This window comes from Oscillatoria sp. FACHB-1406 (genome assembly GCF_014698145.1).
GTDB lineage: Bacteria > Cyanobacteriota > Cyanobacteriia > Cyanobacteriales > Spirulinaceae > FACHB-1406.
The window spans coordinates 1-57,239 of the sequence record NZ_JACJSM010000014.1 but is presented as its reverse complement, the minus strand read 5'-3'; the positions used below and the strand labels follow the sequence as shown (position 1 = coordinate 57,239).

The 57,239-nt window shown below is 48.1% G+C and carries 53 protein-coding genes and 1 CRISPR repeat array (1 of these 54 running past the window's edge); of the genes, 26 read left to right on the top strand and 27 right to left on the bottom strand.

The genetic code is table 11. From position 1 onward, the window contains the following. From H6G50_RS14665 to H6G50_RS14650, 4 genes are all read right to left on the bottom strand, one after another. Positions 1-608, bottom strand: partial view of a DUF928 domain-containing protein gene (locus H6G50_RS14665; RefSeq protein WP_190717529.1) — the 5' portion only. Its footprint begins 205 nt before the window's first position; only the first 608 of its 813 coding nucleotides appear in the window; it begins with the start codon at positions 606-608; its stop codon lies off the left edge, out of view. Between the two features lie 255 nt (positions 609-863). After that, the gene (locus H6G50_RS14660; protein WP_190717527.1) at positions 864-3,251 is read right to left on the bottom strand and encodes a CHASE2 domain-containing protein; all 2,388 of its coding nucleotides are present in this window, start codon (positions 3,249-3,251) and stop codon (positions 864-866) included. A 506-nt stretch (positions 3,252-3,757) separates the two neighbouring features. After that, a CRISPR array of direct repeats spans positions 3,758-4,583; the repeat unit is 37 nt; unit sequence GTTTCAATCCCTGATAGGGATTAATTGAAGTTGCAAC. A gap of 317 nt (positions 4,584-4,900) precedes the next feature. After that, positions 4,901-6,148: a DUF1822 family protein gene (locus tag H6G50_RS14655; protein ID WP_190717525.1), complete on the bottom strand. Its 1,248-nt coding sequence runs from the start codon at positions 6,146-6,148 to the stop codon at positions 4,901-4,903. A gap of 31 nt (positions 6,149-6,179) precedes the next feature. After that, the gene (locus tag H6G50_RS14650) at positions 6,180-6,335 is read right to left on the bottom strand and encodes a hypothetical protein (RefSeq protein WP_190717524.1); all 156 of its coding nucleotides are present in this window, start codon (positions 6,333-6,335) and stop codon (positions 6,180-6,182) included. Between the two features lie 157 nt (positions 6,336-6,492). On the opposite strand from H6G50_RS14650, the gene groL reads away from it, so the two are divergent. After that, a complete protein-coding gene (gene groL, locus H6G50_RS14645) occupies positions 6,493-8,157 on the top strand; it encodes a chaperonin GroEL (RefSeq protein ID WP_190717522.1) in 1,665 nt (554 codons plus the stop codon). Between the two features lie 607 nt (positions 8,158-8,764). Here the strand turns inward: groL and H6G50_RS14640 are convergent. Continuing rightward, positions 8,765-9,613: a Uma2 family endonuclease gene (locus H6G50_RS14640; protein WP_190717520.1), complete on the bottom strand. Its 849-nt coding sequence runs from the start codon at positions 9,611-9,613 to the stop codon at positions 8,765-8,767. A 154-nt stretch (positions 9,614-9,767) separates the two neighbouring features. Then, positions 9,768-10,373, bottom strand: a complete 606-nt coding sequence (locus H6G50_RS14635; protein ID WP_190717518.1) for a CPP1-like family protein — start codon at positions 10,371-10,373, stop codon at positions 9,768-9,770. Positions 10,374-10,799: 426 nt separating this feature from the next. Here H6G50_RS14635 and H6G50_RS14630 point away from each other — a divergent pair, with 426 nt between their 5' ends. After that, complete coding sequence (locus H6G50_RS14630) at positions 10,800-11,510, top strand: response regulator transcription factor (protein WP_190717516.1); 711 nt, start codon at positions 10,800-10,802, stop codon at positions 11,508-11,510. A 124-nt stretch (positions 11,511-11,634) separates the two neighbouring features. On the opposite strand, the gene H6G50_RS14625 is transcribed toward H6G50_RS14630, so the two are convergent. After that, positions 11,635-11,907, bottom strand: a complete 273-nt coding sequence (locus H6G50_RS14625) for a TatA/E family twin arginine-targeting protein translocase (protein ID WP_190717513.1) — start codon at positions 11,905-11,907, stop codon at positions 11,635-11,637. Positions 11,908-12,002: 95 nt separating this feature from the next. Then, positions 12,003-12,206, bottom strand: coding sequence for a photosystem II reaction center protein PsbH (psbH, locus tag H6G50_RS14620; RefSeq protein WP_190717511.1), 204 nt, complete (start codon positions 12,204-12,206; stop codon positions 12,003-12,005). 86 nt (positions 12,207-12,292) lie between these two features. On the opposite strand from psbH, the gene psbN reads away from it, so the two are divergent. Further along, positions 12,293-12,424 (top strand): photosystem II reaction center protein PsbN, encoded by a 132-nt coding sequence (psbN, locus tag H6G50_RS14615; RefSeq protein ID WP_190717509.1) that lies wholly within the window; start codon positions 12,293-12,295, stop codon positions 12,422-12,424. Between the two features lie 9 nt (positions 12,425-12,433). Here the strand turns inward: psbN and H6G50_RS14610 are convergent, their stop codons facing one another. Continuing rightward, complete coding sequence (locus tag H6G50_RS14610; protein WP_190717508.1) at positions 12,434-14,155, bottom strand: DUF655 domain-containing protein; 1,722 nt, start codon at positions 14,153-14,155, stop codon at positions 12,434-12,436. Further along, positions 14,152-14,679 carry a tetratricopeptide repeat protein gene (locus H6G50_RS14605; RefSeq protein ID WP_190717506.1) on the bottom strand — a complete coding sequence of 176 codons (528 nt, stop codon included), beginning with the start codon at positions 14,677-14,679 and terminating at the stop codon, positions 14,152-14,154. Before H6G50_RS14605 ends, H6G50_RS14610 begins: the two co-directional genes overlap by 4 nt. Before the next feature lie 181 nt (positions 14,680-14,860). On the opposite strand from H6G50_RS14605, the gene H6G50_RS14600 reads away from it, so the two are divergent. Continuing rightward, complete coding sequence (locus tag H6G50_RS14600; protein ID WP_190717504.1) at positions 14,861-15,247, top strand: hypothetical protein; 387 nt, start codon at positions 14,861-14,863, stop codon at positions 15,245-15,247. Between the two features lie 54 nt (positions 15,248-15,301). Here the strand turns inward: H6G50_RS14600 and H6G50_RS14595 are convergent, their stop codons facing one another. The 5 genes from H6G50_RS14595 to H6G50_RS14575 all read right to left on the bottom strand — a co-directional run bounded on the left by H6G50_RS14595 (position 15,302) and on the right by H6G50_RS14575 (position 19,031). After that, complete coding sequence (locus H6G50_RS14595; protein WP_190717502.1) at positions 15,302-16,249, bottom strand: NADP-dependent oxidoreductase; 948 nt, start codon at positions 16,247-16,249, stop codon at positions 15,302-15,304. Positions 16,250-16,396: 147 nt separating this feature from the next. Continuing rightward, complete coding sequence (locus H6G50_RS14590) at positions 16,397-17,137, bottom strand: TIGR00266 family protein (protein ID WP_190717500.1); 741 nt, start codon at positions 17,135-17,137, stop codon at positions 16,397-16,399. A 92-nt stretch (positions 17,138-17,229) separates the two neighbouring features. After that, positions 17,230-17,841 carry a L,D-transpeptidase gene (locus H6G50_RS14585; RefSeq protein WP_190717499.1) on the bottom strand — a complete coding sequence of 204 codons (612 nt, stop codon included), beginning with the start codon at positions 17,839-17,841 and terminating at the stop codon, positions 17,230-17,232. A gap of 254 nt (positions 17,842-18,095) precedes the next feature. Then, positions 18,096-18,449, bottom strand: a complete 354-nt coding sequence (locus H6G50_RS14580) for a phenylpyruvate tautomerase MIF-related protein (RefSeq protein ID WP_190717497.1) — start codon at positions 18,447-18,449, stop codon at positions 18,096-18,098. A gap of 99 nt (positions 18,450-18,548) precedes the next feature. Beyond that, positions 18,549-19,031 (bottom strand): flavin reductase family protein, encoded by a 483-nt coding sequence (locus H6G50_RS14575; protein WP_190717495.1) that lies wholly within the window; start codon positions 19,029-19,031, stop codon positions 18,549-18,551. Positions 19,032-19,311: 280 nt separating this feature from the next. Between H6G50_RS14575 and arsB the strand changes: the two genes are divergently transcribed. The 14 genes from arsB (at position 19,312) to trmFO (ending at position 34,617) form a co-directional block, all read left to right on the top strand. Next, positions 19,312-20,472, top strand: coding sequence for an ACR3 family arsenite efflux transporter (gene arsB, locus H6G50_RS14570; protein WP_190717492.1), 1,161 nt, complete (start codon positions 19,312-19,314; stop codon positions 20,470-20,472). A gap of 354 nt (positions 20,473-20,826) precedes the next feature. Continuing rightward, positions 20,827-21,216: an arsenate reductase, glutathione/glutaredoxin type gene (gene arsC / locus H6G50_RS14565; RefSeq protein ID WP_190717490.1), complete on the top strand. Its 390-nt coding sequence runs from the start codon at positions 20,827-20,829 to the stop codon at positions 21,214-21,216. 202 nt (positions 21,217-21,418) lie between these two features. Further along, positions 21,419-22,786, top strand: a complete 1,368-nt coding sequence (locus H6G50_RS14560; protein ID WP_190717488.1) for an FAD-dependent oxidoreductase — start codon at positions 21,419-21,421, stop codon at positions 22,784-22,786. A 184-nt stretch (positions 22,787-22,970) separates the two neighbouring features. Next, entirely contained in the window at positions 22,971-24,068 is a 1,098-nt protein-coding gene (locus tag H6G50_RS14555) for an AI-2E family transporter (protein ID WP_190717486.1), read from the top strand. A gap of 34 nt (positions 24,069-24,102) precedes the next feature. Beyond that, on the top strand, positions 24,103-25,269 hold the full coding sequence (locus H6G50_RS14550) for an FAD-binding oxidoreductase (RefSeq protein WP_190717484.1): 1,167 nt from the start codon (positions 24,103-24,105) through the stop codon (positions 25,267-25,269). A 203-nt stretch (positions 25,270-25,472) separates the two neighbouring features. Next, positions 25,473-26,708: a nucleotidyltransferase family protein gene (locus H6G50_RS14545; protein WP_190717482.1), complete on the top strand. Its 1,236-nt coding sequence runs from the start codon at positions 25,473-25,475 to the stop codon at positions 26,706-26,708. A gap of 135 nt (positions 26,709-26,843) precedes the next feature. Further along, positions 26,844-27,305 (top strand): PqqD family protein, encoded by a 462-nt coding sequence (locus H6G50_RS14540; protein ID WP_190717480.1) that lies wholly within the window; start codon positions 26,844-26,846, stop codon positions 27,303-27,305. After that, complete coding sequence (locus tag H6G50_RS14535; RefSeq protein WP_190717478.1) at positions 27,305-28,378, top strand: serine kinase; 1,074 nt, start codon at positions 27,305-27,307, stop codon at positions 28,376-28,378. The genes H6G50_RS14540 and H6G50_RS14535 overlap by 1 nt, the downstream gene beginning before the upstream one ends. A 1-nt stretch (position 28,379) precedes the next feature. Continuing rightward, the gene (locus tag H6G50_RS14530) at positions 28,380-29,141 is read left to right on the top strand and encodes a glycosyltransferase (RefSeq protein ID WP_190717475.1); all 762 of its coding nucleotides are present in this window, start codon (positions 28,380-28,382) and stop codon (positions 29,139-29,141) included. Positions 29,142-29,168: 27 nt separating this feature from the next. Beyond that, positions 29,169-29,879 carry a glycosyltransferase family A protein gene (locus H6G50_RS14525; protein ID WP_190717473.1) on the top strand — a complete coding sequence of 237 codons (711 nt, stop codon included), beginning with the start codon at positions 29,169-29,171 and terminating at the stop codon, positions 29,877-29,879. Between the two features lie 2 nt (positions 29,880-29,881). Further along, positions 29,882-30,766: an SDR family oxidoreductase gene (locus H6G50_RS14520; RefSeq protein ID WP_190717471.1), complete on the top strand. Its 885-nt coding sequence runs from the start codon at positions 29,882-29,884 to the stop codon at positions 30,764-30,766. An 85-nt stretch (positions 30,767-30,851) separates the two neighbouring features. Next, positions 30,852-31,799 carry an SMP-30/gluconolactonase/LRE family protein gene (locus tag H6G50_RS14515; protein ID WP_347239939.1) on the top strand — a complete coding sequence of 316 codons (948 nt, stop codon included), beginning with the start codon at positions 30,852-30,854 and terminating at the stop codon, positions 31,797-31,799. Between the two features lie 156 nt (positions 31,800-31,955). Continuing rightward, the gene (locus H6G50_RS14510; protein WP_190717469.1) at positions 31,956-33,035 is read left to right on the top strand and encodes a nucleotidyltransferase family protein; all 1,080 of its coding nucleotides are present in this window, start codon (positions 31,956-31,958) and stop codon (positions 33,033-33,035) included. Between the two features lie 226 nt (positions 33,036-33,261). Next, positions 33,262-34,617, top strand: a complete 1,356-nt coding sequence (trmFO, locus tag H6G50_RS14505; RefSeq protein ID WP_190717467.1) for an FADH(2)-oxidizing methylenetetrahydrofolate--tRNA-(uracil(54)-C(5))-methyltransferase TrmFO — start codon at positions 33,262-33,264, stop codon at positions 34,615-34,617. Between the two features lie 63 nt (positions 34,618-34,680). On the opposite strand, the gene H6G50_RS14500 is transcribed toward trmFO, so the two are convergent. Together H6G50_RS14500 and H6G50_RS14495 are read right to left on the bottom strand one after the other, a co-directional pair. Further along, on the bottom strand, positions 34,681-34,875 hold the full coding sequence (locus H6G50_RS14500; protein WP_190717465.1) for a hypothetical protein: 195 nt from the start codon (positions 34,873-34,875) through the stop codon (positions 34,681-34,683). A gap of 334 nt (positions 34,876-35,209) precedes the next feature. Next, on the bottom strand, positions 35,210-36,526 hold the full coding sequence (locus H6G50_RS14495) for a hypothetical protein (RefSeq protein ID WP_190717464.1): 1,317 nt from the start codon (positions 36,524-36,526) through the stop codon (positions 35,210-35,212). Positions 36,527-36,666: 140 nt separating this feature from the next. Between H6G50_RS14495 and H6G50_RS14490 the strand changes: the two genes are divergently transcribed. After that, on the top strand, positions 36,667-37,332 hold the full coding sequence (locus H6G50_RS14490) for a pentapeptide repeat-containing protein (protein ID WP_190717462.1): 666 nt from the start codon (positions 36,667-36,669) through the stop codon (positions 37,330-37,332). A gap of 44 nt (positions 37,333-37,376) precedes the next feature. Then, positions 37,377-37,934: an alpha/beta hydrolase gene (locus H6G50_RS14485; RefSeq protein ID WP_199302981.1), complete on the top strand. Its 558-nt coding sequence runs from the start codon at positions 37,377-37,379 to the stop codon at positions 37,932-37,934. 46 nt (positions 37,935-37,980) lie between these two features. Here H6G50_RS14485 and H6G50_RS14480 read toward each other — a convergent pair whose 3' ends face one another. The 3 genes from H6G50_RS14480 to H6G50_RS14470 all read right to left on the bottom strand — a co-directional run bounded on the left by H6G50_RS14480 (position 37,981) and on the right by H6G50_RS14470 (position 41,305). Then, complete coding sequence (locus tag H6G50_RS14480) at positions 37,981-38,697, bottom strand: VTT domain-containing protein (RefSeq protein WP_190717460.1); 717 nt, start codon at positions 38,695-38,697, stop codon at positions 37,981-37,983. Positions 38,698-38,715: 18 nt separating this feature from the next. Beyond that, on the bottom strand, positions 38,716-39,714 hold the full coding sequence (gene arsS / locus H6G50_RS14475; RefSeq protein WP_190717458.1) for an arsenosugar biosynthesis radical SAM (seleno)protein ArsS: 999 nt from the start codon (positions 39,712-39,714) through the stop codon (positions 38,716-38,718). Between the two features lie 382 nt (positions 39,715-40,096). Then, complete coding sequence (locus H6G50_RS14470; RefSeq protein ID WP_190717456.1) at positions 40,097-41,305, bottom strand: methyltransferase domain-containing protein; 1,209 nt, start codon at positions 41,303-41,305, stop codon at positions 40,097-40,099. 394 nt (positions 41,306-41,699) lie between these two features. Between H6G50_RS14470 and H6G50_RS14465 the strand changes: the two genes are divergently transcribed. Beyond that, a complete protein-coding gene (locus tag H6G50_RS14465) occupies positions 41,700-42,386 on the top strand; it encodes a Coq4 family protein (RefSeq protein ID WP_190717454.1) in 687 nt (228 codons plus the stop codon). A gap of 283 nt (positions 42,387-42,669) precedes the next feature. Here H6G50_RS14465 and H6G50_RS14460 read toward each other — a convergent pair whose 3' ends face one another. Beyond that, a complete protein-coding gene (locus tag H6G50_RS14460) occupies positions 42,670-43,425 on the bottom strand; it encodes a creatininase family protein (RefSeq protein ID WP_190717452.1) in 756 nt (251 codons plus the stop codon). Between the two features lie 134 nt (positions 43,426-43,559). Between H6G50_RS14460 and H6G50_RS14455 the strand changes: the two genes are divergently transcribed. Then, positions 43,560-44,993: an ATP/GTP-binding protein gene (locus H6G50_RS14455; RefSeq protein ID WP_190717450.1), complete on the top strand. Its 1,434-nt coding sequence runs from the start codon at positions 43,560-43,562 to the stop codon at positions 44,991-44,993. Further along, positions 44,962-45,624: an RloB family protein gene (locus H6G50_RS14450; RefSeq protein WP_190717448.1), complete on the top strand. Its 663-nt coding sequence runs from the start codon at positions 44,962-44,964 to the stop codon at positions 45,622-45,624. Before H6G50_RS14455 ends, H6G50_RS14450 begins: the two co-directional genes overlap by 32 nt. A gap of 347 nt (positions 45,625-45,971) precedes the next feature. On the opposite strand, the gene H6G50_RS14445 is transcribed toward H6G50_RS14450, so the two are convergent. After that, the gene (locus H6G50_RS14445) at positions 45,972-46,364 is read right to left on the bottom strand and encodes a DUF6173 family protein (protein WP_190717446.1); all 393 of its coding nucleotides are present in this window, start codon (positions 46,362-46,364) and stop codon (positions 45,972-45,974) included. A gap of 103 nt (positions 46,365-46,467) precedes the next feature. Between H6G50_RS14445 and ilvA the strand changes: the two genes are divergently transcribed. Continuing rightward, positions 46,468-47,979 carry a threonine ammonia-lyase, biosynthetic gene (gene ilvA / locus H6G50_RS14440; protein ID WP_190717444.1) on the top strand — a complete coding sequence of 504 codons (1,512 nt, stop codon included), beginning with the start codon at positions 46,468-46,470 and terminating at the stop codon, positions 47,977-47,979. A gap of 198 nt (positions 47,980-48,177) precedes the next feature. Here ilvA and H6G50_RS23875 read toward each other — a convergent pair whose 3' ends face one another. The 5 genes from H6G50_RS23875 to H6G50_RS14405 all read right to left on the bottom strand — a co-directional run bounded on the left by H6G50_RS23875 (position 48,178) and on the right by H6G50_RS14405 (position 56,503). Continuing rightward, positions 48,178-53,415, bottom strand: coding sequence for a S8 family serine peptidase (locus H6G50_RS23875; RefSeq protein ID WP_199302980.1), 5,238 nt, complete (start codon positions 53,413-53,415; stop codon positions 48,178-48,180). Positions 53,416-53,835: 420 nt separating this feature from the next. Next, complete coding sequence (locus H6G50_RS14420; RefSeq protein WP_347239938.1) at positions 53,836-54,621, bottom strand: MBL fold metallo-hydrolase; 786 nt, start codon at positions 54,619-54,621, stop codon at positions 53,836-53,838. Positions 54,622-54,759: 138 nt separating this feature from the next. Next, positions 54,760-55,290, bottom strand: coding sequence for a PD40 domain-containing protein (locus H6G50_RS14415; protein ID WP_190717442.1), 531 nt, complete (start codon positions 55,288-55,290; stop codon positions 54,760-54,762). Between the two features lie 37 nt (positions 55,291-55,327). Further along, complete coding sequence (locus tag H6G50_RS14410) at positions 55,328-56,266, bottom strand: Ycf66 family protein (protein ID WP_190717440.1); 939 nt, start codon at positions 56,264-56,266, stop codon at positions 55,328-55,330. 117 nt (positions 56,267-56,383) lie between these two features. After that, positions 56,384-56,503, bottom strand: a complete 120-nt coding sequence (locus tag H6G50_RS14405; protein ID WP_190717438.1) for a photosystem II reaction center X protein — start codon at positions 56,501-56,503, stop codon at positions 56,384-56,386. A 172-nt stretch (positions 56,504-56,675) separates the two neighbouring features. On the opposite strand from H6G50_RS14405, the gene H6G50_RS14400 reads away from it, so the two are divergent. Both H6G50_RS14400 and H6G50_RS14395 read left to right on the top strand, forming a co-directional pair. Then, the gene (locus tag H6G50_RS14400) at positions 56,676-56,957 is read left to right on the top strand and encodes a YggT family protein (protein ID WP_190717436.1); all 282 of its coding nucleotides are present in this window, start codon (positions 56,676-56,678) and stop codon (positions 56,955-56,957) included. A 93-nt stretch (positions 56,958-57,050) separates the two neighbouring features. Then, positions 57,051-57,200: a hypothetical protein gene (locus tag H6G50_RS14395; RefSeq protein WP_190717434.1), complete on the top strand. Its 150-nt coding sequence runs from the start codon at positions 57,051-57,053 to the stop codon at positions 57,198-57,200. Positions 57,201-57,239 lie beyond the last annotated feature (39 nt).

Here is a 57,239-nt window from a genome sequence, read left to right as displayed (position 1 = left end):
TCGATCTCTGGATCCACAGCAACGCGAACAACGGAACCGCCGACTGCAACCCGAGCAGAAAACTCATCGTTGCCAGAGCGCCCTTCTTCGCAGCTAGGGCTGACAACCCATCGATAAGTTGTCCCCGGTGTCAGGGACGGCGCGTTTGCGGGGAGTTGGAAACTAACGATTCCGGGTAAGTTGCTGAGTCCGGTGAGTTGGGTGGTGTAAATCGGGTTGTCTTCTTCGTCCTGAAGGGTAAAGCTAAGGTTCGAGAAGTCTTTGGCAGCGTAGGGAACGTGGAACCAAAAGGTAGGATGCGCTTCTGTCGTCAGTCCGATGGAGGGATTGCTGCTTGTATCGGGGATGAATGCGACGAGATCTCGAGCGCGTCCGTGTCTCGGACAAATCCCCCGACTTGCCCCCCCGCGACGGTCTCCGGGTCGTCCTCGTCCGCTTAAGTCGGGAGTAGCAAAGACAATGGGTTGGATAGTGTCTATGCTGTCGCGCGATCGCTCGGAGAGGGTTTGCGAGTTGGCAGCAAGGGGAAGACTGGCTGCGATCGCCCCAAGCAGCGCCAGAGCTAATATTTTTTTATGAAGGGAGAACTTTGCGTTAAAAAATTTCATCGCTGATTTTCGCTATAAAGCATTTTCTACTCGGGATTGCGAACCGATCGAGGAAGCCAAAAGGAAACACCTTCTGCTATTGTGACAAATTTGTTCTGGCGTTAAATGTTGCCTTGTCGGTTGCGATCGCGGGCTATAAATCTTGAAAGTCAAGCCGCAGGGGAATAATTATCCCCCATCACTCAAGTTTGCGGCTTGCTGAATGATTGACAATTGACCGCGTTGAGTATAATACCCCCAATTACGAATTACGAATTACGAATTACGAATTATTCCGTCAGGTCTAAGACGGCGAACGATCGCGACGGTTCCCATTGCAACCATCGCCCCCAGCGCGGCGGGAACCACCGGCAACCAACCGCCGCTGCGCCACAGAACCAGATAGCATCCGCCTATAAGAATTGCGATCGCGCCGCCTCCCGCCCCCAAGCGCGCCCTACCACCGTACAGATTGCTAACAATCCCTCCCCCAACTCCCGACCAAACTACAATCCAGAGCATCTCCCCCCATTCGGGAAAAAACCAGATTAACGGTCTTTTGTCAAGAGAAGCGCTGATAATTTGACTGACGGCTTGAGCTTGAATGACAACGCCGGGGGTTTTGTCCGTCTTAGCGCGATCGTAGGGCGTGCGATGAACGTCGCCAAAGCTTTCATCCGTCGTACCGATGAGAACGATTCGCCCTTTGGCTAACTCCGGAGTCAAGCCGCCCGCTAGTGCCGAAGCGAGGGTTAATTGCGGCGCGATCTGTTGGGTAGCGCGGTAGTTGAGCATAATTTGATAGCCGCGCACGTCGATATTGCGATAGCCGCCGCTCGTTATCCCCAACGGTTTCAACAGCGCGTTCCCAATGCTCAACTCGTCCTTATTCGTTAATGTCGCCTCAATCCCTCGATCTTTGAGATAGCGCAACGCAACTTGTAACGCTAGCGAAGCCGAACTGCGACACCTCGAATCCACCGGCGGCGACATCCCAAACAACTGACGGCGCAGCACGCCATCGATCTCGCTATCGGCAACAATATCTCCAAATCCCGCCCGTTCTCCGACCTGCTGTGGCGGAATCTCTGGCGCTGGCGGGAAGTCGGAACTGCTGCCATTTCCCGCCTTGCAAACCACCACCAAGCGATCGTCGTTTTGCAGGTTTTGGATTAAATTTCGAGACTCCGGTTCGGCAGCAAAATCGCGGTAAATATCCAATCCAACCACGCGCGCGCCGTTGGCTTTTAGTTTATCGAGCAATTGGGCGAGGGAGCGATCGGATAGCGAACGTCCGGATCGCGCAAACTTAATATCCCGGCCTCTCTGTTCCTGTACGTCCCTCGCTGTCACCGTCACCAACAACAAGCGCGGATCCGCCCCTTCCTCGGGACGCAAGCGCAACAACGCATCGAAGGCCTTTAACTCCAGCGGTTGCAACACGCCGAACAACCGCAAGCTTATCGCAAACGCCGCCGCCCCCAGACTGCCCAGACTTGCAATAGATAGGGGAACTCGAGAGCGTTTGACAGTCTTTTTCGGCAGTATGACAGGAAAGAAATCCGGCCATACGGGAGGAACGGTGGTGGGATTTTGGAAAATTGCAGGCAACCAGGAGGCGCAAGGAAATTCTGACTCCAATCCTTGCAATCGTTCTCGGGCTTCTCGCACAGCCAGCGGAAAAGATTCGCCCCGCGCAAATGCCGCCAAGAAATTTTTTAAGAAAGCTTGCGCCACGCGATCGGGAACGGGTTCGCGCATCACAATCAGTTGGGGCAGATTTAAATCGGCTAATTGGCGTGCCAACCCCAAACCGTCGCAAGAGTTGAAGATTGCGAGCTTTAAGCCCCGCGAAATTGCAGCGCGTAGGGCATTTTTGAGGCGATCGAGTCTTAAACCTTCGGTGGGGTTAATCTCGATCCAACCGACCTCTCCTTCGCGTTCGCTGGCACTATGCCCCGCAAAGAATAAAATATCCCAGCCGCGATCGTCCCACAACCAGCGATCTAATATTTCTCGCGTCGGTTCGACTAAAAACACGACTTCCGCTCCCGGCAAACTTTCTAACAGAGCGCGATCCGCCTGTACGTCAATGCCGCTGGCGTGTCCCAAAATTGCTAAAATTCGACCTTGAGAAGGTACGGGGACGACGCGCTCGTATTCTTGCGGGCTGAGGGTAACTTCTGCTTTGGGATAATCTTCAAAAAAATGCCACAGATGCCAGGGTAAGTGACGTAAGGGTTCGTCTTCGACTTCGATCGCGACTTGTATTTCTTCGGTGGGTAATAATTGGGTGCGAAGTTGGCGATCGATGCGATGAAAAGATTCTGAATTCAGCCAACGATTGAGTTGTTTTTCTAACTGTCCGCACAATTCATCAAATTCGGACTGCGAGACATTAGCGATGTAATCTTCTTCCTCCTCAAACTCAATATCGGAGCGGAGCGAAGCCCTTAATTTATCCCCCCGCAAACGAGTTGAAAGCGCGCGATAGAGTTTGTGCCAGCGCGAGTACGTTTCGGCTATTTCTGGGGCGGGCGGCAAACTTCCCGATATCTGAACGCCGGTTCCCTGTCCGCCAATACTAATTTGAGCGATTACTGTGGAGAATCCTTGCTGTAAATTTCCGCAACCCAAGTTAATAATGACGATGCGATGAAGCATTCTGAATAATTGATAATTGACAATTGATAATTGATAATTGATAACGTTCGGAGTCTCGTCAGGTTGGCAGCGCCCATTAGCTAAGACTTTTGTGCGTTTAGAACCAATTATAAGATTGCGCTGCCTAGAATCAACCCTCCTAAATTCTCAGGAAACGGTGCGTTAGCGAAGCGTAACGCACCATTTAACCCAAAATTGAGGGGAGTCGATTCTGTGCAACGTCATATTCAATTGGTATCAGCCGTAGTCAACAATTCGTCATCATCAGAAAAAAAATGATGATCGGAGCAATCCTAGACTGGGATGAAGAGGCACAGTCTTAATTCTGCAAGTTGTCCTGAATTGAATTTTGTCTCGTCTTGCGGTGAGACACAAGAAGAAGCGATCGCTAACTTACAAGACGCAATCGCCTTAATGCTGGAACCTCTACCAGACAATTTGCTAACAACAAAGCCAGCCAAGATAGTTGAGTTGACGACCTAAATGTATGTCACAAAAATCGCCTCGTTTCAATCCCTGATAGGGATTAATTGAAGTTGCAACAAAAAAGGTAGTTTGCCTAGGGTATGAAAAAGGTTTCAATCCCTGATAGGGATTAATTGAAGTTGCAACAGCCTGTTCAACGCGACGGCTAACCGTGAGGTGTGAGTTTCAATCCCTGATAGGGATTAATTGAAGTTGCAACTTAGGCTCATAATACTCTTTGAGAGCGCCCTCAAAGTTTCAATCCCTGATAGGGATTAATTGAAGTTGCAACTTCCTTCTACGCGCCGAATTGCTCTGTATTCAGCGTTTCAATCCCTGATAGGGATTAATTGAAGTTGCAACCTTTATTGTTGTCCCCCCGAATCGATTTATTATTCAAAGTTTCAATCCCTGATAGGGATTAATTGAAGTTGCAACCCAAAATTGATTGAGGCGATCGCACAATTCCTCGTTTCAATCCCTGATAGGGATTAATTGAAGTTGCAACGAAACAATTTTCGTCGTGGAAGGAGAACCCTGTTGCGTTTCAATCCCTGATAGGGATTAATTGAAGTTGCAACATTTCTTAGAGGTCGCCGATTATTATCTGCCCGGTTTCAATCCCTGATAGGGATTAATTGAAGTTGCAACTCCTGCTGGGGGAGCGGAAAGTTGCGGGCGCTGAGTTTCAATCCCTGATAGGGATTAATTGAAGTTGCAACAGAGGAAAAGCTCCGTCCGCATTGGTAATCTCCCCCGTTTCAATCCCTGATAGGGATTAATTGAAGTTGCAACTGGGTGAGGGGAGTTTCTGCGGTGGCGGTTTTGGTGTTTCAATCCCTGATAGGGATTAATTGAAGTTGCAACCGCTAGCTCTGAAACCCTTACTGTCTTTGGTTTTCAAGGTTCACTTCCGGGAGACTTCCCTTAAAGTACCATTTCAGCCTCTGGCTTGTCAATTGGGGAGGTAGCAACAACGCTTCAAACCCTTACAGAATAAGTATCCTAGCGATCGCGGGAGACTCAAAAGAGCGTGAGGAGCATCAAACGCTTACAGCATCTCGGTTCTAGGCTCCAAAAGCGGAGAGCCAATTTGTACACCCTCACTCTCCCGGCAATAATCAAAAAAATACGGTCGGTTCGATTGACTCGATCGCGTAGTCTCTAAGTCCGATCCCATCCCTTTATAGCTCAAAAGCTTCGGTATTGCTAATTTCATCGAGCGTTACTTGTAAATTAAACCGATAGCCGCTGGCGCACTTAAAACGAGGAAGTTGAATGTAGCTGTCGCTCGGGCGCGATTCCACCGTTCTCAGCGTTTCGCCACTTTCCGAAAGCAGCGCCAGTTTAAGGTTAGCCGGAAGACAGGCGCGATCGCGATCGGGATGGAGTCGAACGCGCACGCCAAACCGTTCGTCGTCTTCGGTTTTCAGTTCGATGGAAAGCACAACGCAGAGTTTTTGTTCGGGAAGTTGGAGTTCGAGGCGTTTGGCGCATTCCGTTCGCGCGCTTCCTGCATCCCGATTGTTACGCAAACGCCAAGCTAAAGATTCGGTTGGGGATAACAGCGATTCGAGCGATTGCCAGCTTTCGTCGGCGAGGTTAGCGAACCACTGACTTAAGCGCGTTACTTTCGGTGCGGCAATTCCGAGACGACGGCGATAAAGTTGTTTTCGATAATCTTCCCGCTCGAGCAGTGCGCCCCACAAATGAAAGGGAATTTCTAGTCGAGGGGTTAAAATTTGGGCATTTCCGAGACGCTGACAGAGGTTTTCTGCTTGCAGGGCGGATAAGTTCGGTAAGGGCGCAATGGCGGTACGGGTGACTTCTTCAGGACAGAGTTCGCGCGCGAGCAAAAGAACGCTCAGATCTGGAATCAGATCTTCGCGGTGTAGGGTATAGCTGCGATCGCAACTGTCATAATACCCGTTTTCTTTTAAGCGCGCGTGTGTCGTCCAGCCCCAAATTTTCACGCTTTCGTCATCGGGGCTAACGGAAACGGCGAGATAATAATCGCCCGCCCAACTCGGAAGATCGACCCATTCTTGCGGGACGGATAATTCTCCCTCATCGATCGCTTCGCTGGGAATCAGAATCGCGCGGCAATTGTCAAATTCGATGGCACTCCCTTCAACAAATTCCCAAATACTGTCGAGATGGGCGGTATTGCTGGCGATTTTGGCATCAAGGGCGTATTCTTGCTGCAACCCCGATAACACTGCTTCTAGGCCCAAACGGTTGAGATAGCTGCGCCAGCGACTCTGGGACGAGGCGCAGGATTGACTCTTTTCCCAAGCGTCATCGAGCCAGCGAGACGGAATTTCGAGACAGATTTGAGTCGGTGTCGCAAAGACGAGCATAATGAATAGCACTCCTTGAATTCTGGCGATCCGAGCGATCGCTTGATTTGAAGTCCCGGCAAGCGCGGACACAATCGCTCATCTTTTGTCCCGATTATCCGGGCTATTTTTGAATTACGATGGGAATTGCAAAAATATGCACTTCTCTGAACCTAGAGCGCAGGAAATCGAAAATATTTTTACCCGTTGTTTGCAGTACGGTGCGCTCGGTTCCTCCGATTTTCTTTTCGGGAAATACACCCGCAGTGGTACTTGACATTGCGCTTAATTTATGATCTAAAGAGCGCGCGTGGGTCTCTAATCCAAGAGTAGTAACCTTTTCAAGAATAGACCAGCGAAGCCGAGGATTTGATTAGCACTCTCAGCCTAAGAGTGCTAAATTGCTAATTGGAGAATATCGCGAAGCTCGTACACCGATGGCAAAAATTATATCTTTTAAAGAAGAATCCCGACGTTCCCTCGAGCGAGGCATTAATGCTCTAGCTAATGCAGTCCGCACGACACTCGGACCGAAAGGGCGGAACGTTTTATTAGAGAAAAAATTCGGCGCGCCGCAGATCGTCAATGACGGTATCACGGTCGCCAAAGAAATCGAACTCGAAGATCCCCTCGAGAACACCGGCGCGAGATTGTTGCAGGAAGTTGCTTCTAAGACGAAAGACATTGCCGGAGACGGCACGACCACTGCAACCATTATCGCTCAAGCTTTAATTCGCGAAGGCTTAAAGAACGTCGCCGCAGGTGCGAATCCCGTTGCTTTGCGTCGCGGCATCGAAAAAACGATCGCGTACCTGATTGAAGAAATCGAAGCGATCGCCAAGCCGGTTGAAGGCAGCGCGATCGAGCAAGTCGCCACCGTTTCGGCAGGGAACGACGAAGAAATCGGTAAAATGATTGCCGAAGCAATGGAGCGCGTCACCACCGACGGCGTAATCACCGTTGAAGAATCCAAATCGATGGCAACCGAACTCGATGTCGTCGAAGGGATGCAAGTCGATCGCGGTTACATCTCGCCCTACTTCGTCACCGACCAAGAACGGCAAATCGTCGAGTTTGAAAGCCCCCGCATTCTCATCACCGACAAAAAAATCGGCGCGATCGCAGATCTCGTCCCCGTCCTCGAAAAAGTTGCCCGCGCCGGTACGCCCCTCCTCATCATCGCTGAAGATGTCGAAGGCGAAGCCCTCGCTACCCTGGTCGTGAATAAAGCCCGAGGCGTACTCAACGCCGCCGCGATCAAAGCGCCCGGATTTGGCGATCGCCGCAAACAACTCCTCCAAGACATCGCCATCCTCACCGGCGGGCGTTTAGTCTCCGAAGAAATCGGCCTCAGTCTCGATACCGTCACCCTCGATATGCTCGGCACTGCCCGTAAAGTCACCATCGAGAAAGACAATACCACCATCGTTTCCACCGGCGACCACAAAGCCGACGTAGACAAGCGCGTTGTCCAAATTCGCAAGCAACTCGCCGAAACTGACTCCGAGTACGATACCGAAAAACTGCAAGAACGTATCGCCAAACTTGCAGGCGGTGTTGCCGTTATCAAAGTCGGTGCAGCCACCGAAACCGAACTCAAAGATCGCAAACTTCGCATCGAAGACGCGCTCAACGCAACCAAAGCAGCGGTTGAAGAAGGCATCGTCCCCGGCGGCGGTACAACCCTCATTCACCTCGCTCGCCAAATCGAGAGTTTCAGGGAGCAATTGAGCAACGCTGAAGAAAAAGTGGCTGCCGATATCCTCGCTAAAGCCCTCGAAGAACCCCTGCGCCAACTGGCGAATAACGCTGGCGTTGAAGGTGCTGTCGTTGTTGAAAAAGTCAAAGAATCCGAGCCTAACATTGGCTATAACGCCATGACGGGCAAATACGAAAACCTGATCTCCGCTGGGATTGTCGATCCCGCCAAAGTCGTTCGTTCTGCGCTGCAAAACGCCGCTTCGATCGCCGGAATGGTGCTAACCACCGAAGCGCTCGTCGTTGAGAAACCCGAACCCGCTGCTGCTGCTGCTCCCGATATGGGCGGCATGGGCGGCATGGGCGGCATGGGCGGCATGGGCGGCATGGGCGGCATGATGTAATTGACAATTGACAATGGACAATGGATAACGTTGTTGAATTACGCCTAATGTGAATTAGAAGCCAGAAAGATCGCTCTTACTATTATTTCTCCCCTCGCATTTTCCCCCTTTAGTAAGGCTACCGTGTACACATAAGCGATCGAATCTAGCATGACGGTTGAAGATCCCCCCTAGCCCCCCTTAAAAAAGGGGGGAACCGGATTCAAAGTCCCCCTTTTTAAGGGGGATTTAGGGGGATCGACCCAGCTTGCCACTCAACCGATGAGTTGTGTGGACACGGTAGCTTTAGTAAGGGGGGTTAGGGGGGATTGGGAGAGGGGCTGGGGGTGAGGGAATCAGACTGTTGGATAATGCACATCAGACGTGAATTGACAATGGACAAATGGCACTGAAATAAGAGTTCAAAAATCGCCTGTAGAGACGTTGACTTGCAACGTCTCTACAGATAATTTCGTAGGGTGGGCAACGCCCACCAGCCTTAAGTCAGTGCCATTCGACAAGGGACAATTGACAACGTTGATGCAGCAAGCTGTTGAAAGGTTCGTCTTTTATCCTTGTCCTTGAAGCCCAAAATAAACCCTCCAGCGATGTTCTGGGGGGTTTGTTTTTAAGGTTCGCCCAAGTCGCCAAGTTGCTGGCGGTAGCGTTCGAGTTCTCGTTGTAGTTGTTCGCGCAGTTGCCGTTCTTGTTCGACTTGTTGTTGGGCAAATTCTCGTTGCTGCCGTTCTTGTTCGACTTGTTGTTGGGCAAATTCTCGTTGCTGCCGTTCTTGTTCGACTTGTTGCCGTACGATGTCTAATTCTTGGCGCATTTCCGACAATTGCGATCGCGCTTGCTGCTCGGCTTCCTCCGTACTGATATAGCGATTTCCTTCCTCATCAAACCAGTATAAAACTTCTCTTTCCACGCCCCCGTAATTACGCAGCCCTCGACCGATTCCCAGTCCGATTTCTGGCATCCAGACGGGTTCTTGTACCTGCCAGCGATACTTCCCTTTGACTAATTTATACACTTCTAGTCCTCGATGGCGATCGCCTCTGAATTGCCGAGGATTATAGATAACGTAGTACAGCACGCCTAATTTGGCATAAAGCGCTTCCTTGCTGCTGTATTCTCCTCCGGGAGTTTGAGAAACCACTTCCAGCGCGAGGATCGGGACAATATTGTTTTCTTCCCACAGCACGTAGCTGCTACGCCCTCCTTCCCCTTTGCGACGTTCGACATTGAGGGCTAAAAATCCATCGGGGATAATGGGGATGCGGGGATTGTCGCCTGTGGTGTGATAAACGGCCATATCCACCCCGAAAAACCAGTCTTGGCGATTTCCCCAGAGGTATTCGAGCAAGAATAAGAGGAAGTTGGGGATAAAGTTTTGTTCTTCGTTATCCACAGGGGTATCGTCCGAACAGGGGAGTTCGGCGCTACTGGGGAGATTTTGGATTTCCGATTTTAGCATTGGAACCTACCCCGCTTTTTTCTTTGTCTTTGAGTTTAACTGGCTTATTGAAATCTGCTCTATTTCTCGGGACAGGCAGCAAAAAAAATCGAACAGCAGCGACCTCCTCTACCGTCCGCTCCCCAGAGAGCCTTATTCCCTTCTTAGAGCGCTTCTAGCGCAAGAAACTACTCATCAGCCAAAACAAGAGCATGGTGCTGCCTACTGCCTCGAATTGCGGCGGGACGAAGCCCGTCAGCACGCCCAAGCTCGAAAGCGCCATCCCAATTCCCACGCCTGCAACTAAACCCGCCAGCGTTATCAACACTGCCCGACCTAACCGATTTTCCTTACGATTGATGAAGTAAATATTAGCTCCAAAGCCCAGCGCCATTGCCAGCGAGAGGGCAGGCGGATTGAAGAAGCCCAAGACTCCCAATCCCAGGAAAACACCGCCAGACAACAGGATATCGTTTCGCGAAGGGCGATCGAGCCAACCTTGCAGCCATGCGGGGGAATTGGTCGGTATCGGCGCTGAAAAACTCGGGGGAGTTTCGACGCTTTTCTCGGGAAAACGAATGCGTTCGGGAACTTTGATTTTCCCTTCTTGCCGCATTCTCAAGCGATCCATAATAATCGCATCGTAAGCAGTTTCGATACTTTCAACCTGCTTGCGATCCTCTTGATACTGTTGAGTGAGGCGAGTTTTTGCTTCCTGAATCTCTTCAAACGAAGCATCTTGACTTACCCCAAGCGTTTCGTAGGGATTGCGATCGCTCATTGATAACCTCCAAGGTATTCCCATCGTTTGCCCGCGACTATGGCAAAAAGAGTATGGCAAAAATGACTTCAGGGCAATGGGTTGCGAGCTATTCCCTTCGCGCTTTTAAAGCAGCCGCCGACGAGCTAAGCATTTAACCCTCCCTTTCGTTAGTTTAACAATTTCCGCAGACTTGCCGACAATTGGATGTGAAATCGAGTTTTTGTTAAATTAGACCGAGATTAGGGGCTTACAAGCTCTGTCCTAGAAGGATAGCTTTTTAGGTTATCCTATTGGGCGATTGATAATTAATGAAGCAGCGCTCCCGTTCCGGTTCCATTTTTGTCTAGAATACCGATCTAGGGCGTACTCTCCCGCTCGCAAGTGCAAATTCTCTATGCTTGATTCCTCTATCCCTCTAGTTTTTTCTCGTAAAGAACTGTAAATATGCCCCCCGCCAAAATTCTTATTGTGGACGACGATCCTGCAATCCGAAATCTGATTCTGCGTTTTTTGAGTCAAAAAAACTATCAGATGGAAGCGGCTGACAATGGGAAAAGCGCTCTGGAAATCTTCGCTCAATTTAACCCGGATCTCGTAATTCTCGACGTTAACTTGCCGGATGCTCTGGGTTACAACTTGTGCGAAGAAATGCAGAAACGAACCGATGTCTTTGTCCTGATGTTAACCAGCCGCACCGATACTGAAGATAAAGCGACAGGTTTCCGAAAAGGTGCTGATGATTATTTAACGAAGCCTTTCGACCTGCAAGAACTCGAGTTTCGCGTCAATGCGATTCTCAAGCGCCAGCGCATGGTAACGCCTTCAACGACGAAGCAAACGCTCGTTTTCGGCAATCTAGCGATCGACCCGGAACGCCGCGAGGTCACGCTCGGCGGCAATATCGTTCAATTCACGGCGCTCGAGTTCGACCTTCTCTACTTTTTGGCCAGCCATCCCGGACAAGCGCTATCGCGTCCGAAGCTCATTAGCGAGGTTTGGGACTATTCCGAGATTGTCGGCGACCAGCGCGTCGTAGACGTTCATATCGGTCAAATTCGCAAAAAGATTGAGGTCGATGTCGCTCAACCCTCTTTAATTAAGACGATTCGAGGGTTCGGCTATCGATTTGAACCTCCTTCTGCTGAGGAACGTTGATGCGGAAGTTTCAAACTCAAAACGCAACGCGCAACGAAAAAATCTCAATCGACGTGAAATTCGCGCGCCATCGCCCAGCGTTCGTTACAAACGTTTAAGAATTGTTACTATTCTTTTTGAGGTTTTAAGTTTTGGGTGCTTCTTCGTTTTTTTGAGCGAGCGTGTTAGCTTCCCCTTCTGGAGATGCTTCAAGTTGGGCTTTCATCCGAACAGACTCTTCGATATCCCGGGCTTCTCGTTTTAATTCATTCTGAAATTCATTGGAGGCTTCTTGAAAGCTGCGAAGGGCTTTTGCCATGCTGCGACCGATTTCGGGGAGTTTCTTGGGACCGAAGATTAACAGGGCAATTGCTAGAATTAAGAGCATTTCGGGCAAGCCGATACCAAAGATGTTCATGGGTCTTCTACGTGGGTCGGAAATTATTACAATTAAAAAACCCGGATAAATCCGGGAGCGTCGATTCGTTAACTCGAGTTCAAAGGGGAAGGAGGTTATCGTCCCAAGCTTTTCCAATCGACGTTAACGTTATTGAGTAGCAGGTCTGAGTTGTAGATCTGCAAAATGATGACTAAAAACAAGAAAAACAAGACCATAAAGACTGCCATTACTGGCGTGGTTCCCCAACCGGGAGTGACTTTACCGTATTCAGAGTTGAGAGGCTTGAGTATATCGCCTAGCCGAGTTTGTTGTGCCATAGGGTACCCAATACAGTATCTATGATATTTTTGTTAATGTTCTGTAATATTATAAGGGTATCCTGTCTCTTATGTTTGGATCGAGTATGGAACCTGCAACAGTTTTTATTATTAGTATCGCTGCTGTGGTCGTCGCGATCGCGGCCTACGCTATCTATATGTCTTTCGGCGCTCCGGCTGCTGAGTTGAGCGATCCTTTTGAAGACCACGAAGATTAAGTTCTCCCCTCACCAAGTTATCCGCTCGGCAAGCTGATTGCGCAATCTCGGACTAATTCCGGGGACTCGCTGGGCAAAGTCATCAAGGGAGGTAAACGGTCGCTGTCGCCGCGCTTCTAAGATGCGTTTTGCCAGAGTCGGGCCGATTCCCGGTAGGGCTTCGAGTTCGGCGCGAGTGGCGGTATTCACGTCTACTTTTCCCACGGTTGATTCTCCGGTTGCGTCCGGCGTTGCAGTATTCACGTCTACTTTTCCCACGGTTGATTCTCCGGTTGCGTCCGGCGTTGCGGTGCTTGTCGGCGCGCTAATTTGAGGACAGGTTTTCTTCTGTTCGTCGATTTTCTGGCGGACGGGGGCGGGAATGCCGAGAGTGGCCCCTTTGTACAAGCGCTCGAATTCGCGTTTGTAGTGGGCGGCAACGATCGCGTTTTCTATGACTAAGAGGGTTTCATCGTTGTTACGATTGCCTGCTTCAGACCAGTTATGCGAGCCGGTAATAACGATTGTGTCATCAATGAGGCCGAATTTGTGGTGCAGTTTATCGCCTTTGGGAAGTTCGGGAACGCCGACGCTGGAAAGGGGAGATTGCCAGGGACGATTGTCGAGTTCGTATTTGCAGCGATCGCTCAAGGCCACGCCGAGCAGATCTAATCCTTCACTATAGCTGCGAAAGGCGAATTCTGGGTCGATTAAGGCTTTAATTTCTACGCCTTGCTGGTGGCGCGTTTCCAGGATATCGGCGAGGGGCTGTTCGGAAAAGACAAACAGCGCTAAGTTTGCCGACTCATTCGCCCGATTTAAGACTTGACCGATTAACCCATTCGTGCTAAAGCTCCAAGGTTGGGTGCTGGAAGTGGGAGAAAATTGGACGGTGACGAGGGAATGTCCGACTTGCAGTTGTCGGGCGGGGCGGTAGGGTTTCTGCAAGCCAAAATTGCTATCGGGTTTGCCGCCGGGGCCGTCACCCCAGAGTAGATTAAATTCTTCTGTAAAGATAGCGGTTAAGGTGGCATCGCGGATGGCGAGGAGGTTGTTAGCGTTACCGCGCGTTTCCGGGGCGCTGAAGTCGCCGTGAATGTCGCTGGGGGTGAAGTTAGCGGAGGTAACGATTGTGGTTACGCCGTCGATCGCGATAAATTTGTGGTGCATCAATCCCGAACCCTTGCTGCCATCGGCGGTATCGTCGATAACGGGGATGCCTGCATTGCGTAGAATAACTAGGGCATCGCCTTGATTGATTTCGTCGTCGCTGAGTTTGCCGTCTTTATCGAGATCGCTGGAGGCTAAGAAGTCATTGTAGCGATCGCGCTCTCGATCGTCCAATTGTTGAATTTCGGCGGGGGTTAAGTCGCCCCAAGCGCGATTGTAGGTATTTTCGAGAACCACTCTCACGCTGAGTCCGGCTTGGCGTTTGGTCGCGAGGGCGAGGGCAATGTTGGGGAGGCGCAATTCTTGGACGGCGACATCGATAGAAGATTGCGCCGATGCGATCGCATCAACGATAATTTGTTCGAGGTTATCGCCTTCGCGGGCAATCTTGCGGTACGGCTCGGTATAGTTAGCCGAATCGGTAGGATTGTGATTGGTGTAGACTTGGATGAAAGGGTCTTGGGGTAGGGGTGCGGGACGGGCGATGCGATCGGGCGAGCGTCCGAACCCAATTACCGCGATCGCAACCAGGATCGCGAGAAGGGCAAACCCGAGGAAAACTTGGAGTCGCCGAGACTTCATGGGGAAGATTGCAGGAAAAATAGCGCGCCGAATAAAAGCGCGATCGCCACTAACGCCAACCAGATAAAATTATTATCCTTGGTGTCAACCTGGGAGAGATCGACGGGTTCGGCAGCAGGAGGCTCGGGTTTGGATTGTTGCGGTTTCGAGGGGGTAACGTAACGATTTTGTACGTCGCTGTCCGATAAATTCGCCAAATCGGGAATTTCCGTCATCCACTCCTTGGGGCGTTTGAGGGCGGGCGCGCGAATAATTTCGAGTACGCGGCGCGCTTGGTGGCGAATGGTAGAATTAGGATGTTTTTGTAAGGTTTGCAATAGCGCGATCGCATCATTGGTTTGATTGGCTGCTTGATAAGCCGTCACCAACCATAACTGCGCCTCGCCCCCCAAGCGAGAGGTTTTGTTACTCAACGCACAAGCGGTTTCTAACTGCTCGATACTGAGACGATACTGCCCGCGCTCGAACGCTTCTTTCCCGGCTCGATACTTTTGTTGAAACGCTTCTTGGGTTTCCGAACTCATGCCGAAGTTTAAACTAAAGGGAAAATTGAGGGGAAACCTTAATTGTACTCGCTCCGGGGGGATAGCCGTTAAAATTTTTAGGGAACCTGAAAGGGCTGAAATTCGTCTTCGCCCATCTATTGCGGATTTCGCTTCAACAGTTCTGTTAATTGTCCTATCCGTTACCCCGCTTCAATTCGCCATGAACCTCAAACACCCACTCTTTCCGTTAACGTTGACTGTCGCTGCCCTCGCGATCGCGCTTCCGGTACGCGCCCAAGTTATTATCATCCAGAATCCCAACCCCGTGCAAGGCTTTCCCAGCCAACAGCCCAACAGCTATATCAACCTCAGCCCCATCATCAACAACTCGCCGCGTATCTCGCCCATCCTGCAACCAGCTTATCCTTCCCCTTACCCGACGCAGCGGCGCTATCCCGCCCCTTCCAATACGACTGTTATCGTCAACCCCACCGTTATCGTTCCCGGAAACCGCGTTTATGGGTATCCGTATTCTTATCCCAGCAATTCAGGATTTTCCGTTTACTACGGTTCTCCGAATGGAGTCGGAATTCAAGTTGGGTATTAAGATGCGCTCTCAAAATCGTGCGTAATGTATCCCTTATTATTCAATATTCAAGACTTACAATTCAACCGAAATTGTGCCGATAATGTTACCGCTTTCTTGCAGGGCATGACCGCGCGCAACTTCGCTCAACTTGAGTTTATAGGCGATGTGGGGGACTAATTGAGCGCTATCGACAAGCTCGCTAATTAGAGACAGAATTTGTCTTTGTCGGTCTAAATGCAGCTTATAAGCTGCTGGAAATCCGACCGATTCGTGGTACTGCGTCGCTTTTTTTAAAAAGAGTTTTTCTTCGCTGGGGGGAAGTTGGGGGGAGGTTGCCATGCCGTCGAGCGATCGCGCCCATAGATCGTTGCTGTTAGTCTCAATGACAATGGGATGTCCTTTATCCGGCGAGATAGACATGACTTGTTGCACGAAGTCCATACTTTTGTAATCGATGACTTCATCCGCTTTGAGGGTATCCCGACAAAATCGCATCGCCTCCTTGCGGCTGGCAGTGACAATCGTGTGACAGCCGTGTGACTTGGCTAACTGAACGGCGAGATGTCCCACTCCTCCGGCCCCGGCATGAATTAAAACGGTTTGTCCGGGTTGGACTCGAGCGTGCTGGTGCAGTGCTTCCCAAGCCGCGATCGCAGCCCGAGGTAAAATAGCAGCAGTCGCATGGTCGATAGTTTTGGGTTTGAGGGCGATGCTGCGGCTGTCCGCTGCCACATATTCAGCATTCGCGCCATCCCGTAGAATATTTAACGAAGCATACACTTCGTCGCCAATCTGGAATTTTGAGACGCGATCGCCCGCTTCAACCACAATACCGCTAACGTCGTATCCGAGAATCAACGGAAAATGTCGGGTGACAAAGTAGCCACTGCGCAATTTACTATCCACCGGAGTGATGGAAGTCGCCCGGACTTGCACCAAAACATCAAACTCGTTCACCAGGGGTTTAGGTCTTTCCTGCCAAGTGAAGACCTCCGGACCGCCGTGCCGGGTGATTACCATTGCTTTCACAACTTGCCTCAATAGGGAACATCGCCAAGGACTGGATTGAAGATAAGAAATTATCCTTCCTAGTTTGACTTAATTCCCCTCTTTGCGCGGCGACTCGAGCTTCGACTTTAGCGAAATTTACCCAGAAAAAGGAGCATTCTAGGAACCGATATTCCCCGTTAAGGCTTGAATTTGTTTTTGTAGGGGGAAGGTAATGCGATCGACCAGGCGAGAAAAAGGTAAACTTTGCACGTAAACTCGCCCCGGTCCAGTCATCTTGGCTAGAAATAATCCCTCGCCCCCGAACAGCATATTTCTTACGCCGCCGACCATTTGGATGTCGTACTTCACTGTCGGTGCAAAGGCAACCAAACAACCTGTATCGACGCGTAAAACCTCTCCCGGCGCTAAATTTTTCTCGATAATCGCACCGCCCGCCTGCACGAAAGCCAAACCGTCGCCGCGCAAGCGCTGAAGGATAAATCCTTCGCCGCCAAAAAAGCCCGCGCCAATGCGCTTGGTAAAGGCAACACCAATATCAATTCCTTTAGCCGCGCATAAAAAGGCATCTTTTTGACATAAAAATTCGCCTCCCAATCTGGCTAAGTCGAGGGGAATAATTTGACCGGGAGAGGTGGCTGCAAAACCGACGCGGGCTTTGCGATTGCTGCCATTAGCAAAGGTGGTAATAAAAAAACTTTCCCCGGTTAGCATTCGCTTGAAACCGCTAAACAAACCCCCGGATAAACCACCGCTGCCGAGTCCGGTTTGCATTTCAATGCCTTGTTCCATGTAAGTCATTGTACCGACTTCGGCTTGCACGCCTTCGCGAGGGTCAAGTTCGATTTCAACAAGTTGAAGGTCGTTGCCGTAGATTTTGTAGTCAATAACGTCAGCCATGAAGAGTTTGGGTTTGGGATGGAATTGTTGCACTTCCTCAAGCTACACGACGGTTGAGCGCAATTACCGAAATTGTCTGATTTGTCTTAGATTCAGGGTTCGACAATCACGGGCATTCCCATTTCAACCTTTTCGTACAAAGCGACGATATCGCGATCGCGCATCCGCACGCAACCGTGAGAAACTGCTTGACCGATGAGTTCTTCGTTCGGCGTACCGTGAAAGCCAATCGAGTTTTGTCCGTCCGTCCAAAAGCCAATCCAGCGCGCCCCGAGGGGATTCTCCGGTCCCGGCGGGATGATTTTGCGGGTAAAAGGATGCTGCCAGGTGGGTTCCTGCACTTTTTGCAGGACGCTAAAGCTTCCTGTCGGCGTTTCCCACCCTTGGCGACCGACAGCGACGGGATAGCTTTGTATCACTTCTTCGCCAAGATAGTAGTAAAGGCGGCGATCGCGCAAGCGCAGCACCAAGCGCGCTTCTATCACCGGGGGTAAGAACCTCTCCGAATCTCCTAGCGGCGGCAATTCGAGGTCTTGTTCCAACGCCGGGAGTGAGTCGGGGTGCGTTGCAGCCATCTCAGCGGAATTGCTTTGAGCGTAGGCTGCCCCATTTCCTAGTAACAGCAAACATAAACCCGACGCAAAGGCAATTCGTAATTCGTAATTCGTAATTCGTAATTCGTAATTACGGACAAAATCAATCATTAATTCCTTCGGTTTCCGAACAACTCACTTTAGTTAAGTCAAATCAACCTTCGAGCGCAAACTTTTAGGGTTTAAAGACCCCACTAATACCAGATTGATACGAAGCTGCATAGAATGAAAAGTAGGGTGTGTTAGCGAAGCGTAACGCACCGCTATCCTGAGAATTTAGGAGAGTTGATTCTAGGCAACGTCATCTTAAATTGGTATAAACCCGATAAGTTTCGTAACTTCTCCGGCAAATCCGAGGCTTTGTATTAACCAAAAGTCGATTTATTCCAGCCCCACATTGCCCCTTTCGCATCGGCAAATTCGATGTAGATTCTCTGCGCGGAAATGCCCAACATTTCTGCGACATACTCGCAAAAATCTTCGCTCATGGCTTTAGTTTGAGAGGGATTCATCGTACCGACACTTTTGACTTCGATGTAACACACCGGGTCGGTCGTTCCGCCAAAAGTCATGGCGACATCGGGTTCAAAAGCCGTCATCACGTAGGATTCTGGCTTGCCTGTATGTTTTGCTAATTTAGCTGAGAGGCTTTTTAGCAACTTTTCAACTGTTGCTTTCTCGGGTGCTGCGGCTGAGGATAAAACTTTGATTAAAGGCATCTTTTTTTCCTTTTTATTAAGCGGCGAGTTGATGTCAGGTGAACGGAGGGAGGAGATGGGGGAACGGGAGATTTTAGCGAATTCCCTGTTCCCTGTTAACTACCCGCCGTATTGCCAACCCGTAGCTTCTAGTAAAAGGGGTTCGCCCTCTCGATACACCTTCGCACCGATGACTTCGCCTAAAAAGACGGTGTGGTCGCCGTTTTTGAGGGAACCGACGACTTTACATTCGACATAACCGAGGGAGTCGGTGAGAATCGGACAGCCGGTTTCAGGGCCGGTGATATAATCAACGTCTGCCAGTTTATCGCCGACGATTCGTTGGGGCTTAAAGAATTTTGCGGCAATTTCTTTTTGGTTACTATCGAGGAAACTGATGGTAAATACGCCGCTTTGCTCGATCGCGGCGTGAGAACCGGAATCTCCTCTGACGCAGGTTACAATCATTGGTGGCTGAAATGAGGATTGCATCACCCAACTCGCCGTGAAGCCGTTGAGTTCGTCGTTTCCTTTAACGCCACAGATATACAGTCCGTGCGGAATTTTGCGCAGTAGCGTCTTTTTGGCTTGTTCGTCTAACAAGGTTTCCCCTCCATACTGTTGCGGGCTATCGCTTTCAGTTTACCGAAAATTGCAAGTTTAGCGCTCGAACCTTTTAGAACTGAACTTCTCTCGTCGTTCCGTAGAACAGATTTACTCGCTCGAGATCCGTTTTAACAGGTTTAAGCATTCAGCCCGGAAAGTCATTTCGGTTTGCTGCTTTACCTACTCTTTACCTACTCTTAATGTCTCCGATTGAGAATAGTTGAAATAAGAAAAGGATTTTTGCGATCGCATCTTAGCCGACTAACTGGAGAAATTTATGACCGATAGAATCACTCCTCCCGCTTCACAACCCGTTCGAGCGGGAGGACGACTTAATATTTTTGAAAAATACTTGACTTTGTGGGTGATATTGTGCATTGCGATCGGCATTGCATTGGGCAGATTATTTCCCGGTATCGCCCAAAATTTGGATGCGATGAGCATCTACAATGTCTCAATTCCCATTGCCATTTGTCTATTTTTCATGATGTACCCCATCATGGTTAAAATTGATTTTTCTCAAGCCTTACAAGCTGCCAAAACACCCAAACCCGTCCTACTTACGCTCGTCGTCAACTGGTTAATAAAGCCATTTACTATGGTGGTTTTCGCGCAGTTTTTTTTGGGTGGGTTATTTCGTCCCTGGTTGAGTGCCACTGAAGTTATTCGCGGCACGGAAGTTTCGCTAGCAAATTCCTACATTGCCGGAACGATTTTATTAGGAATTGCACCTTGTACGGCAATGGTATTGATGTGGGGATATCTGTCCTACAGCAACCAAGGACATACTTTAGTTATGGTGGCGGTTAATTCGCTAGCGATGCTATTTTTATATGCGCCTTTAGGAAAATGGCTGTTATCGGCGAATAATTTGACCGTCCCTTGGGAAACCATTGTTTTATCGGTGTTAATTTACGTCGGCTTACCATTAGTAGCGGGAATCTTTAGCCGGTACTGGATTTTTAAACATAAGGGGAAAGATTGGTTCGAGCGGCAATTTCTGCACTATCTCAGTCCGATCGCGGTGAGTGCTTTGTTACTCACGTTAGTGCTTTTATTTGCTTTTAAGGGAGAACTGATTGTCAACAATCCCCTGCATATTCTCTTAATTGCCGTCCCCTTATTTATCCAAACCAACTTTATCTTCCTCATCGGTTACGTGGCAGCATTGAAATTAAAGATTACCTATGAAGATGCTGCCCCTGCTGCCTTGATTGGGGCAAGCAATCACTTTGAAGTTGCGATCGCGACAGCAGTGATGTTATTCGGCTTGAATTCTGGCGCAGCATTGGCGACTGTTGTCGGCGTTTTAATTGAAGTTCCTGTGATGTTAATGTTAGTGGAATTTTGTAAGAAAACAGCATTTTGGTTTCCTCGCGAACCGGAAAAAGCAACGCTTTGCGACCCGCGCTGTCTGAATAATACACCGCTGTTGTAGTATTCTATATAGGAATGGCGCTGAAATAAGAGTTGAAAAATCGCCGTAGAGACGTTGTATACAACGTCGTTATTGATATTTTGTAGGGTGGGCAGCGCCCACCAGCTTTAAGTCAGTGCCGTTCATCTATATAGAGATAGTCCCATCGTTAGGAAGATTTTATATTCTCTCCCTACGCGATAAAAAAATAGAGTAAATAAGGTCTAGTAGGGTGGGCAGCGCCCACCAGCCTTAAGTCAGTGCCGTTCATCTATATAGAGATAGTCCCATCGTTAGGAAGATTTTATGTTCTCTCCCTACGCCATAAAGAAATAGAGTAAATGCGAAGTCAGAATTAAGAGGTAAGTAAAAGTCATGAAAAAAGTCATGTTTGTTTGCAAGAAAAACTCAGCCCGCTCGCAAATGGCTGAAGGGTTTGCCAAAAAACTCGCTGCGGGAAAAGTTGAGATTGTGAGTTCCGGTTTAGAAGCAAGTCAAGTCAATCCTCACGCGATTGAAGCGATGGCTGAAGTAGGAATTGATATCAGAACCCAAACTTCTAAGGCATTGAGCGATTTTAGTCCTAAAGATTTTGATGCGGTCATTTCTTTGTGCGGTTGCGGGGTAAACTTACCTGAAGAATGGCTATTGCGAGAGATATTTGAAGATTGGCAATTAGACGATCCTGCCGAACAACCGGAAATTTTTCCGCGCGTTCGGGATGAAGTGAAGGAACGGGTAGAAAAGTTAATTGCGAAATTGTAAGTTTTTTTGGGGTGAAGAGTTTAGGATTAATCGCAAAGTCAAATTCAACGGCTGCTTGCTGATATTAACCCGATTGAGGGCGCGCTTTAAAGCAGCGAGTTAAGAGGCATCGATCGCAGAAATAGACTTAGCAGACTTAGTAGCGCGCGATCTATTTTAAACTAGCTCTAAGCAGTCTTTTGAAGTAGGAATTTTTTCCCAAATGTCCCATCGCTTTCGCCGCAGTCGCCGCCGATTTATCCTCGGCACTTCCGCATTATTACTGAGTTCTGCCTGTTCGCGGATGTTCTCGCCTGCGAAAGAAAGCCTGCCCGTGCTGGTGGTGGGGGCGGGAATTGCGGGGCTAGCTGCGGCGAAACGCTTGCGGGAGGAGGGGTTGAGAGTCATTGTCTTGGAGGGGCGCGATCGCGTCGGCGGTCGAATTCATACGGATCGCTCTCTCGGTATCCCTTTAGATCTCGGCGCTGCATGGATTCACGGAATTGAAGGCAATCCTTTAGTCAAGTTAGCGCGGGAGGCGGGTGCAAAAACCTTTGTAACGGAGGACGATAGCTGGGAAATCTACGATCGCGCGGGCAAACCTTTCACCGCAGCAGAAATTGCGCGATCGGAACAAAAGTACGAGAATTTACTAGATCGCGTTTCAGCTTTAGCAACCGATCTCGAAACTGATATCAGCGTTGCTGAAGCGATTCGCCGCATTGATGCAAAAGCATTAACTGCACCTTTAATGCAATATCAACTCGGCGGTTATTTAGAATTTGATATGGGTTGTCCCTTAGAAAAACTGTCGGCGCAAACGTGGGACAATGACGAAGCGTTTTCCGGAAAAGAAGTTATCTTTCCGGGCGGTTATGACGCGGTTACGAATTATCTGGCGCGAGATACAGAAATTCAAACCCAACAAATCGTTAAAAAGATTAACTACGAGGAAGAACAGGTTACGATTACAACCAATCGAGGTCAATTTGTCGGACAATGCGCCGTTATAACTCTACCATTAGGCGTTCTCAAACAAGGTAGAGTATCCTTTACGCCCGAACTTCCAACTTCTCTACGTCGCGCCATTCGTACCGTCGGTATGGGTAACGTCAACAAAGTTATTTTGCAGTTTCAACGCCCTTTTTGGGATACTAAGTTACAATATTTTGGCTCTACTTATCCCCAGCGAGGGCGCTATCCTTACTTCCTCAATGCCCGCACTTTCAGCAAAGCAAACATTCTCGTTACTTTTGCCCTAGGAAGCGCCGCAACAGCAATGGAAACTCAGTCTAATGCTCAAATTCAAGCCGAAGTTTTAGAGGTTCTAAAAAGTATTTTCGGCTCCAAAGTTGCGCCGCCACAACGCCTTTTGGTGACGCGCTGGGGAAGCGATGTGTTTGCAGGCGGTTGCTATTCTTATAGTGCGGTTGGTGCAACTTTAAACGACTTCAAAACCCTCGGAGAACCCGTCGCCGATAAACTCTTTTTCGCAGGGGAACATACCAGCGTTAAATATCGCGCTACCGTTCACGGCGCTTATTTATCCGGATTGCGCGCTGCCGATCGCGTTATTCAGCAGTATGCTTAAGCGATTAGGCTTGGGTTGAGATAAGCCGCGAAAACAGTCTGGTAGAATTGAGGGAACATTTTCTGGGTTGGGGGTTGTGGAAAGACTCCCCTTTTTTTGAGCGAGGGGGGAATTCAACCCCAGATTATCGCTGTTTTCAGCCCTCTTGTTATCCCTCGAGCCTCTGGATATTTTAGTACCCCGCATGAATCAAATTTTCACGCCTCTCCAAAAATTACTACTCACCTGGCTGTTAATTTTAATAACAGGATGGTTGACATTAGTAGCGTTAGGATATGTCGGTGAAACGATTAGTATTTTACTAACGGCTGGTTTAATTGCCTTTTTATTGAACTACGCTGTCGCCGCCCTAACGCAATTTTTACCGCGAACTGTCGCCGCCCTCCTCGTGTATTTATTAGCGGCTGCAATTGTTGTTTTAATTGGCGTAACGATTGCCCCTCCCGTCTTCAATCAAGGCAGACAATTAGTTACCCGATTTCCTGCATTATTAGAGTCGGCGCGACAGCAGTTATCGGACTTACAAATCTGGACGACAGGGCATAACTTACCCTTCGATCTCAAGAGTTTAACGTTTAAGTTGCTCGAACAGCTTCAAGCGCAAACGCAAGCCATTGCATCGAGTAGTTTTGAGCTAGTGCTGGGAACGTTTAACTGGTTTTTGGACTTAGTTCTAATTTTAGTAATTTCTTTTTATATGCTAGTGGATGGCGAACGCTTGTGGACGAGTATTACTCGCATCTTTTCGCCGCGCATTCAAACAGAATTGACCTGCTCATTGCAGCGAAATTTACAGGGGTTTGTCTTCGGACAGTTGTGGTTGGGAATCTTTATGGCGACGACCTTAACTTTCGCTTTCTTTGCTTTGCGCGTGCCATTTTTCTTGCTATTTGCCGTGTTTATTGGGATTATGGAAGTGCTACCTTTCGTGGGGGCAACGTTAGGAATTGCCACGGTAGTTTTGATTGTTTCCTTTATCGATTGGCGCTTAGCTTTAGAAGTTTTAGCTGTTGCGATCGCGCTGCAACAGGTTAAAGATAATTTAGTCGCCCCTCGGATTATGGGCAACTTAACCGGCTTATCGCCCGTTGTTATCTTTGTTGCCTTATTAATGGGTGCAAAAATTGGCGGCTTATTAGGCGTAATCCTCGCCATTCCGCTAACCGGCGTTATCAAAAGTTTAGCGGAAGTCGTTTCTAACCCCGCCCTGCCGCCGCAAACCGGCGCTTTTTTCCAAAATCCCTTCGCGAAGAAAATCCCAGAGTTAAATTCCGAATTGTAATTTTTTAAGGCTTAAATGAATTAAAATATTCTGCATGAATACCTACGATTGGATAGTAGTGGGCGGCGGTCTTACGGGCGCGGCTCTGGGTTACGAACTGCAAAAACAAGGGCTGCGCGTCCTGTTATTGGAGCCGGACAGCACGATCGCGAATGCAACGCGCTATAGTTATGGCGGGCTGGCTTATTGGGCGGGAACTTCGCCCTTAACGCGCCAGTTGTGCGAAGAAGGAATCGCCGTTCACCGCCAACTCTCCCAGGAATTGGACGCAGATACGCAGTTTCGGGAATTCGAGACGTTACTGACGATAGAACCGGAAGAGGATCCCGATACCGTTGCAACCGACTATAATCGCTTTGCCTTGCCCGCGCGCCGCCTTACCCCTTCAGAAGCGAACGAAATCGAACCCCTCCTCAACCCCAATGCGATTTCCGGCGCGCTGCTGCTTCCCCACGGACACATCGAACCGCAGCAAACCAATCGCGCCTATCTCCAAGCTTTTGGGCGGGCGGGGGGAGTGCTACAACCGGAAGAAGTTACCGGCTTTGCCTACAATGGCGATCGCGCGGTTGGGGTGAAAACTGCCGAAGGGACTTATTTTGCCGAACATATTGCCATCTGTGCGGGGGGATTGAGTCGCGCGCTGCTGCAAAAGTGCGGTATTCCGGTGAAACTGTATTTTACCCAAACCGAAATTTTGGAAACGCCGCCGGTAGAGGAATTGCGACTGCAAACATTAGTAATGCCCGCTATTATCGATCGCTTTGAGCTAGAAGAGAAAGCCATTCAACCGGAATTTGAACCCTTGTGGAAGCGGGAAAGCGGCGAACCCGTCCCCCCAATTCTCGATGCGGGTGCGATACAATTTCGCGATCGCCATTTCATCCTCGGTCAACTCAGCCGCGCGATCGCCAATCCCCATTTTACCCCCGATGCGGCCGCCAGCGAAGCCAAAATTCGGGACGCGATCGCCAATATTTTCCCCTCCCTCGCCCCACTCCCCGCCACTTGGCACCGCTGTCTCGTCGCCTACGCCGCCAACTCCCTTCCCCTCGTCGGCGCGCTTGCGGGGATAGAAGGGTTGCATCTGTTTTCTGGGTTCACTAATACGCTGCTTTTTGCCCCGCCCCTCGCCAAACATTTCGCGCGTTGGGCAGCAGGAGAAACGGGGACATTATTGGAACAATTGCAAAGTTATTAGCATTGATTGTAGAGAGAACTCCTCGAAATTCAACGCCGTTTCGTAGGGGAAGAAGGGATTGTAAAAGCCGATCGACGCAAGTCCCCTCTTCAAGAGGTGGATGTGCAGATCGTTAAAATTGCGCCCCGACTATCGCAACTTCCACCGCGATCGCTGAGTCAAGAGGTAGTATTAAACTGGCTGTTGTTGAGGAGTGAAGGCTGATGTTACTGAAATCCCGCGATCGCGTTTCAACTCGCCCCATGCGCCCAGAAGTCGCCGTGCTTCTGTGTTGCACCAGCACTCAGTCAGAGGCAGAAAAAGCCGAACGCCTCGAAGTTTTGCTTCAAGAAAATCTCAACTGGGCGGAGTTGCTAGAAATGGCAACCCAGCATCGAGTCTTACCCTTGTTCTGGGCAGGATTGAAGGCGGCGCGATCGTCAGCGATTCCCCAGCCAATTTTAATGCAGTTGCGCCGCGAGTTCCACAACCAAACGCGCCACAGCTTGTTATTAAGCGGCGAATTGGTGCGACTTCTCAACCTCTTTAAAGCGCAAGGAATTGACACTCTCCCGTTCAAAGGGCCGGTTTTAGCGGCGGCGGCTTATGGGAACTTATCGTTGCGACAATTTTGCGATTTGGATATTTTAGTGCGATCGCGCGATGTGGAAAAGGCAAAAGCGCTCTTGCTGGCTGAAGGATATGGCATGAAAATCGAGCGTATTGAAGTCACCCCCGAACAAGAAGCCGCCTTCATTCAATCTTCACAAATTCAGCATCTCGTGCGCGAAGCTGCCTATCCTTTCGTACATCCTCAAACGGGGTTTGTCGTAGAACTGCATTGGGGAATTATGCCGCTTTATTTCTGTTTTTCCCTCAATTCGGAAGCCGATTGGAACAATCTCGAAACGGTTGCGATTGCCGGTGAAAGCGTCCCGAATCTTTCCCCAGAAATGATGTTACTGGCGATCTGCGGACACGGAACCAAGGATTGTTGGACGCAACTGGCGCGCATTTGCGATGTGGCTGCGATCGTTCGCAATCATCCCCAGTTAAATTGGGATAAAGTGTTGGAATTAGCTCGCATTAAGGGCGGTCGGCGAATGCTATTTTTGGGATTATTCTTAGCGCGCGATCTCCTCGAACTGCCCCTCCCAGAAACCATTTTACAACAAATCGAAGCCGAGCCAGAGGTCAAAATTCTCGCGCAACAAGTCAGCGAACGACTGTTCGATTCAGTCGATCGCACCGAGAAAGATGGTAGTAAGACTCGCTTTCACCTTCTGGCGCGGGAACGATGGCGCGATCGCGTTCGCTACTTCCTGCAATTGCTTTTCGTCCCGACAACGAGCGATTGGTTGCTTTGGCCGCAAGCCGAATTCCCGGTCTTTCTTTACTATCTTCTACGCCCCCTCTCGCTCGTCAGAAAGCAGGTTTTCAAACCGAGCAAAAGCTCTTAATCTTCATAAAATCTTTGCAAAATTGAATAAAACTTTACATAAATAACTCGATAGTTTAATGTATGGTTAAGTAAATCTTAATCTCGGGTTTGCGTCTATCGTCCAATCTTTTTCTTTCATCGATCCCTACAACTCATGAATAATACCCTCAGATTTCGCGTCAACTCGCCTAAAGTCGTTCATGAAACAATTGATGGCGAAGTCGTTATCGTTAACTTAGAAAAAGGCGATTACTACAGTTTATTGGGAGCGGGAGCCGATATTTGGGAAGGGTTAGCGCGAGGAGAATCGGCGGGTGAAGTCGTCGAGGCAATCTGTCAGCATTATCAGGGCGATCGCGAAACGATAACGAGCGCGATCGAGCGCTTTATCGAAGAGTTGCAGCAAGAAGAAATGATTGCCCCAGATGCGAGTTTAGAAGCCCCAGAAACCGCTGCCAACGGGGGAACGAAGGCAGGGATAGAAATCGGAGAAAAGTTGGTTTTTGAAGCGCCCAGCCTCCAAAAATATACCGATATGGAAGAGTTACTCGCCCTCGATCCCATTCACGATGTCGATGAAGATATGGGCTGGCCCCGCGCCAAAGTTGAGGCGTAATGATTGCCAACCATTCCATTCCGGATACGACACCGCAAGATTCTCTGGCATTTTTTGAAAGTATCGAGGAATTGTTCCAAAAAGCAGTAACATCTGTCGGAGGAACGCGCGATCGCTTTTATTGTATTGCTGGCTTTAAAATTCGCTTGCAATTTGCAACAGAGGCGTTAATTCCCGACTTGACTCCGGCCCTCGAACATCTTGCGGTAGAACCCTTTTCCGAGGCAGATTTAACGGTTTGTCTGTGGGACAGTCATTCCACCCACACGCCAATGCCGCCGCCGCCGTGGAAGCGATATCAGCATCATCCCAAGCGGGGGGAGATTTTGGGTTTTAATAGCGATCGCATCCATACCAGTTTTCAATGGGGTTCCTATGCCTTAAGTTTATTAGACCGCGATCGCAACTTAGGAATTTATTGGGTAGAAACTGCCGCCCAACTGCCCTATTGGGAAGGCGGTTCGCCCCTGAGAACTATTTTTAATGTTTGGTTTTCGCAACGCGGAATTCAACTCGTGCATGGCGGTGCAGTCGGACATCCCCACGGCGGCGCGTTATTAGTCGGAAAAGGCGGTTCGGGCAAATCGACAACGGCTTTAGCTTGCCTGAGTTCAGATTTATTTTATGCCAGCGACGACTATAGTTTAGTCTCCTGCGATCCCAATCCCACCGCTTTTAGCATCTACAGTACCGGCAAAAAAAACGCCGACGATTTGGAAAGGCTGCCTTTTTTAGCCACGGCGATTAGCAACCGCGATCGTCTCGAATCCGAGAAAGCGGTGTACTTTTTAAACCAACATTTCCCCGAAAAAATTATCTCGCGTTTTCCGCTTAAAGCGATTTTAATTCCGCGAATAACGGGAAAAACCGAGACGACGGTTACGCCAACCTCAGTAGCAGCCGCCTTAGCCTCCCTCGTTCCCAGCACTACCATTCAATTGCCCGGTGCAGGGAAAGAAGCCTGTAAAATCATGATGCAAGTTGCCGGTAAAGTGCCATCTTATTATCTCGAACTCGGTACTGATATCGAGCAAGTCCCTCAAACTATTTCAGCGCTCTTAGAGCGACTTTAGAATGATGGAAAATTCCTCTTTTTCGATTAGCGTCATCATTCCCGTTTACAATGGCGAACGGTTTTTAGCAACAGCGATCGCAAATGTCAAAAAACAAAACTATCCGGAACTCGAAATTTTAGTCATTGATGACGGTTCGACAGATGGAACCGCAAAAGTCGCCGCCCAATTTCAGGACAGCATTCACTATATTTTCCAAGAGAATCGCGGGCCTGCCGCCGCCCGCAATCGCGGGATTCAAAAAGCGACTGGGGACGCGATCGCCTTTTTAGATGTTGACGATTTATGGTCGGAAGATAAACTTCACCTACAAGCCAACTACTTAAAAGAGAATCCAGAAGTTGATATCGTTCAAGGGTTAATTCAGAATATGAAACCCGACGAGGATGGCAATTTTGAACCCACAGAAACTCCTTACAATTATATTAACATTGGCAGCGCCCTTTATCGTAAATCTGTCTTCGATCGCGTCGGCTTTTACGACGAAACGCTCAAATTTGCGGAAGATACGGATTGGTTTATTCGGGCTTGGGAAAATGGCGTAACCAAAGTCGTAATCGATCGCGTCACCCTCTATTATCGCAAGCATCCCGAAAACATGACCGCCGGGAAAAACTTAGTCGAACTCGGTTTCGTGAGGATTTACAAAAAACATTTAGATCGATGTCGGCAGAGAGGGAGTAATCTTTCGAGTTCGGGGGCAGAAATGCCGAAGATTAATGAATATTTAGGCGCGCCCCCCAATCGCCCCAAGCTGTTCTAACCGCTCTATTCATTTAACAATAAAAAGATGACCCTGCCAGCAGCTATCTCCGTTATTATCCCCGTCTACAACTGCGAACGCTACCTCGCCGAAGCGATTGAAAGTGTATTAGCCCAAAAATATCAACCCCTCGAGATTATCATCGTTGATGATGGTTCGCGCGATCGCACGGCGGAAGTTGCCAAAAGTTTTGGCGACTCCGTACAGTACCATTACCAAACGCAAAGCGGCGCGGCAACAGCGAGAAATTTTGGGATAAGCTTAGCTAAAGCCGATTACTTCGCCTTTCTCGATGCGGATGACCGTTGGGTAAAAGATAAACTAAGCCGTCAAATGGCTGTTTTTGAAAGCGAACCTAACCTTGAAATGGTACTCGGTTACGTCCAAAATTTTCACAGTCCCGAATTAGACGAAACCATTACTCGCAAAATCTACTGTCCGCCCGACCCCATGCCGGGATACTTACCCGGTACAATGCTTATTAAGCGAGAAGCTTTTCAGAAAGTTGGGTTATTTGAAACTCATTTAAAAGTCGGAGAATTTATTAGTTGGTACGGCAAAGCTAAAGATTTAAAGATTCAAGAAAAACTTTTGTCAGATGTACTGTTGTGGCGGCGCATTCACGAAACAAATACCGGCATTCGCGAACGTCAATCTCGTAGCGATTACGTGCGGTTAGTCAAAGCAACTCTCGATCGGCGGCGCAGCGCCAATCAGCAGTCAATAAAGCAAAATTGACCATGAAATTTAACTTTAAAACTCGGATTAAAGCAGCGTTAAAATCTTTTGTTAATCCCAATCCTGCGCCCAAAACTCTCATTCAAAAACAAGTCGTTGAGTGTTCGGATTTTTTAGAAAAAAAGCTCTTATCCCATAAAAATGTGCTGATTACCGGCGCGGGAAGAAATATCGGTCGCAGCATTGCTTTGGAGATGGCAAAACAGGGCGCTAATATCTTTTTCACCGATCTATCATCAGAACGCTGTATCGAATTGGAGCGAGAATTAAAAGCTTACCCAATTCAATCTCAAGGTTGGAGTTCTGATATTTCCAAGCAGGATGATATTGAAAATTTATTGAAAGTATTAGAAGAGCGCGATATTAAAATTGATATTTTAGTAAATAATGTGGGCATCAATTTAGGTAGAAAACCCGTTTTAGAAATTTCGGCAGAGGAATGGCAGCAAACTTTTAATGCGAATGTGTTTGGGCCGCTCGATTTAACCCGAAAGATTGTCAGAATCACGATCGAGCGTAAAATTCAGGGTTCAATTATTTTTGTAACGTCTATACACCAATGGCAACTCGGATTGTGGGCGCATTATAGTTCCTCAAAAGCGGCACTAGGAATGATAATAAAGGAATTAGCAGTCGAGTTAGCCCCTCGAGGGATTAGAGTGAATGGAATCGCTCCCGGCGCGATCGCGGAAGACGAAAAAGGCAATCCTTTCGTACACGATTATACTCTCTTACATCGAACGACAATTAATCCAGAATATATTGGCAGAGCCGCAGTCTATTTAGCCTCCGACTACTTTTCCATGTTTACAACAGGGACGATTTTAAACATTGATGCAGGTTTATCTTTATATAACTATCGAATTTCTCAACATTTCCCGCAGTAATTTCTTGTAAACATGAATAATCTGCTTATCCGCCTATTTTTACGTTGATAATCATTGAAAACTTATAGGATTTAAAAGCTAGCCCGTGTTCCCAATTCTTAAGCGTATCAAAAACAAGATTAAATCGTTAGGTTCTTCTCCCAAAACGGAAAGCTTAGGGAAAGCACGCTTGCAAGCGAACAGACCGGAGTTTGCCCGCCTGTTCCCCCAGAATGCTAAGATCGAGCGTTTAGCAACGGGGTTTCAATTTACTGAAGGGCCGCTTTGGTTAGCAGAGGAACAGCATCTTATTTTTAGCGATATTCCTGCTAATAAAATCTATAAATTAACCCCAGACGGACAAATTACAATCTTCCGAGAACCCAGCAACAATTCCAACGGATTAACGCGCGATCGCCAAGGCAGACTCGTCGCTTGCGAGCATTTAAGCCGCCGCGTCACTCGGACTGAAAAAGAAGGTCAAATTACAATTCTAGCAGATACCTTTCAAGACAAAAAACTTAACAGTCCTAACGATGTTGTCGTGAAAAGTGACGGTTCCATTTACTTTACCGATCCGCCTTATGGTATTGAGTCAGAACAGCAAGAACAACCCTGCCAAGGCGTTTATAAAATCTCTCCCGATCGCGCCGAAATTGTCCTCGTTGCTGATGACTTTTTGACCCCTAACGGCCTTGCCTTTTCTCCGGACGAAAAAACGCTTTATATCGACGATTCGGAGCGTAAACTTATCCGAGCGTTCGACGTTAAAGCCGATGGAACTTTAGCGAATAGCCGCATTTTTCACGATATGAAGACGAATAAACCGGGCTTACCTGACGGAATGAAAGTCGATGTCGAAGGGCATATTTATTGTACGGGAGGAGGAGGCGTTTGGGTCTTCGATGCGAAGGGAAATTGTTTAGGAACGATCGTTACGCCGGAAGTTCCGGCAAATTGTGCTTGGGGCGATGAAGATTTCCAAAGCCTTTATATTACGGCTCAAACTTCAGTTTATAAAGTCAGAACCAATATTCCTGGAATTGCAGTTTAATGAGATTCATACTAATACCAATTTAAGATTGCGCTGCCTAGAATCAACCCTTCTAAATTCTCAGGATAACGGTGCGTTACGCTTCGCGCTCCACACCCTACTTTTCATTCTATGCAGCTTCATATTAATCTAGTATAATACCCTAAAAAATATGATATGAACTCGACAATCGAGCAACTTACTTCAGAACAAGTCAACTTACTCAAAGCGGCACTTTTAGACAAAGGAGCGTTGGAGTGTTGGCAGCAATGGATCGCTACAGTAGATATCGAAAAAATTGCGACAGAATCTTATCGATTGTTGCCGTTAGTCTATCGAAATTTATCCGAACGGGAAAACGCAGAATTACCGGCGCGTCTCAAAGGAATTTATCGGCGAACCTGGCTGGAAAACCAAGTTATTGTCAAGCATTTAACTGAAATTTTTAAGCAATTTAGTCATTCTGGAATTGAAGCAATTCTGCTCAACGATGCTGCCCTCTGTCTGTGCGACTATCCAGATATTGGCTCGCGCACGATCCACAATTTTAACTTGCTCGTGCGTCCGGAGCGCGCTCTAGAAGCGCTCGAGCGATTATCAACAATTGGCTGGGTATCGCAAGCTAAGATTCCCACAAAACTTTCTAAATTTCCCCACAGTCTCGAGCTTAAACATCCCTCCGGGCAATGTTTGAATTTACGCTGGTATCTGTTCGGCGATGGCTTTGAGGAAACGGCGACACGGGGATTTTGGGAGCGATCGCTTTTTATTGAAGTTGGCAAGTTATCCGTGCGAGTTTTAGAACCCAGCGATCGCTTCTTTTATGCTTGCGTGGCAAACCGCGATCGCCAACTATCTCGCTTAGCCGACGCAGCAATGATTTTAAAAACTTCGGCAGCAAAGCTCGATTGGGACAGACTTTTAACTCAAGCTCAACAAACTCATTTTGTTAAAGCTTTATCGGTTTCGTTATTAGAGTTAGAAAAAATCCGCGATCGCCCCATCCCAACTACCGTGCTACAACAGCTTTCCCAACTCCCCCTTTCTCGACTCGAACTCCAGGAACAGCGAGTCGCCCAAAGCCAGAAAAAAACGGTATTCGATCGATTTTGGCTGCGCTACTGCCAATATGCCCGAACAACGCATCGATTCGAGCTTTTAGGATTCCTGCGGTATATACAATATCTTTGGGGAATAGAACGCTTGTGGGCTATGCCGGGACAAGTTTTAAGACGGGGGATGAAACGAGTCTTTTAAACAGCGCTTCTCAGCCAGATATCGTTACCATCTCATGGGTATGAGCTTTCAATCCCCTAATCTTTCTGGGCATTGATATCATTAATGTTATACCAATTCTCATTGATTTTGCACGATTCCCGAAGAGGGCATAGCAGTGCTATGCCCCTACAGCAAACAATTTAGTGCATCGCGATCGGGAATTGGTGTTACTGATTTATCTCAAAATGTAGCAATCCCAAAGAGAATGACTCAAAGTAAAGTCTGGGTAATTGGTGGCGGTTTAGCGGGAACGGAGGCAGCGTGGCAGGTAGCGCAGGCGGGCGTTCCGGTGGTGCTGTCGGAAATGCGCCCGGTGCGAACCAGTCCCGCCCACCACAGCGAAGAATTGGCAGAATTGGTCTGTAGTAACTCTTTTGGGGCGATGAGTAGCGATCGCGCCACGGGCCTCCTCCACGAAGAATTACGCCGCCTCGGTTCGATTATCATCGGTAAAGCCGATCGCTATGCCGTTCCCGCAGGCGGCGCGCTAGCCGTCGATCGCGCCATTTTTAGCCGCGAACTCACCGAAACCCTCGCCGCCCATCCCCTCATCGAATTGCGCCGCGAAGAAGTTACGGAAATCCCGCGCGATAGTATCGTTGTTCTCACCACCGGCCCCCTCACCAGTCCCGCCCTCGCCGAAGATTTGCAGCGCTTCACCGGAATGGACTATTTCAGCTTTTTCGATGCCGCCAGTCCCATTATCGTCGGCGAGTCGATCGATCGCGAAATTGCCTTTCTCGCCTCCCGTTACGACAAGGGCGAAGCCGCTTACCTCAACTGTCCCATGAACAAGGAACAATACCTCGCTTTTTGGGAAGCACTCCGCACCGCCGAACAAGCGCCCCTGAAAGATTTCGATCGCGAGGAGTCAAAATTCTTTGAAGGCTGTCTCCCCATCGAAGAACTCGCCCAACGCGGCGAAGAGACAATGCGTTTCGGCCCCCTCAAACCCGTCGGCTTATTCGATCCTCGCTGGCCGACGGATGCCAACGGCAAGCGCAAACCGCCCTACGCCGCCGTTCAACTGCGCCAAGAAGATAAAGCCGGACAGTTATGGAATCTAGTAGGCTTTCAAACGAACTTGCGTTGGGGCGAACAAAAGCGCGTTTTCCGCCTCATTCCCGGCCTCGAAAATGCCGAATTCGTGCGGATGGGCGTAATGCACCGCAACACCTTTATCAACTCCCCCGAACTCCTGCAACCCAGCTTGCAATTCAAGCAGCGCCCCAAACTCCTCGCCGCCGGACAGTTGGTGGGTACGGAAGGTTACACCGCAGCAGCAGCGGGCGGCTGGCTGGCGGGGACGAACGCCGCGCGCCTCAGCTTGGGGTTAGAACCCATCGTTGCGCCGCCGACGATGATGATGGGGGCGTTAATCGAGTTTATTACTTCGGCTTCGCCCAAACATTTCCAACCGATGCCGCCGAACTTTGGCATCTTTTCGCCGTTGGAGATGCGAATTCGCAGCAAAGCAGAACGTTACGGGGCGTACCGCGATCGCGCGCTGACCGATTTAGAAACTTGGCAAATTTCCTTCGCTGACTGCGCAATAAAATAGGGGCGAATCGAAATTCGCCCCTGCTGTTGAATTGTTTGAATATAACCCAATAACGGAACGAGACTAGCGCGCGCCGACGACTTGAGGTGTTGATTCGAGAGATTCAAAAACTCTTGTCCGTTTCGCGCGTTGTCGTGCCGTCATCATCACGCTAATGAGATCCGGCATTTCTTGGCGACAACTCGAGCAGTACCAGTAAAAACGGTTTTTGCCAGCAGAAAGAAACATTTGCTGGTTGCAACAAGGACAGGTACTCATGACTTTTATTATTTCTTAATTTTAAAAAAGCAATCGAACTTTATCTATCTTCATTCTAGTTCGGGAACTTGGTAAGTGTCATCTCTTTTTATAAAGAATCTTTAAGTTTCGATCGCTAAAGTCGAAATTCTGTCATCCCAGCTTTAGCAAAATCGAAAAAAAAGACATTCAATATTTGCGAAATCCTTACGAGTTCGGCAAAATGCCCGTCCGTTTTGTCTTTTAGCTGCGATCGCAGATAAAAACGTTACAAGTTTACCCTAGCAAGGTTTTAAAGCTCGTTCCAATCGAGCAAAGTTACAAAAATTCAACAAAATCATCGATTTTTTCGGGTCTACGTTCCCGAATCTAAGCGTTCTTGCCACTCGCGATCGAGCCGCTCGGCATTGTTAAGGTTTTGCTCTAACAAGTCGGTTTCCGTCGTATAAGCTAACTCTGATTCGTTAATGCGATTTTGACGGCTAAATTGACGCGCATAGGCGATTTTCTGCTGCAATTCCGCATCGGGCTGTTGTAAATAGTTTGCCCGTACTAAACGTTGTTGGTTGCGCGACGCAATTTGAGGATTTTTCCACTGAATCCAGAAATAACGCACTAAAGGAATTGTTAGGAAAGCTGTTGCGTAACCCGCCAGAAGTCCGTAGATGGAACTAGCAAATCCGACGACTCCTCCCATTTGCAAAACTTGTGGATCTTGCAAAAAAGAATACAGCACTAAAGCGAGAATAATGTTAACCGTTCCCAATCCGATCGCGAGTATAATTTGCCCGGTACTAGCGGCACTAAAACGCCAAAACCGTTCTTGGAGGGCGGGGGCGATGGGTTCGAGGGAACTTTCGCGCGCCGTCACTTGTAAGTCTGGGAAAGAATAAACGATTTGTCCGCGATCGGACACTTGGGGATAGCCGTTGAAGCGAACCAGGACGGGGAGGATATAATCTTCATTATCGCGATCGCCCGGTTTAATTTCGTCGAGGTAGGGCGCAATTTGTTCGGCAGCCACCGCCCCCCGATTACTTTGAATGGCGCTACCAATCGTTTGCCAGCGTTCTTGTTCTAAATTAGCGTTGGGATTGCCATCGCCGAACAGGAAGGAAAAAATCGCCTCGAGAAAATTCATTTCTCCCGGCGTTTTGAGTTCCCGCTGTTGGCGGCGATAACCGGGATCGAACCAGTAATAAAAATCCGGCCACCAAAAGGTGAATCCAGAACTGCCAGAATGACTAGAATTACTAGAACGGTCAGAATTGCTAGAACTGCTAGAACTGCCACTATCATCGCTACTGCTGCTGCTAATCGCAATGAAAATGACAACGATCGCCACAGCCATCAGTACGATCGAAAGAATGAGGGCAATTCCAAAAGAGATGCGGATTAAGTAAAATAAAATACCCCAAATTTTTTGCCAAGTTTCTTGCCAGCGCAACCGCCAATATTTATTGCGAAGAATGCCGCGAAAGTTTTTGGGAAATAAGTAGGCAATTTCGCCGGATTCGGAAACTTGCAGGTGTCCGCCTGCGTCGGAAGCGAGGGCAAGCAAACCCTGACGGGCGGATTCGATTTCTAGCCCTGCTTGCGCCGCCACATCGCCCGCTGTAACGCGATAGCGTAGGGTTTCAACAGATTTTATAATGAGGGGATTGGGAGCCATAGAAATTATGAATTATGAGTGATAAATTATGAATTGGAAATGGGGAGTGGTCAATAATGAGTGATGAATTGGAAATGATGAGGGCCGAATGGAGAGTTATAAATGATGAATTGGGAATCAGGAATTACGAACTACGAATTATGAGTTACCCACTATCTATTATATCTTCCCTGTCTTTAGGGGTAGTCAAACGAAGGCGAAATTTCCTCTCCTTTCTCTCGTGCAAGCGGAAGTTAAAACTTGGAATTGCTTGGGGATTTGGGCTGGTAGCTTTTAACCTTCATATCCCAGCAGCGAAAGCACTCGATCCTGTCCAACTCGAACAGTTTCGGCAGACGGGGAGTTGCGCGAACTGCGATTTAAGCGGTGCATCTTTGATTGACGCGCGTTTAAGCAATACAGATTTACGCGGCGCGAATTTGGCGGCGGCGGATTTGACGCGGGCGGATTTGAGAAATGCGAATCTGACGGGGGCGAATTTAGCGGGGACGAGTTTGGTTTACGCGAGTTTGGCGGGGGCGAATTTGACGCGGGCAAATTTGCAGGTGAGTAATTTGACGCGGGCAAATTTAACGAATGCGATTTTAACGGGGGCGAGTTTGTATCGATCGCGGTTGATGGGGGCAAGTTTGGCGAGTGCGGACTTGCGGGGCGCGCTATTTTGGGAGGCAGATTTAACGAGTGCGAATTTAATCGGGGCGAATTTGCGCGGGGCAGATTTGCGCGGTGCGTTAGTCGAAAATACGATTGGGTTGGAGGTGCGAGGGAGTGGCGCAATTCTACCGAACGGGGCATTTCAACCTTAGCGTTGGCCAATTACAATCAAGACGAAAACTTTGAGGTGGGGAAGATGACTATGGCTGGATTTAAGGGCGGTTCTTTGGGTTTTTCTCAGCGAGTTGGATTAGGATTAACGATCGCGATCGCATCCCTCTTTTTGACTATACCTTCAGCCGAGGCTGCCGAGCGCGTCGTTTTAAAATACAACACCCTACAAGGTTCCGTCTCAGTGGCGGATTTAAAAGCGCTGGCAGAACGGGGCGAAGTTTCGCTACCGTTGCGGGCGTATTTGATGCTGGCGAGGAAAAATCCGGAAGATTTGCGCCGCATCCTTAACCAAGAAGTGAGTGCTAATCCAGCGTTACTCGATCGCGCCCTCAATAGTTTTGTCGGCAACTTTTTCCTACAACGCCTTGGCGAAGTCGTCCAAACTCCCAATGCTGAGGAGAACGAACAAGCGTTGCGTTCTGCGTTGGTGACTTCCGCAGAAACCGACAATCGCATCGTAGTGATGGAAATTTTGCAGAATTATCCGACCGAAGAATTGCACGTCAACGCCGATCGCGCGATCGAAATTTTCCAAATGCTAAAAGGAACGCTCGGACGCTTCTCTAACCTCTCCCTATAATGCGATAATTACGAATTCGTAATTCGTAATTAATAGACAGAGGAACTCAATTTTTCGGCTCGCCGCTCTCAATCTCTCGATCTAAGGCTTGACGAGCAATTTTTGTGACATATATTGTGACAGCCAGCGTTGCAATTAAACCGACAATATTCAAAATTAATTTCAGTTTATCCGCGCTTCCTTCAGCGGCAATTTTGGGCAGATAACCCAAATAAACATACAGCAGCGTTCCCGGCATCATGCCAATCCACGACGCTAAAATATAGTCCCGAAAAGAAACGCGCGTCACGCCAAACGCATAATTTAAAAACACGAAAGGAAACAGCGGCGACAAGCGCGCTAACCCGACAATCTTCCAACCTTCCCTCGCCACAGCCGCATCTAAAGCTCGAAATTTTGGTTGCTGTTCGATCTGCTTTTCCACCCACCCGCGCGCCCAATATCGCCCAATCGCAAAAGCAACCGTTCCGGCGAGAGTAGAAGCAACAGAAACAAGAATAAAGCCGCGAACAACCCCAAAAATAAAGCCCGCGCCTAGGGTTAAAATTGCACCGGAAATCAAGAAAACCGAAGTTAAGATATAGAGGATAATGTAAGCAATGGGTGCTAAGATACCCAAGCTTTCAATCCAACTTAAAGACTGTTGTAAAACTCGGTCGATCGCGTTAAAAAGACCGAATTTCCAAGCGAGGAAAACTGAAAGCGCGATCGCGCCACCAATCCCCAAGAAAATTAACCTTCGTTTTCTGCTATTTTCCGGCACAGTTTCTCCTTTCCTTCCCTAAACTAAAGCACCGCCACAACTCGAACCGCTACCCGCCGTACACCCATAGCAATAAGAAGCGGTTTGCACTTCTTTGATGGCATCCAACGTTCCCAACTCCAGCAGTTTTGCCACCGTTAATCGTTCGCCATTCTCCATTTTCGCGGGTAATCCTTCCATTTGATTGAAATCGCAATCGTAGATATTCCCTAAATAATCGATTGACAGTTCGTTACGGCACATTAACTGCGAAACAGTATCGGGATTGTAGTGGGTTTCTAAAAATTGGAGATAGGCGCGATCGAGGTTGCGCCGTTTTAAGTAATCTTTGGTACGTCCGATGGGAAGGTTTGTAATCGTTAGCAGGTGATTGAATTTAATCCCAAAATGTTCGTCGAGGTAGGCTTTATAATCTCGTTCTAACTTTTCTTGTTGGGGCGGTAAGGAGAATTTTTCTTCAGTGGGAAGCGAAGGATTATATACAAGATCGATCGCTAAATCTTCCTCTGTTCCATAGCCTAACGCATTCAATTTTTGCAACGCACGAATAGAAGTATCATAAACGCCCGCCCCCCGCTGTTTATCCACATTCGCTTGTAAGTAGCACGGCAAAGAAGCTACAACGCGAAGGCGATGGCGGGCAAAATATTCGGGCAAGTCCTCAAAACCGCTTTCAAAAAAGATAGTTAAGTTCGAGCGGACAATAACCTCTTTTTGATGCTTGCGCGCGGCTTCAACAATCGGTTTAAAACCATAATTCATTTCTGGCGCACCGCCGGTTAAATCGACCGTTTTAATTTGCGGGAAGCGCTCGATTACTTCGATTAATTGTTCGCAAACTTCCGGTGAAATTTCTTCAGTTCGTTTCGGCCCTGCTTCGACATGACAGTGGAGACAGGCGAGGTTACAGCGACGACCGAGATTGATTTGTAAAACAGAAATCTTTTGTTTGAGTAGCGGGTCGGAAAGTTTTCTGCCAAAAGGAGTTAATTGAGTAATAGTAGGCAAAGCAGTCATAGAGATAGTTCGCAATTGACAATGGATAATAGATAAATGGTATGCCAAATAAGAGTTTAAAAATAGCCGTAGAGACGTTGTATACAACGTCGTTAGTGATATTTCGTAGGGTGGGCAGCGCCCACCAGCGTTAAGTTAAGTCAGTGTCATTCAATAATCGACAATGAAAAAGCTTGCCAGTCTAGTAGGGTGGGCAGCGCCCACCAGTGTTAAGTCAGGGCCATTCAATAATCGACAATGAAAAAGCTTGCTAGTCTAGTAAGGTGGGCAGCGCCCACCAGTGTTAAGTCAGGGCCATTCAATAATCGACAATGAAAAGTTAGTTTTGTCTGGGAGTATTCCCTTATTATACGTCCAGCCAGCTTTCTTGAAATATTCCGACTTAACAACAACTTTCGCTGCTACAAGCTGAGGGACTTTCTGGCTGTACGGTGAGGTGATAATCAATACCTTTAGTTGCGCGAGGATCGCGTAAAGTCGTTCCCTTACAATTAAAGGTTTCAGCATCTTCTAAGGCAATTTCCTGGTAAGGAGAAATGGGGACTATATCTTTAGCATAAGGGCTGTTCGGCTGGGTCAGAATTTGGAAAGTTTTATCGCAAACAGCAACGCGATCGCCGCGTCGATAAATGTGACCGTCATCGTCGCAAACTTGTCGCCACGGGCCTTTATAAATTACTGCTTGATTGCGCTCCCAGCACGCTCCTTCTTTGCCTTTATAAGCGCGAACGGTAACAGAACGAAATTCAATTCCTTCGATAGTTTGCCAAGGTTCTGCTTGCCGAGAGAGAATTTCAATGCCATAAAATCCGGCATCTTCAAACATTTTTAAAAAGATATCTTCCCGAAATGCGCCGGAGATACAACCGCTCCACAGTTCGGGGTCGTTCTGCATTTCTAGGGTAGGTTCTTCGTCGCAGACAATATCGGAAATAACGGCTCGACCGCCGCGCTTGAGAACGCGATATATTTCTTGGAAAAGTTGCACTTTATCGGCGGGACGAACGAGATTGAGGACGCAGTTAGAGATGACGACATCGACGCTATCGCTAGGGATAAGCGGTTCTTCGCGGCGCAGGCGATCGCATTCTACCTCGAACTCGCTCCAATCTTGCAAGGACGCGATCGCGCGATCGGCTAATCTCGATTCTACCCGCTCTAAGTTTAATTTTAAATCTTGAATCTTACCCTTGACAAAATTAACATTGTCATATCCAATTTTAGCAGCAATTTCCGAGCGATACTTGCGAGCTAAATTTAACATTTCATCGTTAAAATCAACTCCGATAACTTTGCCCTGCGCTCCTACTTTACGAGCAATAATGTAGCAATTTTTTCCCGCTCCCGACCCTAAATCGATCGCGGTTTCCCCTTCAGAAACATACCGCGTTGGATCGCCGCAACCGTAGTCTTTTTCAATGATTTCTTGCGGTAAAAATTCGAGATCGTTAGGTTCGTAAGCTGTCGGACAGCACAAGCTTGCTTGGGGTTGTTTTGCGCCCGCTTCGTAACGTTCTAAAACAGCAGTTTCTACGTTATAGCTTGCGGTTGAAGGGCTGTTGGATGGGGAAGTTTGAGAAGAATGACTCACTGCAATAATTTTGAATAATAGCTAGATCGTTGTACCGAACGCTTGTACTCTTAAAAAAAACCGCGTTTCTAGTTACTATTTAGCAATAGAACTTTAGTCTTTCTGGGGACGACTGAATTTTCCTCTGTGGGTTGAGAAGAGAGCAAGCGTTGAGTTTTCTTTCTACAGTGTAGGCGATCGCGTCCCCTTCGCGGGCAAACAGGACGGGAAAACAGTTCCGAGAAATTGGCACTCAACTGTCACAGTTGAAATTGGAGGCAGACCTACTACGCGCTACGATCGCATTAATAATGTTGGAGTCGGGTTTGACTATCGAACTTTATCAAGACGTTGAGGGTTTCTCCGGAACCGGCTGCGTCTACTTTCCATATAAACCTCAATGCGAGCTAATTTTATGCTTTTCACACTCAAAAAAGCCCTTCAACTCGATCTATTTTCTACCCTAAAAGGCGTTGTGTCGTTGCTTCGAGATGCCGGTCAAACCGATTCGGTGTATGATATTGAAGACGGCTTGAAAAATACGGCAGCAATGCAAGTTGCGATCGCGCACCTCCAACAGCAACCCGGAGTTGCTGAGATGATTCAAGAACGCTACATCGCCCCCACTCCTAACTTAGAACAACTCTTAAAACTGCCACCCGATTCGCTCGGATATGCCTACGCTTCTGCACTGACAGAGGCAGGATTCGACCCCAACTTTTATCGTAAAGTTCAAGTCACGGACGATACGAGTTATGTTCTCTTGCGCTTGCGTCAGACGCACGACATTTGGCACTGCATCACGGGATTTGAAGTCGAAGTTGAGGGAGAATTAGGACTCAAAGCCTTTGAGTTGGCGCAAACGCGGCGCACGATGGCTGTGGTTTTAATTGCAGGCGGGTTACTGAAGACGCTATTCAATTCTCCCGAACGTTTAGATAGTTTGCTCGAACATCTCGCGATCGGGTATAGAATGGGAGCGCAAGCTAAACCTTTCCTCGCGCAAAAGTGGGAAGAACAATGGGAAAAACCTCTTCAGCAGTGGCGCGACGAATTAGGAGTAAAAACGGTTAATGCTTATGTCCCTTGCTATCCAGATTAAGGCAATAACTTAAGAAGAAATTCTTGGCTAATTAGTAGGGACGTTCAATTGAACGTTCCTACTGTTGAAACGGGTTAAAGAGCGCCTACAAATTATAGCGCTACTGGCTTGTCAATATACGTTTCTAAACGCTGAAAATCTTGGCTGGTGGGCGCTGCCCACCCTACCAATATCCTAACCGAGTTGCGGAGCGCTATAAATCCATTTAGATAGATATTCATGCTCTACCTTGGGGGAGAAAACTAGACCGGAAAGAAGACGTAGAAAAGGTTTAAATAGAAATTCAAGAATCCCTTTCTTCTCCAACAAACTTGCGATACGACTCGCTTAACTCCTGCACCGCCAACTCATAAAACTGCTTCCCATGTTCCGGTGTTGCTAAATCCGGATTAGACCCCATACGTCCGTCCGGATAGGAACGGCGAAAATCCGCAGCGCTGTAAATCGGAAATCCCGAAGCAACTTCCGGAGAGAGGGGTGCAGTTTTAATCGCTTCGGGATAAACAAATTGCGTTAAAGCAACCTCACTCGGCGTTGCGTGGGAACCTTCTTCCTTACCATATAATTCTTGCGCTAATTTGTAAACCGAGCGGCACATAAACCAATTCGCAAGATGGCAGCGAATTTCTGCTGCATGAGTCAAGTTTAATTCCGAACAGCGATAGTAAAATTGGGCAAAAGCAGCCTTAAGCGTTGCAATATTACCGCCGTGACCGTTGATGAAGAAAAAGCGCGTAAATCCGGCTTTAGCAAGGCAAATTAGATAGTCTTCAAGGACGGTAATGAGAGTAGTCGGGCGCAGGCTAATCGTGCCGGGAAATTCAGTATGATGAAGGGCCATCCCAACATTGAGAGTCGGCGCAACCAATGCTGTTGTTGCCTCGCCGACACCGCGCGCGACAGCTTCAGCACAAATTGCATCCGTCCCGATTAAGCCCGTCGGCCCGTGTTGTTCGGTAGAACCGATGGGAATAATAATGCCTCGCGATTGTTCGAGGTAGGTTTCAACTTCTGGCCAGGTGCTGAGATGTAAGAGCATCTTTTTTGAGGTGCGTTAAGATTCTTATCTTACGATAGCGCGATCGCGAAATTGTCGTATAAGAATCAAAGGAAACAATTCGGTTGCTTCTCTAGTATTGTCAACGAGCGCAGAGCGATTAAAGCGGTGAGTTCATGTTAGTCCAAGTCACGATCGAAAACTTGCTATCTTTTAAGGAAGAAACGACTTTTAGTCTGCGGGGAGTTAGGCGTGATGAACATCATACCAATCATCTCGCGATCGATGCAGCCGGAAAAGGAATATCTGTGTTACCAATTTCTGCAATTTACGGAGCCAATGCCGCCGGAAAATCGAATTTAATTGAAGCGATCGGTTTTGCACAAGATTTGATTGTAGAAGGAACGCGCAGCGATAGACTCATTCCTATCGCTCCCTTTAAATTGAGCAACGATCGATTGAGTCCGAGTAAAATTGAATTCAAGTTTACTCATCAAGGTTTTTTGTATTCTTACGGCTTTAAATTAAATCGAGAGCGAATCTTTGAAGAGTGGCTTGATGCAACGTCTCTCGCTGGAAATAAACGAGAAAAATTAGTGTTTGAACGAACCACCTCAGAAGATAAGGAAACTGAAGTAGAGTTTGGTACAATTTTGCGGGGTAGGAGTAAAAAACAAGCACAATTCCTAGAGTTTGTTGCCCAAGGAACTCGCCCCAATCAATTATTCTTAACAGAAGCGGTCGAGCGCAATGTTGAAAAATTAATACCTGTAATTGATTGGTTTAGAAATAGTTTGACAATTGTTCCTGCTGATTCAAAGTTTAGAGGTTTGGAACTTGGAGTATTAAATAGCAAAGAGTTTACTCATTTTCTCAACGAGTTTCTTAAACTTGCAGATACAGGAATAGCTTCTATTGGAACCGAAGAAATTGAATTAGACTTCGATCGTCATTTCCCCGATATTCCAAATGAGATTAGGGAAGATATTCTGCAAAGTTTTTTAAGAGCCGATGAAGATTCACTCGCGTTAATTGAAAGTAACTTTGTTCAATATTTTATTAAAAAATTTAAACAGAATCAATTGAAACTAATTCAACTCAAAACTCAACACTACGATGCAAAAGGAAATCTTGTTGATTTTTCTTTGACAGAGGAATCTGAGGGAACGCAGCGATTAATTCATCTACTGCCTATTTTATTTATGTTTCAGGAAGAAGATTCAGAAAAAGTAGTTTTATTAGACGAACTGGATCGCCGCTTGCATCCTCTATTGTCGCGTATATTGATAGAACTTACTTTAAAGTGTAGAGAGGCTAATAACCGAAATCAATTGATTTTTACCACTCACGATACCAATCTGCTCGACCTCGATTTGTTACGAAAAGATGAGATTTGGTTTGTGGAAAAAGATAAAAGGGGAGAATCGCATCTCTATTCTCTTGCAGCATTTAAAAATGTTGAAGGGCTTCAGATTGAAAAAGGCTATTTAAATGGTAGATTTGGAGCCATTCCATTTTTTGGCGATATTCGTCATTTAAACTGGCTAGATTGCGAATCAGAATCATCCGATAACAAGAATGGCAAAGGCAACAAAGATTGGTCGGACTAAATTAATCGACCGCGAGGAGAATCAGCGAGATGCAAGGCTTTTTATCATTGCAACAGAAGGAAGAGAAACGGAAAAGCAATATTTCTCCCTTTTTCACAGCCCTCGTATCAAAATCGAAGTTTTGGCTACAGGAGAGGATAACCAATCTGCACCACAATATGTTTTGACAAGATTAAATAAATTTGTCGAAAAATACGCACTTAGTTCGGATGATGTTTTATGTATCATGTTCGATGTCGATCGCTGGACGAAAAAGGAACTAAGTGCAATCTGTAAAGAGGCTAAGCAAAAGAAATATCAACTCTTGGTTAGCAATCCATGTTTTGAAGTTTGGTTGTATTTGCATTTAGACGAACTTAATATCACGGGGGATAGATGCGAGGTTTTTGAAAAGGAAATTAGACATAGGTTAGGAAGCTATAATAAAAGCAATTTAGATTTAAAATTCTTTCAAGATTGCATAGAAGTTGCCGTAAAACGTGCTAAAGATTTACATCCATCTGCACGGCAATATTGGCCGAACACACCTGGTTCTCATGTTTATAGAATTGTGGAAATTATTTTACAAGCACTTCAATCGGAGACGGGAGATGCCGAGCAACTTGAGGGCGTTTCCGACGACGTGCAATAGCATCCTATTTCCTCAGATGAGACTGAAGGGATTTAATAGAAATCTTAAGCAATCAAGTATTACGCAAGTGCTTCTTAAAATCGATTTTGACGGGTTATATAAGCACCTGAGCAAAATAAATTACCAACTTAAAAATCATGAAACCCTTGACTTTCCTAGCTTTGGAACCATAGCGATGTGTAGATGATTTTGCCTGAGTGGTTAGCGTTTTTCGTTTGCGTGAGGTACAGTTCCAAAAATCAAATCGGTAGGGGCGCGGGTTGCGAGGTCTCCTCGCAATTGAACGTCGCTCCGTAGGGGCAAATGGTATTCGCCCGCTGGGTGTACCTCATCCATGTAAACAACTGCTATATCTCGAATCCGAAACGACGTGGTTCTCTATCTTCTTCTGGTTTAATTTTAATAACTACGAATAAAATATTTATTTGTGTGACGTGCTGTACTAACTTAACTCTTCGATCCTCATTCTGACCTATTAAAATTAAGTAGTATGGATCTCGGTAAGATATTGATTCTATACGCAGATAGGAACTTCCCCCTAAGTTAGCAATATATGCTCCCACCTCTTCGTCAGCTTTTAATTCAGACTCAAATTCTTTAATCTCTCTAAGAAGAGATTGATACATTACATTAGCGTAGCCACTTCTCTCTTCAATTCCTTCTCGCGTACTTTTCTGAAGATGATCGCTTTTCTTCTGAAGGCGAGCTATATCTCGATTTATGTCGGAATTATAGTTCATTATCCTCACTTTAACCTTTGTTGTAGTTCATGAGTATTAATAAGCTTAGCATATAAGAAGGTAAAATAAGAACCCATCCTCCCCTCGCGCACCTACCGCCCTCATGTACTGCGATTACCTCGTTCAAATCCTCACCGCGCGCGTCTACGATGTCGCCCGCGAAACGCCCCTAGAATTTGCCCCCAACCTCTCCGCGCGCCTCAACAACCAACTGCTACTCAAACGGGAAGATTTACAGTCCGTCTTTTCCTTTAAGCTGCGGGGCGCGTATAACAAAATGGCAAACTTACCGCCGGATGTGCTGGCGAAGGGCGTGATTGCTGCGTCGGCGGGAAATCACGCGCAAGGGGTTGCCCTCGCCGCGCGCCGCTTGGGAACTCGCGCGATTATCGTCATGCCGGTGACAACGCCGCAGGTGAAGGTGGATGCGGTGAAGGCGCGGGGCGGCGAGGTGGTGCTGCACGGCGATACTTACGATGATGCTTGCGCTTATGCGCGTCAGTTGGAGGCGGATAAGGGCTTGACGTTTATTCACCCGTTTGACGATCCTCATGTGATTGCGGGGCAGGGTACGATTGGGATGGAGATTTTGCGGCAGTGCCAACAACCGATTCATGCGATTTTTGTCGCGATCGGGGGCGGCGGTTTAATAGCAGGTATTGGCGCATATGTCAAGCGAATTCGCCCAGAAGTTAAGATTATTGGGGTTGAACCGGTGGATGCGGATGCGATGTATCGATCGCTAAAAGCCGGAAAGCGGGTAAGATTGCCGCAGGTGGGGCTATTTGCCGATGGGGTAGCGGTGCGCGAGGTGGGAGAGGAGACGTTTTGGTTGTGCCAGCAGTACGTTGATGAAGTAATTTTGGTGGATACGGATGCGACTTGCGCGGCGATTAAGGATGTGTTTCAGGATACGCGATCGATTTTAGAACCAGCGGGGGCGCTCGCGATCGCGGGAGCAAAAGCCTACGCCGAACGCGAACAAATCGAAGGCGAAACCCTAGTTGCAGTCGCTTGCGGTGCTAACATGAATTTCGATCGCTTGCGATTTGTTGCCGAGCGCGCCGAATTAGGGGAATGTAGAGAAGCAATTTTTGCCGTTACCATTCCCGAACAACCGGGCAGTTTGCGAAAGTTTTGCGACTGCATGGGCAAGCGCAATTTAACGGAGTTTAACTATCGCATTGCCAGCGAAAAAGAAGCACATATTTTCGTCGGAGTTCAAATCCAAGATCGCGCCGATGCAATTAGAATGCGAGAAGGTTTTGAGGCTTGCGGGTTTCAAACGTTGGATTTAACCGACGACGAATTAACAAAGATGCACTTGCGCCATATGGTGGGCGGACATTCGCCTTTAGCGCACAACGAACTGCTTTACCGCTTCGAGTTTCCCGAACGTCCCGGCGCATTAATGAAGTTCATAACCGCCATGAGTCCGAATTGGAATATCAGCGTTTTCCACTATCGCAATCATGGGGCGGATTACGGGCGAATTGTCATTGGCGTGCAAGTTCCTCCCGATGAAATGCAGGAATGGCAAGCGTTTTTAGATGGGATGGGCTATCGCTATTGGGATGAGAATCAGAATCCGGCGTATCAGTTGTTTTTAGGGTAGTTGAATTTATGAGTTAAGTCGGGTGGGCAAGGCGATGAAGGTGTTTTTGAAAGATTAATTGAATTGCCTTGCCCATCAGCAAACGAGTGGTGTGCGTTAACCAATTTAAACGTTGCACTTTAAATCAAGCAGATTTATGGCAGAGCATTGCTCTGCCCCTACAGATAAAATTTAGTGCATCAGGATTAGGAATTGATATTAGCCAAAGAATAGTCCTCTGTGATCGAATAAACTCGCCACAGAACCATTGCGCCCTAACGCATCGGCACGACGAACCCCTGCTTCAGCATCAATCAAACCCGCACCGTATTCGTTGCTATTAAACCAACCGAAATTACGATTCGCAGTGCTAGTTAAAATGTTCCGAATATCCGATGCAATGAGAGAAGAGTTGGCACTCCAAACCAAAGATGCAACCCCAGAAGCATTGGGTGCAGCCGCAGATGTACCGCCGAAACCCGGATGGCGACTGTCGTAGTATTGATAGTAACTACCATCAATATGGGTGGAAGGAACAAATGTTGGTGCAACTAAGCTCAGACCTGTTCCATAGTTGGAACCCCAGCCATCAGGCGACCACTTCCAGGTAGAGCCACCAGCTGATAATCCTCCGCCTTCTGTCATATTTTTGGTAATCCGCCATCCGCGATCATCAACAGCACCCACAGCCATTACATTACTCAATTCTGTTGACCAGCGGGCTGGGTAATTAACTGGATATACATCGTCATTGCCAGACGAAAACATATAAAGGGTATTGTCCCGGTATGCAGAATTATTCATGGCATCTCGCTGAACGGTATCTTGACCAGTTCCTGGAGCGTATCCCCAACTGTTGTTAACTACTGCATTTTGACCTGTGTTGCGAGCGTAATTCCCAACATCAGAGAGCGCACGCTCCCCTGGAAGCCCGTCTGGACCAAAGATATCAGTGACATAAGTGCTGCTATTCCAGTTAATCCCTGCAAGACCTATACCATTATTCGCGTTTGCTGCCATAATTCCTTGTACGCCAGTCCCATGACCGTAAGATTTGACCGTTGAATCATCATCAGATTGTGATGGATCTGAAATAATTCGACTTAGATCTTGATGGTAATTTAGACCGCTATCAATATTCCCCAACAGAATTTGACTAGAGCCAGTTGTAAATCGCCACGCACCCGGAACATCCATCATCTTTAAGTTCCACTGTTGTGAAAATAAAGGATCGTTAGGAGTAACCCCTAGATTAAAAACTTGATTGTTCGCAAACTTCAACTGTTCGTAGCCTTGGAAATAAACTTCTTGACCCGTCGAATTAATTCGCATCCAATCAAAAGTCGTTCCGCCGAAGACAGCACGACGATTCTGGTCGAACGTAACATTGCTCAAATTAAAACTCGACAAGTCTAAAATATCCGAACCACCGTGTCCGATAAACACCGACCCTTCAGTCATATTAGAAAAAACATGAGAGTCGTTGTTAAAACTGCCTTTACGGATACTATTCGCATTCTGAAGATTGAAAGCCAGCACGCGCATAGGAACTTCCGCCGAACGCCCCCAGTTACCATTAGCATCTTGGGCTTGAGCGTAGACGCTGTAATTGCCAGAAGCAAGAGGTTGAGTATTGAGGTTAACTAATCCGCCATTACTGACATTTCCTAAGTCGGTAATAACCCCCGTACTGTTATGTCGAGCATACATCCGGACGTTATTAGCTGCTACATTTGTCGCCCAGTTAAATCGCAGCGCACCGCGTTGGAACACTGTATCGCTCGTGCCATCTCCCGAAGCATCGGTGACGGAGAAGCTGGTAAATTGCGGCCCCGTGACGACCGGAATACCGCGATAATTTAAGTTGTAGTTTGTACTGCCGTTAAATTGCTTCACGCGCACGAAGTATGTGCCTGCATTCAACTCTCGAATAATCGAATCAATGCTACTCCCACTCAGGGTAGACGAAGCCAGCATATTGCCAGCAGAATCAAGCAGGTACAAATCGGCATCGGAACTTAAACCAGAGATACTGAGTTCAACCCGATTATTACCGTTGAGCGTGAATCGATAATAGTCGTCAGTATCGAAAGGACTGACATACTCTCCTAGAGATTGCCAAGAGGAGGTTAAGTTAATATTACGAGCGGCACTGGTAATATTTCCGGCGGTATCGGTGCTGATAGTAAAATCGCGCCAATCGCTCCAGACTTTGCCATCAAAAGCGGAAATTTGAACGCGATCGTCACCTAAGTTACTTCCACCGACGAATCGCAAGCTACCGATTTGAGAAGCAGGAAGTTCAAGGACTTGACCGCTAGAGATGGGTATGCCGTTAAACGTGAAATAGCCGCCACCATTGCTTAAGTCTTGGAAGCGGTAATGAGTAATGGCATTGCCGTCGGGATCGCTAACTGTAAAGTTTGGGAAAATTGCTTGACCGGGGGCAACGGTTTGATGATTCGCATTGACAACTGGAGGACGATTGGGTTGAAGGATTTGCGCTGAGGTCGCAAGCGTGTAATTAGTGCTGCCATCAAAGCGATTCACTCGAACGTAATAGGTTCCCGGATTGAGATCTCGAGTAATGGAGTCTGGGCTAGTTCCAGATAGTGTAGAAACAGCAATAACGTTACCAAAAGCATCAAGCAAGTTCAAATCGGCATCGGCGCTCAAACCGGAAAGATTGAGATTAACCCGACTGAGATTGTTAATTGTAAAGCGATAGTAGTCATCGCGATCGTACTCGCTGACATATTCTGCGAGCGATTGACCTAAGATGATATCCCGCGCTGAGCCTAATGTATTGGGTGCAGAATCTGTATTAACATTGAAGCTTGTCCAATTACTCCAAAGATGATTATCTCGAGCGGAAACGTACAAGCCATCATCTCCTGGCGAACTGCCACCAACAAAGCGAACCGTGTTCAACTGACTGCTAGGAACGTAGATAGCCTGTCCCGCTGCTTGCCGGACACCATTGACAGTAATGTAACCGCTTGTGTTGCTGCTATTGCTGTCATAAAAAGCGTAATAACTGATAGGCGTTCCCTCGGGATCGATCGCAGAGAAGGATGGAACAATTGTTTGATAGGGATATGCGATTTGGTTGTTGGCAGATACAACGGGAGCGCGATTTAAGATTTCGACAATCCCACGAAAACTAACTGCCATTCCTGCATTGTTTACACTCGGTGCATCATTCCATTGTCCGGGGGAACCGTAATTCATTTCCCCAAAATCTTCACCTTCAAGAGTTGAGGTGTGATGCCAATTGTCTGGATTCCCAGGCAGCCAATTCGTGTAAGTCACCGGTTCGCCACTCACCCAACGGAAATTCCCCTCAGTCGCACCGTAGAGTTCGCTATCCGTCAGACCAATCCAAAGGCGCTCGGTATTCCCAAAGGTTGAGTTAAGCCATGCTTGTTCGGTAGCATTATTAATCGTCACCAAATTGCCCCCAGCCGCTCTAGCCTGACTTTGAGCGTTAGCCCAAGTATTTTGTTGGGTAAGGAAATAACGGTTGCCGTTAGCTGGGTTGGTATAAATGGGCGATGTTGGAGAGTTTTGGGGTTGAATATCGCCATCATTCGGCGATATTCCGGGATTTAAAGGTTGGCTCTCACCGCTATTAGGTAAGACGTTAGAAACTTGAGGTTGAACTCCGCTGCTATCGGGCAAGACATTAGAATCTTGGGGTTGCACTCCACCGCCATTTGGTGCAGGAAGCGTGAGGTCGTCTGAAGGAAGCTCTATCGGTTCGCCACCATCACTTGGAGGTACTGGATGCTCGGTTGGGTATCCTTGAGTTTGGACTCCGCCATTAGCTTGAAACGTTTGCCATTCCTCTCCAGAGAGAAAGATTGCTCGTTCGTAACCATCGCCATACAAAATCGCACCGGAACCCGCGCCGCCGGAGTTGAATTCTTGGATATAACCATCGCCAATACGAACAACTCCACTACTTGCATTTCCGACGTAACCCGCACCTCCGTAATGCTCTACTGTATCGGTAAAGACTTCGGCGATTTCTAGATTGGGTGCTTCAAAGCCTGGAGTGAAGGCGATGATATTAGTTTGTAGCGCTTCTAAAATCGCATGATTGGCTGGGTCATTTAAGGCTTGCTCGAGGATGCGAACTTGTCCCGAGAGTTGACTGAAATCAAAGTCATCTTTGAGGGCTGAGGTCGTTAAAATTTCGATCGCGCTATCAAAACGCGGATCCTCAGATTGCGAGAAAGCTTCGAGGAGATGCAAGCGATATTCTGGGTTTTGCCAGATTCTTTCCGTTAAAAAAGGAATGTCTGATTCGTAGGCGCGATCGATCGCATAACCAATCAAAGCTTGACCAATATCCGTCCCTCGCCAGTCGTTATCAGGATTGATAACTTCATCTAAATCGACGGCTTCCCCAGTTGCGCCGCGCACTTGGAAGACGATATCGTTGTAATCTTGGTCTGTCCAACCATCGGTTCGCAAGTCTTCCATCGCAAACGTATTGCCATCGCCAGTTACATCGGCAAATTGCGCCATATGGAAGGAATCATTGGGATTTGCCGTACCGAGGGAGAACAGCGGTTGCAGTTTGAAGGGTAAGTCTTCCCCGGCGCTTAAAATATCGTGGAGGCGCTGTACGCTGCCATTCGGAACAATCATCACGGCGAATCTATCCCCCGGATTCATCTCGAAGGTTTTCACGCCTACATACTCCCCAGCGTTGAAATTTCCTTCAGGGAGGTTGCCGCTAAATTTAGCGCCTTCGGTGAGGTCGGAAATCGCCACATGACCGAGGTTAGAATCGCTCAGGGCGCGGTCTGATGCTTCGAGGAGGAAGGCGCGGAATTCTTCGGGATTCTCGAAGTCAAAGTCATCTAAACCGTCGAGGTTAAAGATGGCGAGTTCGCCTTGATAACCGCCACCGTCATACAGGAAGTCAACGCCAACCTGTCCGCTCGAATCAACAGTAAAAACGCCCTGTTGGAAAACGGGGTTGGAATTGTCCGTCGTTATGACTGGAGGCGGCAGGAAGTCGTCAGCATCGCCGCTGTCATCGGGCGGTTCGAGGTTGTCAAGAGATTGGTCTGAGGTGAGTTTTAAATCGACATCGCCGTCAATATCTAAGGGTTCGCTTGCATCAACATCCGTTGGCGAGTCGGGCAAGCTATCAAAGTCTACTGCTGAATCGGCGAACAAATCGGGGTCGCCATCGGCACCAAAAAAGTCGATTTCTTGTAAATCTGCATCGTTGATGAGGGGATGCTGGGCGAAGTCGGTAATTTCGACGGGGTGAAAGTCGGGAATATCCGTGCTGTCGAAGTCGGGACTATCATCACCGCTATCGAAGTCGAGTAAACCAGAAGGGGTTAAAATGGGTTCGAGAACGAAGGTTTGACCGAAACCTTTGGTGGTTTTGCGAGACGGCTGGGGTTTACCGAAGAGACGTTGAAAGAAGCGCATAGATGTTGCAGGTCGGCGTATTAAAGTTAATCCGGCGAGGGTAGAAGCAAAATTATTGGATTCAATAGCTTCTATAGGCTTCTCTGGCTTGCGGCTCGTTTTTTACGCAAAACCCCAAAATTTGTTACAAAAGTTCACAATGAGAAGGCGTTGAGGGGCTTGAGGAATAGAAAAAACGCTCTCATAACAATTTTCCTGGATTTTGCACGGTTCCCAAAGAGGGCATAGCAGTGCGGCTGCCCCGGAGAGCGAAAACCTTAGAAAGAAAGTATAAAGTAGGGTAGGCAAAGCGATGAGGGTTATTTTTAAGAGATTCATTGAATGACCTTGCCCACAAAAACTTAGATGGTGGGCATTGCCAATTTAAAGTTGCACCCTAAATTTAAAAGTGCTGCGGCAATGCCCACCCTACAAATTGGCTTAGAAACGATATCCCATGACCCGAATTACGGTTCCATCTTGGGGGATATTTCCGGGGGAAAGGGCTAGGGTATCGCCAATGCGACTGACGGGGAATTCGGCGGCTAATTCCAAAAATGAGTCTACGGAGACGATATCGCAGGCGCTAGCATCGGCGGCTTGGGTGCGGTAATGGGTGGGAACGGCAATTTTGGGGCGAATGGCTTTGAGGGCTTGCAGGGCTTCTTCGGGGGTGTAGGCTTTGGGGCCGCCGCCGACGGGAATGAAGGCGATATCGGGGCGACCGATGAGGATTTGTTCTTCGATGCCAATCTGGGAGACCGCACCGCCGAGATGCAGGATATTCACTCCGGCTTGCGTCCAGCGCCAAGCGACATTTTTCCCAAATCTGCGTCCGCCTTCGCGGTCGTGGTTGAGTTCGATGCCCTGAAATTGCGTGTTGCGAACTTCAAATGCGCCTGCTTCAAAGAGAGTTCGGGGATTTCCGGGTAAATTCTCGGCTGCGCCTTCATCAAACAACTGACTGCTAACTAATACGAGGTCGGCTTCGACTTTTGGCAAGCGATAGCCTTTAGTGCAGCCGAGGGTGCGGAAGGGGTTGACTAAGATTCTCATTCCGCCGCCGGAGAATAAAAAGCAAGTATGACCTAATGCTTTTACGGTCAGGTTGCCTCGAGACTGCGCTTGCGCGCGCTCCCAGTCCGAGGTGGCAAGAAGACCGGCTGCGGTCAGCAAACTTGCGCCGCCGTAGCGGATTAACTGTCGCCGTTTCATTTTAATCGTCATTCCTTCGTCAGTTGTCAGTGTTATTGTAGGACGGGAGGATGCCGCGATGGTTGCATTTCAATTTTTGATGCGATCGCGGGTGTGGGGTAGGAATGCCTAATCGCAAGACTGGGAAGCGCGGGTTTGTGATGGAGGCGGTTAGTTAACGGGACTGCCTTCGGGGATATCGAGTTCGATTTCCGGCCCGCGATCGAGAACTTCGATGTCCCATTGGCCTTTGCGCGCGGATTCAAAGACGATGTAACGCCCGTTGGGGCTAATTTTGGGGTTGGCAATCCAACTGCGGTAGTTACCGCTGAGAATTTGCGATCGCCCGATCGCGCGGTCGTAGAGAGCGAGATCGGCGCGTCCCTGATTATTAATCAGATAGGTCATATAGCGCCCGGTCAGACTCAAACTGGGGGATTGAGCGATCGCGTCTTGCACCAGCAATCCCGGCAGTTGCACGAAGCGCTTCTGGCGGCGATCGTACACCAAAATCTCACTGCGACCGTTGCGATTGGAGACAAAAGCTAACCAGCGCCCGTCACCGCTAAGCGCTGGTTGTTCGTCGTTGTAGCGGCTGTTGAGGGAAGTCGAGCCGATGGGCGCGTCTGGAGTTTGACAGCCGACCGTCAAACTCAGTAACGTCAATGCGATCGCGTACCTTAACCCTCGAAGCGCCTTCATTTCCGCAATCGCTCGCTCTCCTTACTTCCCCGTCTTCTCAATAATCGAAGCGATCGCTACTGCGGCGCGGTTCGACTCCTTCATCGCCCTCATCGTACTCACCCTCGTCTTCTTCGTCATCCTCGTAAGGCTGACCGTAATTCATCGGGTCGTAGTCGTTCCGCGATCGCGCCGGAGGTTCGTCATAGCGAGATTCGCGCTTCGGGCGAGGGCGCTCGTCGTAATCCGAGTTATAGCCATTACTCGCTTCTTCTTCGCTCTCAATCGGCTGATAATCGACCGGTGTTGCATCGAAATCGGTATCGCCGGGACGCGATCGCCGCGTTTTCTGGCGGCCAGGTGGTTCGTCCTCAACGGTCTCGGGGCGAGAACGGCGCGATCGACTCGCCGCATAATCCGTTTCTTCGTAACTTTCCGTCTCGTTCCAATCCTCATAGCGATCGCGCAGGGGGCCGCTTGGCGCTGTGCGACGGTCGGGAGCGGGACGAGAACGCCGAGTTCTCTGGCTTTCCTCAGTTCGGGGGCGAGTTCCTCGGGAATTTCTTTGGGGACGGCGTTCCTCGGCTTCATAATCCGGGCGGCGATCGCGCGCGCCCTCCAAACGGCGACCCTCGTAAGGATCGTAATCATCCAACTTCGCCTCTTTCTGGTAAACGCGACTCACCGGGCGATCTTCATCCACAATCGGAGTCGTGCGCCGCGCCTGTTCGGTGGCAATTCCCCGCAGCTTAATCGCTTCGTAAGCAAAAAAGATCGTCGTCCCCGCCAGCAAAAACTGACCGAACTGAAGCGCCGGTTCCAAGCGCCAGCCGTAAAACATTAAAATTAAGCCGCAGACTAAACCGACTGCCGCAAAAAAGATATCGTGATCCCGCGACAGTTCCGGGCGTACCGATCGCAAAAAATATAATCCCGCTCCTGCGACTGCCAGGAAAACCCCCAACACGAAGGCAGGGCCGACTCCAAAATTCACCATAATGATTCTCCTATATCAGTCTTATCCTAGCGAGCTTTAACTGCAATTGTCCTATCGGGGCATAGCGATCGCTATGCCCCTAGACCTCTGACGCGGTTGAGCTTGCCTTCAGAGCGCTTAGCGGCGTTGAATTTTATCTTTCTGACTGATAAAGACCAAACCGGCAATTACGGGAAGCACGACAATAACTGTTCCCCAGAACAAGCTCCAAAAGAGGTTCGCGAGTGATGGTGTCATAGTTTTTTTCCAATGCGTAGGGTTTTTTTAATGACGATATATTTAAAAGTTTGTCACAAAACGAGACAATTAGAGAAAGCGGGTTCGGCTTTGACCCTCTGCGCCCTGCAATTCATGCACATCGCTTATAATAAAGCAAGTTTTTTAACAAAAAGTAATACAGTGACGCTTTATGAGTACCGCAGATTTTGGAATTTTGAGTCTCAGTCTTCTTCTCGGCTTAACCATCTTTCTTTTTATTATCCGCATCGTCCTAACTTGGTATCCGCAAGTCGAACTTAAGCGGTTCCCTTTCAACCTCATTGCGTTGCCTACCGAACCCTTCTTGATTCCCACTCGAAAAATCATTCCTCCCATTGGCGGGGTCGATATTTCCCCGATTATTTGGGTGGGCATTTTCTCCTTACTGCGAGAAATTTTAGTCGGGCAACAAGGGATATTAAAAATTCTGTAGGGCTTGGAGTGGAGCCGAGCTAGTCAAATTGGGAAAGTTAAGGTTAATCCAAAGAGCATTGATACCCTTTGCGGGTTAGCCCAACCTCTTCCCATGCTGCAATCATCGATTACTCTCGATCTCGAAACTTACGAAGCGCTTCAAAACGAACTTCATACCTTACGCCAGCAAGTCGAGGAGTTTGACACTCCCCGTACTAAAGTAACGGGGATTCCTGATTCAGCGAGACAACTTGCCAACTAGATTTGCGTCTAGTTGACAGAGGTCGAACTCTCCCCAGGC

Excerpts from the sequence above, each read along its gene's own strand:
- psbN (WP_190717509.1), top strand. The coding sequence starts at position 12,293 with ATGGAACCTGCAACAGTTTTTATTATTAGTATCGCTGCTGTGGTCGTC.
- H6G50_RS14600 (WP_190717504.1), top strand. The coding sequence starts at position 14,861 with ATGAACCTCAAACACCCACTCTTTCCGTTAACGTTGACTGTCGCTGCC.
- H6G50_RS14580 (WP_190717497.1), bottom strand. The coding sequence starts at position 18,449 with ATGCCTTTAATCAAAGTTTTATCCTCAGCCGCAGCACCCGAGAAAGCA.
- H6G50_RS14460 (WP_190717452.1), bottom strand. The coding sequence starts at position 43,425 with ATGCTCTTACATCTCAGCACCTGGCCAGAAGTTGAAACCTACCTCGAA.
- H6G50_RS14445 (WP_190717446.1), bottom strand. The coding sequence starts at position 46,364 with ATGAACTATAATTCCGACATAAATCGAGATATAGCTCGCCTTCAGAAG.
- H6G50_RS14450 (WP_190717448.1), top strand. The coding sequence starts at position 44,962 with ATGGCAAAGGCAACAAAGATTGGTCGGACTAAATTAATCGACCGCGAG.
- H6G50_RS14560 (WP_190717488.1), top strand. The coding sequence starts at position 21,419 with ATGTCCCATCGCTTTCGCCGCAGTCGCCGCCGATTTATCCTCGGCACT.
- H6G50_RS14525 (WP_190717473.1), top strand. The coding sequence starts at position 29,169 with ATGACCCTGCCAGCAGCTATCTCCGTTATTATCCCCGTCTACAACTGC.
- H6G50_RS14635 (WP_190717518.1), bottom strand. The coding sequence starts at position 10,373 with ATGAGCGATCGCAATCCCTACGAAACGCTTGGGGTAAGTCAAGATGCT.
- H6G50_RS14495 (WP_190717464.1), bottom strand. The coding sequence starts at position 36,526 with ATGGCTCCCAATCCCCTCATTATAAAATCTGTTGAAACCCTACGCTAT.
- H6G50_RS14555 (WP_190717486.1), top strand. The coding sequence starts at position 22,971 with ATGAATCAAATTTTCACGCCTCTCCAAAAATTACTACTCACCTGGCTG.
- H6G50_RS14520 (WP_190717471.1), top strand. The coding sequence starts at position 29,882 with ATGAAATTTAACTTTAAAACTCGGATTAAAGCAGCGTTAAAATCTTTT.
- H6G50_RS14400 (WP_190717436.1), top strand. The coding sequence starts at position 56,676 with ATGAGTACCGCAGATTTTGGAATTTTGAGTCTCAGTCTTCTTCTCGGC.
- H6G50_RS14415 (WP_190717442.1), bottom strand. The coding sequence starts at position 55,290 with ATGAAGGCGCTTCGAGGGTTAAGGTACGCGATCGCATTGACGTTACTG.
- arsC (WP_190717490.1), top strand. The coding sequence starts at position 20,827 with ATGAAAAAAGTCATGTTTGTTTGCAAGAAAAACTCAGCCCGCTCGCAA.
- H6G50_RS14530 (WP_190717475.1), top strand. The coding sequence starts at position 28,380 with ATGATGGAAAATTCCTCTTTTTCGATTAGCGTCATCATTCCCGTTTAC.
- H6G50_RS14610 (WP_190717508.1), bottom strand. The coding sequence starts at position 14,155 with ATGAAGTCTCGGCGACTCCAAGTTTTCCTCGGGTTTGCCCTTCTCGCG.
- H6G50_RS14490 (WP_190717462.1), top strand. The coding sequence starts at position 36,667 with ATGAGTTACCCACTATCTATTATATCTTCCCTGTCTTTAGGGGTAGTC.
- H6G50_RS14420 (WP_347239938.1), bottom strand. The coding sequence starts at position 54,621 with ATGACGATTAAAATGAAACGGCGACAGTTAATCCGCTACGGCGGCGCA.
- ilvA (WP_190717444.1), top strand. The coding sequence starts at position 46,468 with ATGTACTGCGATTACCTCGTTCAAATCCTCACCGCGCGCGTCTACGAT.
- H6G50_RS14405 (WP_190717438.1), bottom strand. The coding sequence starts at position 56,503 with ATGACACCATCACTCGCGAACCTCTTTTGGAGCTTGTTCTGGGGAACA.
- H6G50_RS14550 (WP_190717484.1), top strand. The coding sequence starts at position 24,103 with ATGAATACCTACGATTGGATAGTAGTGGGCGGCGGTCTTACGGGCGCG.
- H6G50_RS14605 (WP_190717506.1), bottom strand. The coding sequence starts at position 14,679 with ATGAGTTCGGAAACCCAAGAAGCGTTTCAACAAAAGTATCGAGCCGGG.
- H6G50_RS14625 (WP_190717513.1), bottom strand. The coding sequence starts at position 11,907 with ATGAACATCTTTGGTATCGGCTTGCCCGAAATGCTCTTAATTCTAGCA.
- H6G50_RS14465 (WP_190717454.1), top strand. The coding sequence starts at position 41,700 with ATGCTTTTCACACTCAAAAAAGCCCTTCAACTCGATCTATTTTCTACC.
- H6G50_RS14455 (WP_190717450.1), top strand. The coding sequence starts at position 43,560 with ATGTTAGTCCAAGTCACGATCGAAAACTTGCTATCTTTTAAGGAAGAA.
- arsB (WP_190717492.1), top strand. The coding sequence starts at position 19,312 with ATGACCGATAGAATCACTCCTCCCGCTTCACAACCCGTTCGAGCGGGA.
- H6G50_RS14660 (WP_190717527.1), bottom strand. The coding sequence starts at position 3,251 with ATGCTTCATCGCATCGTCATTATTAACTTGGGTTGCGGAAATTTACAG.
- trmFO (WP_190717467.1), top strand. The coding sequence starts at position 33,262 with ATGACTCAAAGTAAAGTCTGGGTAATTGGTGGCGGTTTAGCGGGAACG.
- H6G50_RS14500 (WP_190717465.1), bottom strand. The coding sequence starts at position 34,875 with ATGAGTACCTGTCCTTGTTGCAACCAGCAAATGTTTCTTTCTGCTGGC.
- H6G50_RS14540 (WP_190717480.1), top strand. The coding sequence starts at position 26,844 with ATGAATAATACCCTCAGATTTCGCGTCAACTCGCCTAAAGTCGTTCAT.
- psbH (WP_190717511.1), bottom strand. The coding sequence starts at position 12,206 with ATGGCACAACAAACTCGGCTAGGCGATATACTCAAGCCTCTCAACTCT.
- H6G50_RS14630 (WP_190717516.1), top strand. The coding sequence starts at position 10,800 with ATGCCCCCCGCCAAAATTCTTATTGTGGACGACGATCCTGCAATCCGA.
- H6G50_RS14510 (WP_190717469.1), top strand. The coding sequence starts at position 31,956 with ATGAACTCGACAATCGAGCAACTTACTTCAGAACAAGTCAACTTACTC.
- groL (WP_190717522.1), top strand. The coding sequence starts at position 6,493 with ATGGCAAAAATTATATCTTTTAAAGAAGAATCCCGACGTTCCCTCGAG.
- H6G50_RS14650 (WP_190717524.1), bottom strand. The coding sequence starts at position 6,335 with ATGTCAAGTACCACTGCGGGTGTATTTCCCGAAAAGAAAATCGGAGGA.
- H6G50_RS23875 (WP_199302980.1), bottom strand. The coding sequence starts at position 53,415 with ATGCGCTTCTTTCAACGTCTCTTCGGTAAACCCCAGCCGTCTCGCAAA.
- H6G50_RS14545 (WP_190717482.1), top strand. The coding sequence starts at position 25,473 with ATGTTACTGAAATCCCGCGATCGCGTTTCAACTCGCCCCATGCGCCCA.
- H6G50_RS14585 (WP_190717499.1), bottom strand. The coding sequence starts at position 17,841 with ATGATTGATTTTGTCCGTAATTACGAATTACGAATTACGAATTACGAA.
- H6G50_RS14640 (WP_190717520.1), bottom strand. The coding sequence starts at position 9,613 with ATGCTAAAATCGGAAATCCAAAATCTCCCCAGTAGCGCCGAACTCCCC.
- H6G50_RS14485 (WP_199302981.1), top strand. The coding sequence starts at position 37,377 with ATGACTATGGCTGGATTTAAGGGCGGTTCTTTGGGTTTTTCTCAGCGA.
- H6G50_RS14535 (WP_190717478.1), top strand. The coding sequence starts at position 27,305 with ATGATTGCCAACCATTCCATTCCGGATACGACACCGCAAGATTCTCTG.
- H6G50_RS14410 (WP_190717440.1), bottom strand. The coding sequence starts at position 56,266 with ATGGTGAATTTTGGAGTCGGCCCTGCCTTCGTGTTGGGGGTTTTCCTG.
- H6G50_RS14595 (WP_190717502.1), bottom strand. The coding sequence starts at position 16,249 with ATGGTAATCACCCGGCACGGCGGTCCGGAGGTCTTCACTTGGCAGGAA.
- H6G50_RS14395 (WP_190717434.1), top strand. The coding sequence starts at position 57,051 with ATGCTGCAATCATCGATTACTCTCGATCTCGAAACTTACGAAGCGCTT.
- arsS (WP_190717458.1), bottom strand. The coding sequence starts at position 39,714 with ATGACTGCTTTGCCTACTATTACTCAATTAACTCCTTTTGGCAGAAAA.
- H6G50_RS14590 (WP_190717500.1), bottom strand. The coding sequence starts at position 17,137 with ATGGCTGACGTTATTGACTACAAAATCTACGGCAACGACCTTCAACTT.